The 57,205-nt window shown below is 62.4% G+C and carries 49 protein-coding genes (1 of these 49 cut by a window edge); 27 read left to right on the top strand and 22 right to left on the bottom strand.

Features of this window, described 5'->3' with window-relative positions; all coding sequences use genetic code 11:
* On the bottom strand, nt 1-179 hold the start of the coding sequence (gene hisI, locus E3E12_RS00245) for a phosphoribosyl-AMP cyclohydrolase (protein WP_141442535.1). It extends 331 nt beyond the left edge of the window; only the first 179 of its 510 coding nucleotides appear in the window; it begins with the start codon at nt 177-179; its stop codon lies beyond the left edge, outside the window.
* A gap of 262 nt (nt 180-441) precedes the next feature.
* Between hisI and E3E12_RS00240 the strand changes: the two genes are divergently transcribed.
* Genes E3E12_RS00240 through E3E12_RS00220 form a run of 5 tightly spaced genes read left to right on the top strand, consistent with a single transcriptional unit; the run spans nt 442 to nt 6,425 of the window.
* Entirely contained in the window at nt 442-2,772 is a 2,331-nt protein-coding gene (locus E3E12_RS00240) for an adenylate/guanylate cyclase domain-containing protein (RefSeq protein WP_141442534.1), read from the top strand.
* A gap of 10 nt (nt 2,773-2,782) precedes the next feature.
* A complete protein-coding gene (locus tag E3E12_RS00235) occupies nt 2,783-3,721 on the top strand; it encodes an MlaE family ABC transporter permease (RefSeq protein ID WP_141442533.1) in 939 nt (312 codons plus the stop codon).
* 50 nt (nt 3,722-3,771) lie between these two features.
* Entirely contained in the window at nt 3,772-4,557 is a 786-nt protein-coding gene (locus E3E12_RS00230; protein WP_240810509.1) for an ABC transporter ATP-binding protein, read from the top strand.
* 6 nt (nt 4,558-4,563) lie between these two features.
* Nucleotides 4,564-5,496, top strand: a complete 933-nt coding sequence (locus E3E12_RS00225) for an MlaD family protein (RefSeq protein ID WP_141442532.1) — start codon at nt 4,564-4,566, stop codon at nt 5,494-5,496.
* On the top strand, nt 5,493-6,425 hold the full coding sequence (locus tag E3E12_RS00220; protein WP_141442531.1) for a hypothetical protein: 933 nt from the start codon (nt 5,493-5,495) through the stop codon (nt 6,423-6,425). The genes E3E12_RS00225 and E3E12_RS00220 overlap by 4 nt, the downstream gene beginning before the upstream one ends.
* A gap of 75 nt (nt 6,426-6,500) precedes the next feature.
* Here the strand turns inward: E3E12_RS00220 and bioB are convergent, their stop codons facing one another.
* Complete coding sequence (gene bioB / locus E3E12_RS00215) at nt 6,501-7,517, bottom strand: biotin synthase BioB (RefSeq protein ID WP_240810638.1); 1,017 nt, start codon at nt 7,515-7,517, stop codon at nt 6,501-6,503.
* A 345-nt stretch (nt 7,518-7,862) separates the two neighbouring features.
* Here bioB and E3E12_RS00210 point away from each other — a divergent pair, with 345 nt between their 5' ends.
* The 7 genes from E3E12_RS00210 (at nt 7,863) to mltG (ending at nt 16,285) form a co-directional block, all read left to right on the top strand.
* Complete coding sequence (locus E3E12_RS00210) at nt 7,863-10,019, top strand: M13 family metallopeptidase (RefSeq protein WP_141442530.1); 2,157 nt, start codon at nt 7,863-7,865, stop codon at nt 10,017-10,019.
* 104 nt (nt 10,020-10,123) lie between these two features.
* Nucleotides 10,124-10,912, top strand: a complete 789-nt coding sequence (locus tag E3E12_RS00205) for a type 2 periplasmic-binding domain-containing protein (protein WP_141442529.1) — start codon at nt 10,124-10,126, stop codon at nt 10,910-10,912.
* Nucleotides 10,913-11,002: 90 nt separating this feature from the next.
* On the top strand, nt 11,003-11,974 hold the full coding sequence (fabD, locus tag E3E12_RS00200; protein ID WP_141442528.1) for an ACP S-malonyltransferase: 972 nt from the start codon (nt 11,003-11,005) through the stop codon (nt 11,972-11,974).
* Between the two features lie 80 nt (nt 11,975-12,054).
* On the top strand, nt 12,055-12,849 hold the full coding sequence (gene fabG / locus E3E12_RS00195; protein ID WP_141442527.1) for a 3-oxoacyl-[acyl-carrier-protein] reductase: 795 nt from the start codon (nt 12,055-12,057) through the stop codon (nt 12,847-12,849).
* Nucleotides 12,850-13,185: 336 nt separating this feature from the next.
* Complete coding sequence (locus tag E3E12_RS00190; RefSeq protein WP_141442526.1) at nt 13,186-13,425, top strand: acyl carrier protein; 240 nt, start codon at nt 13,186-13,188, stop codon at nt 13,423-13,425.
* 197 nt (nt 13,426-13,622) lie between these two features.
* The gene (fabF, locus tag E3E12_RS00185; RefSeq protein WP_141442525.1) at nt 13,623-14,948 is read left to right on the top strand and encodes a beta-ketoacyl-ACP synthase II; all 1,326 of its coding nucleotides are present in this window, start codon (nt 13,623-13,625) and stop codon (nt 14,946-14,948) included.
* 95 nt (nt 14,949-15,043) lie between these two features.
* Nucleotides 15,044-16,285 (top strand): endolytic transglycosylase MltG, encoded by a 1,242-nt coding sequence (gene mltG, locus E3E12_RS00180; protein WP_240810508.1) that lies wholly within the window; start codon nt 15,044-15,046, stop codon nt 16,283-16,285.
* A 150-nt stretch (nt 16,286-16,435) separates the two neighbouring features.
* On the opposite strand, the gene E3E12_RS00175 is transcribed toward mltG, so the two are convergent.
* Both E3E12_RS00175 and E3E12_RS00170 read right to left on the bottom strand, forming a co-directional pair.
* Nucleotides 16,436-17,497, bottom strand: coding sequence for a lipid-binding SYLF domain-containing protein (locus E3E12_RS00175; protein WP_168194331.1), 1,062 nt, complete (start codon nt 17,495-17,497; stop codon nt 16,436-16,438).
* 260 nt (nt 17,498-17,757) lie between these two features.
* Nucleotides 17,758-18,597, bottom strand: a complete 840-nt coding sequence (locus E3E12_RS00170; protein ID WP_141442523.1) for an inositol monophosphatase family protein — start codon at nt 18,595-18,597, stop codon at nt 17,758-17,760.
* 145 nt (nt 18,598-18,742) lie between these two features.
* On the opposite strand from E3E12_RS00170, the gene E3E12_RS00165 reads away from it, so the two are divergent.
* Nucleotides 18,743-19,696, top strand: coding sequence for a glucosamine inositolphosphorylceramide transferase family protein (locus E3E12_RS00165; RefSeq protein WP_141442522.1), 954 nt, complete (start codon nt 18,743-18,745; stop codon nt 19,694-19,696).
* A gap of 30 nt (nt 19,697-19,726) precedes the next feature.
* Here E3E12_RS00165 and E3E12_RS00160 read toward each other — a convergent pair whose 3' ends face one another.
* Genes E3E12_RS00160 through E3E12_RS00140 form a run of 5 tightly spaced genes read right to left on the bottom strand, consistent with a single transcriptional unit; the run spans nt 19,727 to nt 24,953 of the window.
* Nucleotides 19,727-20,542: a nucleotidyltransferase family protein gene (locus E3E12_RS00160; protein ID WP_240810507.1), complete on the bottom strand. Its 816-nt coding sequence runs from the start codon at nt 20,540-20,542 to the stop codon at nt 19,727-19,729.
* Nucleotides 20,543-20,555: 13 nt separating this feature from the next.
* On the bottom strand, nt 20,556-21,353 hold the full coding sequence (locus E3E12_RS00155) for a sterol desaturase family protein (protein WP_141443941.1): 798 nt from the start codon (nt 21,351-21,353) through the stop codon (nt 20,556-20,558).
* A gap of 32 nt (nt 21,354-21,385) precedes the next feature.
* Entirely contained in the window at nt 21,386-22,600 is a 1,215-nt protein-coding gene (locus E3E12_RS00150; RefSeq protein ID WP_141442521.1) for an LptF/LptG family permease, read from the bottom strand.
* Complete coding sequence (locus tag E3E12_RS00145; protein ID WP_141442520.1) at nt 22,597-23,805, bottom strand: LptF/LptG family permease; 1,209 nt, start codon at nt 23,803-23,805, stop codon at nt 22,597-22,599. The genes E3E12_RS00150 and E3E12_RS00145 overlap by 4 nt, the downstream gene beginning before the upstream one ends.
* Nucleotides 23,805-24,953, bottom strand: coding sequence for a metallophosphoesterase family protein (locus E3E12_RS00140; protein ID WP_141442519.1), 1,149 nt, complete (start codon nt 24,951-24,953; stop codon nt 23,805-23,807). The genes E3E12_RS00145 and E3E12_RS00140 overlap by 1 nt, the downstream gene beginning before the upstream one ends.
* A 121-nt stretch (nt 24,954-25,074) precedes the next feature.
* On the opposite strand from E3E12_RS00140, the gene E3E12_RS00135 reads away from it, so the two are divergent.
* The 4 genes from E3E12_RS00135 (at nt 25,075) to E3E12_RS00120 (ending at nt 28,568) form a co-directional block, all read left to right on the top strand.
* Complete coding sequence (locus E3E12_RS00135; protein WP_240810506.1) at nt 25,075-26,088, top strand: diacylglycerol kinase family protein; 1,014 nt, start codon at nt 25,075-25,077, stop codon at nt 26,086-26,088.
* Nucleotides 26,081-27,226, top strand: coding sequence for a hypothetical protein (locus E3E12_RS00130; protein WP_141442518.1), 1,146 nt, complete (start codon nt 26,081-26,083; stop codon nt 27,224-27,226). Before E3E12_RS00135 ends, E3E12_RS00130 begins: the two co-directional genes overlap by 8 nt.
* Nucleotides 27,227-27,468: 242 nt before the next feature.
* On the top strand, nt 27,469-28,095 hold the full coding sequence (locus tag E3E12_RS00125) for a hypothetical protein (RefSeq protein ID WP_141442517.1): 627 nt from the start codon (nt 27,469-27,471) through the stop codon (nt 28,093-28,095).
* Nucleotides 28,096-28,331: 236 nt separating this feature from the next.
* Nucleotides 28,332-28,568 (top strand): hypothetical protein, encoded by a 237-nt coding sequence (locus E3E12_RS00120; protein WP_141442516.1) that lies wholly within the window; start codon nt 28,332-28,334, stop codon nt 28,566-28,568.
* A gap of 29 nt (nt 28,569-28,597) precedes the next feature.
* Here the strand turns inward: E3E12_RS00120 and E3E12_RS00115 are convergent, their stop codons facing one another.
* Nucleotides 28,598-29,662 (bottom strand): DMT family transporter, encoded by a 1,065-nt coding sequence (locus E3E12_RS00115; protein WP_141442515.1) that lies wholly within the window; start codon nt 29,660-29,662, stop codon nt 28,598-28,600.
* A gap of 413 nt (nt 29,663-30,075) precedes the next feature.
* Here E3E12_RS00115 and E3E12_RS00110 point away from each other — a divergent pair, with 413 nt between their 5' ends.
* Complete coding sequence (locus tag E3E12_RS00110) at nt 30,076-30,435, top strand: putative hemolysin (RefSeq protein WP_141442514.1); 360 nt, start codon at nt 30,076-30,078, stop codon at nt 30,433-30,435.
* A gap of 110 nt (nt 30,436-30,545) precedes the next feature.
* On the opposite strand, the gene E3E12_RS00105 is transcribed toward E3E12_RS00110, so the two are convergent.
* From E3E12_RS00105 to E3E12_RS00095, 3 genes are all read right to left on the bottom strand, one after another.
* Nucleotides 30,546-31,178 carry a LysE family translocator gene (locus E3E12_RS00105; RefSeq protein ID WP_141442513.1) on the bottom strand — a complete coding sequence of 211 codons (633 nt, stop codon included), beginning with the start codon at nt 31,176-31,178 and terminating at the stop codon, nt 30,546-30,548.
* Between the two features lie 174 nt (nt 31,179-31,352).
* Nucleotides 31,353-32,474 carry an alkene reductase gene (locus E3E12_RS00100; protein WP_141442512.1) on the bottom strand — a complete coding sequence of 374 codons (1,122 nt, stop codon included), beginning with the start codon at nt 32,472-32,474 and terminating at the stop codon, nt 31,353-31,355.
* 265 nt (nt 32,475-32,739) lie between these two features.
* Nucleotides 32,740-33,972, bottom strand: coding sequence for a hypothetical protein (locus tag E3E12_RS00095; RefSeq protein WP_141442511.1), 1,233 nt, complete (start codon nt 33,970-33,972; stop codon nt 32,740-32,742).
* 200 nt (nt 33,973-34,172) lie between these two features.
* Between E3E12_RS00095 and E3E12_RS00090 the strand changes: the two genes are divergently transcribed.
* A complete protein-coding gene (locus E3E12_RS00090; protein ID WP_141442510.1) occupies nt 34,173-35,468 on the top strand; it encodes a hypothetical protein in 1,296 nt (431 codons plus the stop codon).
* A 54-nt stretch (nt 35,469-35,522) separates the two neighbouring features.
* Here E3E12_RS00090 and E3E12_RS00085 read toward each other — a convergent pair whose 3' ends face one another.
* A complete protein-coding gene (locus E3E12_RS00085; RefSeq protein WP_141442509.1) occupies nt 35,523-35,720 on the bottom strand; it encodes a hypothetical protein in 198 nt (65 codons plus the stop codon).
* Nucleotides 35,721-35,999: 279 nt separating this feature from the next.
* On the opposite strand from E3E12_RS00085, the gene E3E12_RS00080 reads away from it, so the two are divergent.
* A complete protein-coding gene (locus tag E3E12_RS00080) occupies nt 36,000-36,980 on the top strand; it encodes a hypothetical protein (RefSeq protein ID WP_141442508.1) in 981 nt (326 codons plus the stop codon).
* Between the two features lie 220 nt (nt 36,981-37,200).
* Nucleotides 37,201-37,899 carry a glutathione S-transferase family protein gene (locus tag E3E12_RS00075; protein ID WP_168194330.1) on the top strand — a complete coding sequence of 233 codons (699 nt, stop codon included), beginning with the start codon at nt 37,201-37,203 and terminating at the stop codon, nt 37,897-37,899.
* A 334-nt stretch (nt 37,900-38,233) separates the two neighbouring features.
* On the opposite strand, the gene E3E12_RS00070 is transcribed toward E3E12_RS00075, so the two are convergent.
* The gene (locus tag E3E12_RS00070) at nt 38,234-39,523 is read right to left on the bottom strand and encodes an arsenic transporter (protein ID WP_141442506.1); all 1,290 of its coding nucleotides are present in this window, start codon (nt 39,521-39,523) and stop codon (nt 38,234-38,236) included.
* A 16-nt stretch (nt 39,524-39,539) separates the two neighbouring features.
* Nucleotides 39,540-39,893, bottom strand: coding sequence for an ArsR/SmtB family transcription factor (locus E3E12_RS00065; protein ID WP_141442505.1), 354 nt, complete (start codon nt 39,891-39,893; stop codon nt 39,540-39,542).
* A 609-nt stretch (nt 39,894-40,502) separates the two neighbouring features.
* Here E3E12_RS00065 and E3E12_RS00060 point away from each other — a divergent pair.
* Complete coding sequence (locus E3E12_RS00060; RefSeq protein ID WP_206338650.1) at nt 40,503-43,055, top strand: cation:proton antiporter domain-containing protein; 2,553 nt, start codon at nt 40,503-40,505, stop codon at nt 43,053-43,055.
* On the opposite strand, the gene E3E12_RS00055 is transcribed toward E3E12_RS00060, so the two are convergent.
* Complete coding sequence (locus tag E3E12_RS00055) at nt 42,997-44,511, bottom strand: MFS transporter (RefSeq protein ID WP_141442504.1); 1,515 nt, start codon at nt 44,509-44,511, stop codon at nt 42,997-42,999. The genes E3E12_RS00060 and E3E12_RS00055 overlap by 59 nt on opposite strands.
* A 12-nt stretch (nt 44,512-44,523) precedes the next feature.
* Nucleotides 44,524-45,687, bottom strand: coding sequence for an alanine racemase (alr, locus tag E3E12_RS00050; RefSeq protein ID WP_141442503.1), 1,164 nt, complete (start codon nt 45,685-45,687; stop codon nt 44,524-44,526).
* Between the two features lie 671 nt (nt 45,688-46,358).
* On the opposite strand from alr, the gene E3E12_RS00045 reads away from it, so the two are divergent.
* The 4 genes from E3E12_RS00045 to E3E12_RS00030 all read left to right on the top strand — a co-directional run bounded on the left by E3E12_RS00045 (nt 46,359) and on the right by E3E12_RS00030 (nt 50,815).
* Complete coding sequence (locus E3E12_RS00045) at nt 46,359-48,197, top strand: fatty acyl-AMP ligase (protein WP_141442502.1); 1,839 nt, start codon at nt 46,359-46,361, stop codon at nt 48,195-48,197.
* Nucleotides 48,198-48,303: 106 nt separating this feature from the next.
* The gene (locus E3E12_RS00040; RefSeq protein WP_141442501.1) at nt 48,304-48,579 is read left to right on the top strand and encodes an acyl carrier protein; all 276 of its coding nucleotides are present in this window, start codon (nt 48,304-48,306) and stop codon (nt 48,577-48,579) included.
* On the top strand, nt 48,576-49,835 hold the full coding sequence (spt, locus tag E3E12_RS00035) for a serine palmitoyltransferase (RefSeq protein WP_408869927.1): 1,260 nt from the start codon (nt 48,576-48,578) through the stop codon (nt 49,833-49,835). The genes E3E12_RS00040 and spt overlap by 4 nt, the downstream gene beginning before the upstream one ends.
* 29 nt (nt 49,836-49,864) lie before the next feature.
* The gene (locus E3E12_RS00030) at nt 49,865-50,815 is read left to right on the top strand and encodes an NAD-dependent epimerase/dehydratase family protein (protein WP_141442500.1); all 951 of its coding nucleotides are present in this window, start codon (nt 49,865-49,867) and stop codon (nt 50,813-50,815) included.
* Between the two features lie 536 nt (nt 50,816-51,351).
* Here the strand turns inward: E3E12_RS00030 and E3E12_RS00025 are convergent.
* The gene (locus E3E12_RS00025; protein WP_141442499.1) at nt 51,352-51,876 is read right to left on the bottom strand and encodes a lysozyme; all 525 of its coding nucleotides are present in this window, start codon (nt 51,874-51,876) and stop codon (nt 51,352-51,354) included.
* 8 nt (nt 51,877-51,884) lie between these two features.
* Nucleotides 51,885-52,127, bottom strand: coding sequence for a hypothetical protein (locus tag E3E12_RS00020; RefSeq protein WP_141442498.1), 243 nt, complete (start codon nt 52,125-52,127; stop codon nt 51,885-51,887).
* 793 nt (nt 52,128-52,920) lie between these two features.
* Here E3E12_RS00020 and E3E12_RS00015 point away from each other — a divergent pair.
* Nucleotides 52,921-53,175 (top strand): hypothetical protein, encoded by a 255-nt coding sequence (locus E3E12_RS00015; RefSeq protein ID WP_141442497.1) that lies wholly within the window; start codon nt 52,921-52,923, stop codon nt 53,173-53,175.
* A gap of 819 nt (nt 53,176-53,994) precedes the next feature.
* On the opposite strand, the gene dnaN is transcribed toward E3E12_RS00015, so the two are convergent.
* Together dnaN and dnaA are read right to left on the bottom strand one after the other, a co-directional pair.
* Complete coding sequence (gene dnaN / locus E3E12_RS00010; protein WP_141442496.1) at nt 53,995-55,128, bottom strand: DNA polymerase III subunit beta; 1,134 nt, start codon at nt 55,126-55,128, stop codon at nt 53,995-53,997.
* Between the two features lie 142 nt (nt 55,129-55,270).
* Nucleotides 55,271-56,710, bottom strand: a complete 1,440-nt coding sequence (gene dnaA, locus E3E12_RS00005) for a chromosomal replication initiator protein DnaA (protein WP_240810637.1) — start codon at nt 56,708-56,710, stop codon at nt 55,271-55,273.
* Nucleotides 56,711-57,205 lie beyond the last annotated feature (495 nt).

The following is a 57,205-nucleotide window of genomic DNA, read 5'->3' as shown; positions in this document are numbered from 1 at the left end:
CAGGCCAGCATTAAAAGGGTGCCGTCCTCAGCCTGGGCCATGGCAGCGACCAGGCCTGCGCTGTCAAAGCGCACCTGGTTGAGGATAGCTTCCAAGGCCCCCTGGGCTGGCGCCTTCCACGCGCCCTGAGGGGGGCTTGGTGGCTTGGCAGCCCCAGGCTGGCATTTATGGTTGGACATGGTTTCTCCTTATAGTGCGTATTTTACGTGCACAGATGGCATGGGCGGCTGGAGTTGTGTGGTTGGCCCAGCTGGTTTTGCTGTTTTCCAATTGCCCCTGCCCATGCCATGATGGCGCGCCCTGAACCTGACAGGCCCCAGGGGGCGCCGGAGCGGGCGTTGCCACGCTGGGGGTCAAGCGCCCAAAGGGTCGCAAGGGTTGGGCGTGCGGGCGCGGCAGTGCCTGGCCAGGGCGGCATGCCCGCAGCAGAGGAGCGCTTTCGTGCCGATAGACGAAATCGTCAACCCGATGATCGACCCCGCCATTAGGCGGCGGCAGCTCATTGGCCTGATTGTGCCCATCGCCAGTGTCCTGCTGGTGACCTCGGTCATCGCCATGGTGAGCTATTACAGCTACAGCACCATCCGCCAGAGCGCCATCACCCTCTCCCATGACCTGCTTCACAGCCAACAGCGCTATATCACGCAGGAAGTCAGCAACTACATCGCCCCTGCCGTCACCAGCGGCATCATCGCCCATGACATGCTCGACAGGGAAAACCCCATCCAGAACGTGGACACCTTCATGCTGCTGGGGCGCAGCGTCCTGCACAACTCAAGCCAGGTGGACAGCCTCTACCTGGCCAACCAGCAAGGTGATTTCCTGCGGGTAGAGCGTGCAGGCAACGACTATTTGCAGTCGGCCATCGTCTCCATCCAGGGCAAGCGCTACTACCTTGATGACCTGGTGGACGCCGAAGGACGGCAAATCGGCCAGAAAACCATCCCCGCTGGTGATTTTAACCCGGCCAAGGAACCATGGTTCATCGGGGCCGTGCGCCATGAGAATTACCCAGGCGCCAATCGCATTTTCTGGACAGACCCCTATCAGCCCCACGGCAGCACGCAGTTTGTGGTGACGGCGGCCATCGCCGGGCGCACGCTCAATGGCAGGCAGATCGTCTTCGCCATCAACATATCGCTCAACCAATTGTCGGACTTCATCAACCATTTGCATGTGGCCACAACGGGCCAGGCGGTGATTGTCGACCTCAACGGCAGGGTGATTGCCGGCCATAACATGGTTGACCTGGGCAAGCCCGGCTTCAACGCGGCTGATGTCCACCTCAACCCTGAGACGCAGCCTGTGTTCGTGCGGGCGCTGAACCTGTTCAGGGTGCTGGGCGATGGGGCCGGCATTGTGCGCGCGCGCGGGCAGAACTACGTCACTATGGCCGCTGACCTGCCCTTGGCCAAACGTTCCTGGGTGCTGCTGCTGAATGCGCCTGAGAGCGACTTCGCAAGCTTTGCGCGCGTCATCGGGCGGCAGACGGTCTATTTGTCGCTCATCGTGGTCTCCCTGGCAGTGTTCCTGGCGTGCGGCCTTTTGTTCCAGGGGCGGCGCATCAGCCGCCTTCACAAAACGCTGGCCGCCGACCAGTTCAACAACGAGATCGACAATTCCCTTGTGCTGCGCATCGCCAACACGCCAGGGCTGCTCGACCCAGAGCACGAAGTCCCCATCCTGACGGAGGTCCTGGCCCAGCGCGCAGGCGCCAGGCGGGCTGGCATATGGCGCCTGCTGCCTGATGGCGAGCGCCTGCTGTGTGAGGACGTGTTCGACACGGATGGTGACGTCCACGGCACGGGCCTGGAAATTACCCGGTCTGTCTGCCCGCAATTGTTTGAGAACCTCTCCACCTTCCAGGTGGTGGATGTGGGGGATGCTGCTGACAGTCCCTCCTACCAGGCTTTGTGGCGCTTGGTCATGCGCCCCGCCGGCACGCGTTCGCTGATTTACTTGCCCGTGATTGAAATGCACCAGCCACTTGGCGTCATCATGATTGAGAACGCCCAAGATCCAGACGCGGCCGACCGCACCATGGTGCTGATCGCTTCCATCGTGGCCATACGCTTCTCGCAGCTCAAGAACAGCCAGCCAGCCCATGTGGCTCCCTTGCAGGAGGTGCTGGCTAACAACCCCCCCCAAGGCCGGATGCGCAACCTGCCAGCCTTCCTCCTGACCCCTGCTGGGCAGAAGGCCACGGCGGAGGGAGGGGTGCCAGATGGCCTCTACCCCGCCGTGCCCATCCTGGTGCTGGAGTTTGAGGAGGCTTTCACCCTCGATGAGCAAGCGGTGAAGACGCGCCTGAAGCTTGTTGAGGAACTGGCCGCCCAAATCCAGGAGGTGGCCGACAAGACCGGGCTGTTCTCTATCCAGGTTAGCGGCAAGAAGGTCATCCTGGTGGGTGGCTGCACCCCCCAACCTGATGAGGCCGCCCTGCTGCGCCTGGCTGAGGCCGCCGTGGCCATCCGCGAAACGTGCATTACCATGTTGGCCGCCACAACATCGCCCTTGATGTTCCGCATGGGCATTGACATTGGCCCCGTCCTGGCCGCCAGCCTGGGCGACCCGCCCGTTTTCAATGTGTGGGGGGAGGCCCTGACCAACGCCACCTTGATGTGCACCACCGCCCCAGACGGCGGCCAGATCCAGGTTTCGCAGCAGGCTTACTGGGGGCTGCGGGCCTATTTCCTGTTCAGGCCGCGTGGTGATTTCTACCTGCCTGGCGATGGCGTGACGTGCAGCTACATCCTGGCAGGAAAGCTGTGACGCTGTGACCATGCCAACCAACCCTCCCCCAACGCCCCCTGGGGGGCACCACAGCCACCACCATTCATGGCGTGTGTGGCTCACCTACGCTTGGCGGCGCCTCCGGCATGGGCTGTGCGCGGAAGGGCGCCACCTGTGGGGGCGTTTCCTCCATGGTGTGGCGCTGCTGGGCCATGTGGTGCGGGTGCAGCTGCGCTTCGCTTTCCTGCTGGCTGGGGGTGGATGGGGGGTGATCTACCTTGGGTCCCAACCTTTGACGTGGCGGCGCTCTGTCCGGTTTGAGTTCTGGAAAGCGCTGCGCCAGGTCACGGGCGGCGGGCTCCTCAGCGTTATCGTGGTGGGGGCGATCGTGGGGCTTGGTGTGGTGGCGCAGGCCATTTTCTGGCTGGGCTTCGCTGGTATGGCCAAGATGACGGGCTCCATCCTGGCGCGCATCCTGGTGCGTGAGGTCGCGCCCCTCCTGGTGGCGGTGATCATGCTGGGCCGCTCAGGCATGTTGACGGTGGCGCAGATGGGCACGCTGAGCACCACTGGCAAGCTGCGCGTGATGAGCGGCATGGGGGTGGACCCCTTCACCAGCTTCGTGGTGCCGCGCACAGGCGCCATGACGCTGAGCTGCTTTACCCTCGGAACCATTTTCTGCGGCATGGCGCTGGGGATGGGCTACATCTACTGCTGGTTCAAAGGCATTGTGACTATGCCCATCTGGTCGTTCATGTTCCAGGTGGCTGAAAGCGTCCAGCCGCTGGACTATCTGGGCATCCCGTTGAAGTTCCTGTTCAGCGGCTTCATTGTGGGGTTGAGCAGCTGCCTCTCCGGGCTGGACGTCACCACAAGCGACACCCTCTCCCTGCTTCTGCCAAGGGGGTTTTCGCGCGGCATCCTGTCTGTCCTGCTCATCAACGTGTTGATTGACATCAGCCTTGGCCTGATCCAGGGGGCGACTTAAATGGGCAACCACCATCTTGCTGGGCACCCCTTGGTTGGGAAGGCAGTGCCATGAAGATTTTCAGCCCCCTCAAGAAACTGCGCGCCACCGCAAGCAAGGCCGGGGTGTCCAGCGCTGGGCAAAGCGTGCAGAGCGCCCTGCTGCAGGACGGGCCCTTGCTGGGGCCCGCGCTGGAGCTGGTGGACGCCTGCCCCCAAGTGGAACGCGGCGTGCTGCCTGTGCCTTACAACCTGACGTTGGCACCAGGCGAATGCGCCCTTATCGAATGCCGCGACCCTGTCCAGAGCACGTTTTTCACTGATTTCTGCGCAGGCCAGGTTCCTGTGGGCTCTGGCACTATTCGCTGCCTGGGCCTGGCCTGGAAGGACCTGGACGCTGTGCGCACGGACGCGTTGCGCGGCTGCATAGGGCGGTTGACGCTTAACAAGGGTTGGGTGGATTTCAGCCCCATGCAGATGAACATCCTCTGGCCAGGGCTTTACCACACTTACACCCCTTTGCAGGAACTGGTTGACGCCGCTGTGCGCCTCTGCATCGATTTTGGGTTGCCTGGCCTGCCCACCGTCTACCCCACGCGCATGTCAGCGGTGGACAGACAGCGCGCGGCCCTTGTGCGGGCCTTCCTCAACGGTCCATCGCTGCTTTTGCTGGAGGAGCCCGTCCAACCTATGGATGATTTCTATGACGCTTTCATTATGCAGCTGACGGCTGCGCGCGACAGGGGCTGCGCTGTGGTGTGGATTTCATCGGGGCGGGAGGTCTGGCAGGATTACATCCAGCCCGGTATGCAGCAGTTCAGGCTTTCTGACGGCGGCCTGGTTTCAGTGCGGAGGTAAAGCGCCATGGCAGGGGAAACATCTAGGGCCAACGCCAATGTCCAGTCGCTGTTCAGTAACCGCTTTGCTGATGAGTGGGTGGGGTTCCTCGTTATTGGGGCTGTCATCGTCCTTGGCGTTGCTGTTGTGGAGGCGGGCTTCCTCAGGCAGTGGCTGACGCCTGTGGGGGAGATCCACTTCGTCCTGCCCCAGAACGGTGTGGATGGCTTGGCTGTCGGCAACGACATTGACGTCATGGGCGTGCACGCTGGTGAGATCAGGCAGCTCAACCTCAACCCAGAGGGGCGCCTTTACGCCATCGGCACCATTGAACCGCAGTTTGAACAGTTCATCCGCCAGGACAGCACGGCCACCATCAGGCGCACCCTCATCGTGACGGGCGCCAGCTTCATCGACATCACCCGTGGCCGTGGCCTGCCGCTGGACTGGGGCTATGCCGTTCTGATGGCCAAGGCCGCCCCCAACCCCGCCGACATGCTCATCAAAATGCTGGGGGATTTGCATGCCCAGCTTGTGCCGACCATGGCCAACGCCCAGGCCATCACGCTGGAGATCAGGGGCATCCTTACCGACCTCCACGAAGGCCGGGGCACGGCTGGCGCGCTGCTGAACTCCAATGAGACCATCAACCGCGCCAACGCCCTCATCAGTTCCCTGACCAACACCGTCAACAGGATGCAGCCCATTGAGGCCCAGCTCCACGCCATTCTGGCTTCAGCTGATAAATCCGTGACGAAGGCGGGCCCCGCTTTGAACGCCACCCTCAAGAACGCCCGCATCGCCACAGCTCAGATGCCTGACGTGATGATTGAGGCCCAGGCCATGGCTGAAAGCCTGCGTGAACTGGCCAACCAGCTGAAATCGCTGTGGCTGCTTGGCGGCAGCGGCGCCAACGCTAACAATAGCGCCATGCTGCCTGCCAGGGCCGTCCAGCCATGAAGGGGCTTGCCGTGATGCCACAGCGCCAACCCACCCATCATGCCGGCAGGCGCAGCTGGCCTGGGGTTTTCAAAGGGTTGGGCGCGGCCCTGGCGTTGAGTGTGGTAGCAGCGCTGCCTGGTTGCGGCGGCAGCCCCCAGCAGCCAGTGGACAGCGTCTACAACGCTGACATGAGTGCCGGCACAACTGTTTTTGACATCGGCCATGCTGCCCAAGCTGTCCTGAAGTACCAGGAGGCCTACAACCGCGCCATCGTGGCTGACAATGCCCCCCTGCTTTACGCGGCGGCGGTTAATCTGGCCACGGCCCAGCTGGCCAGTGATGACCTCCCTGCTGTGCGCCAAACACTGGCCATGGCTACCACGGCTCTGAAATTGCGCAATTGGCGTTTCATGGGGCGTTTGCGGCTCATCGGGGCGGCTGTGGCGCTGCGCCAGCAAAACTGGCAAAGCGCGCTGGAGCAGGCGCGCGCTGCAGCGGGGGAGGCCACTGCGGCCCAAGCCGCCACGACCAGTACCACTTTGCAGGAGGGGGAGCGCGCCACCCAGCAAATGGCTGTGGCTTTTGAAGGGCTGGCCGCCAATGGCCTTGGCGACCGCGCCTTGCTGGCTGCCAGCCTGGAAAGCCTGTCGCGTGATGGCGCTTTGGCTGCACCTGGCCTTTTAGCGGAACTCCAGGCAGATATGGCCTTGATGAACGGCCAGCCCGCCCAGGCCCTCCAGGCGGCGGGACAGGCTGTGGCGGCTTACAGGCAGGGGGGGGATTTCCGCTCCATGCGCAGGGCGCTTTTGGTAGAAGCCACTGCGGCCCAGCGCAGCCAGCCTGCCCAGCTGGGCCTGGCAAGCCAGCTCCGCGCCCAGGCGGCGGCCAGCGCCACGGCAGAACAGGCCGCTAATAGCGTTTTGAACGGCACCCGCGCTCCTTCCTGAACGCCAGCCCTAGGGGCGTGCCGTTTGGGCGCGCCGCTTCAGGTAGTCGCCGTTTAGGGCGACTGTGTCCGGACTTCAGGCTGTCACTGTGGTGTGGTTGGAAAGATGGGCCAGACCAGGGGCTGGGTGCATACCAAGTCGCTCAAGCAGGGCGCGGTCCCTATTTTGGGCAGGGTTGGGTGTGGTCAGCAGCTTGTCGCCCCAGAAAATGGAGTTGGCGCCTGCCAGGAAGCACAGCGCATGGTCTGAATCAGACATGGCCTCCCGCCCTGCGGCTAAGCGCACGTGGCTTGCTGGCATCATGATACGCGCTGTGGCGATGACGCGCGCAAAGGTGATGGGGTCGGTGCCTTCAGCATCCGCCAAGGGGGTACCCGCCACCTTGACCAGAAGGTTAATGGGCACGCTTTCAGGGTGGACAGGCAGGTTGGCCAACGTCACCAGCATGGCGGCGCGGTCCGCTGCCCCCTCCCCCATGCCGATGATGCCGCCGCAGCAGATTTTAATGTCAGCGTCACGCACGGCTGCCAGCGTATCCAGGCGCTGCTGGTAGGTGCGCGTGGTGATGATTTGGCCGTAAAACTCCTCTGACGTGTCCAAATTGTGGTTGTAGTAGTCCAGCCCAGCCTCCTTCAGGCGCGCCGCCTGGGCTGGGGTCAACATGCCGATGGTCAGGCAGGTCTCCAGCCCCATGTCGGCAATGGCTGTCACCATTTCGCAAACCGGGTCCAGGTCGCGGTCCTTGGGCGCACGCCAGGCCGCCCCCATACAGAAGCGCTGCGCACCGCCTTCCTTGGCCTTGATGGCCTCAGCCAGCACCTTCTCAAGCGGCATCAGGCGTTCTGAGGTCATGCGGTGTTCCAGCTGGGCGCTTTGGGGGCAGTAAGCGCAGTCCTCAGGGCAGCCGCCTGACTTGATGGAAAGCAGGGTGGAGATCTGCACTTCCGTTGGGTCGAAGAAGCGCCTGTGGGCCTGCTGGGCCTGCATGATGAGCTCTGGCAGGGGCAGTGCCAGGATGGCTTCGGCCTCCGCCCGGGTCCAATCATGGCGCAGGCCATCACTGGCTTGCTGCTGGGGGGTGCGGGTGTAGATACGCGCTGGCTCTGGCCTGGGGGAAGGGTTGGCTGTGTGGGCTGGTGTGTTAGTCAAGGCGGTGTTTCCGTTGTGGTCTGTTCGTTTTGGTTTGGTCGTTTCAGGCTGGTCGTTATGGCCTATCGCAAGGGCTACTGGGCTGTTGCCCCAAGTGAGCGCGCCAGTCGCAGGCTGGGTGCTGGGACACTGGGATGCATCAAGGCCAAGCGTGTTGTAGGATGGCTTAGCTGAACAGGGCGCCCCTGGCCAAGCGTGGCCCCCCTTGCGCTCTGCCCCAGCCCGAAGCGCCCCTGGGGCCAGGCGCGCCTTTGCCAGCCCTATATTTGTTTTGAAGGGAACCCCGCCATGTGTGCCGCAACCAGGCCAGCGCCCGTTTTCCGTGCCCACAGGGCCATGGCCAGAATGGCGCTGACCGCGCTGGGCCTGTCCCTGGCGCCAGCCCTCGCCACGCCAAGCGTGGCCCAAGCCCCCCAGCACCAGGACGCCGCCATGACAGCCAACACCACCCAACCCGCGAACTGGGGTTTTGACACAGCCGGCATGGACAGGGCTGTGGCACCTGGTGATGACTTCTTCACCTATGCTGACGGCACTTACCTGAAAAACCTGCAGATCCCCGCTGACATGAGCAGCTACGGCCCCTTCAGGGCGCTTTACCAGGAAAGCCTGGCGCGCCAGCGCACACTGCTGGATGACCTGACCAAAGCGGCAACGCCAAGCACCAGTGCAGCAAGCAGCACAGATGCCAAGCTTGCGCGCTATTACAGCACCTTCATGGACAGTGCGCGTGCCAACGCCCTTGGTGCCACCCCCCTGGCCGCTGACCTAGCGTCCATCCGCGCTATCAGGACGCAGCCTGAACTGGCCCAGGCTATGGGGAAGGCTTCCCAGGGGATGGGCTTCAGCACCTTCGCCCTGGGGGTGGAACAGGATCAGCGCGACCCAGAACGCTACATGCTGATGATTGACCAGGGCATGAGCATTGGCGTGGGCGGCGGCCTCAGCCTGCCAGACCAGCGCTATTACACAGACCCTGCCATGGCGCCTGTCCGCAAAGCTTGGCAGGGCTACATCGCCCATATGCTGGCACTGGAAGGCTGGCCTGAACCAGAACGCTACGCTGAGGCCATCATGGCGCTGGAAAGCAAGCTCTCCGCTGTGCAGCGCCCGCGTGAGAAAACGCGTGACGCCACAGCCAACTTTAACCCCATGACGGTAGATGAACTGTGCAAAGCAGCCCCTGACTTCGACTGGAAGGCCTTCCTGTTGGCTGCAGGCGTTCCCGCCAAGGGGCTTGGGGGGCGCGTTGTGGATGTGCGCCAACCAGAGGCCATCAAAGCCATGGCCGCTGTTCTGCAGGCCACACCCCTGCCTGTTTTGCAGGCTTGGCTGGCTTACCAGTTGGGCAACAACGCTGCCCCTTACCTTTCAGACGCGTTCTCCAAAGCGGCCTTCAACTTCAACGGCCACACCTTGGCTGGCATCAAGCAGCAGCCAGCGCGCTGGAAGCGCGGGGTGAGCGCCACCAACAACGCCATGGGCATGGCGCTGGGCAAGCTTTACGTGCAGCATTACTTCCCCCCCAGCGCCAAGGCCGACATCACCAAGCTGGCTGAACGCGTCAAGGCCGCCTTCAGGAAGCGGCTGGAGGGCAACAGCTGGATGGACGCCCCCACGCGCGAACGCGCCCTGCGCAAGCTTGACCGCTTCGCCATCCAGGTGGGCTACCCCGACAAATGGCGCGATTACAGCGCGCTTGAGGTCGTAACGGGCGATTCCTACGGCAACGCCAGCCGGGCCGCCGCCTTCAACTGGCACCATGAGTTGGACCGCTTGGACAAGCCCGTGGACCGCAGCGAATGGTTCATGACGCCCCAGACCGTCAATGCCTACAACGACCCCACCATGAACGAGATCGTCTTCCCAGCGGCCATCCTCCAACCTCCCTTCTATGACCCTAAGGGGGACGGGGCGGTGAATTATGGCGGCATTGGCGGCGTCATCGGTCATGAGATGAGCCACGGCTTTGACGACCAGGGGCGCCATTATGATGAGCACGGCCGCTTGCGCGACTGGTGGAGCCCCGCCAGCGCCAAAGCGTTTGAAGCCTTGGCCAAGCGCCTTGGGCAGCAATATGACGCTGTGGAGGTGCTGCCTGGCCTGCACGTCAATGGCAGCATGACGATGGGGGAGAACATCGCTGACCTGGGCGGCCTCAACCTGGCGCTGCAGGCCTGGAAGGACCAGGAGGGCCCCCAGGCAGACGCCAAGGCCCACGGCTTCACGGGGCGGCAGCGGGTGTTCCTGGGCTGGGCGCAGGTCTGGCGGGAGAAGCAGACGCCAGAGGCCCTGAAGGCCCAGGTGCTCTCCAATGAGCACGCGCCAGCTGTGGCGCGCGTTAACATGCCTGTGCACAATATTGGCGATTGGTATGACGTCTTCAGCGTCCAGCCAGGCCAGAAGCTGTGGCTGGCCCCTGATGGGCGCGTACAGATATGGTAAGCCCCCTAGGGCAAGCACCTTTAAGGTAAGCACCCTAGCGTTGGGGCCAACGGCGGCCTTTGCGTTCACACCACCTCTCCCTTTCACCCAGCAGGAATTCCCCCATGGCTGATTCATCCCCTTCCCTGTCCCTTGGCTATCTCAGCACGCCTATGGACGCCGCCCTCGCCTGCGTTGTGGCCCGCGCGCTTGAGGCCAACGGGATGGGTGTGGACTTCGCTGACCTCCCCTTGGAGGGGCGCCTGCCTGCGCTGGAAGCTGGGGAGGTGGACCTGCTCGTCTCCTGCCTGGTGCCTGAGGAAGCCGACCTCGCGGCAGCGGGCGATGTGCTGGGCACCCTCTTTCCCCCCCAAGTCAGCTTCGCCACCCTTCCTGGCACCTTCCCAGCCACCCCAGAACAGTGGCGCGGCGGCGATTTCAACCGTTTGGTGGTGACGGAACGCACGCGTTCGCTTCTGCCAGCGCTGGTGAACAAGGCCCCTGACCTGGCCCCCCTGCCCGTAGAGGAAGTCGCCAGCCCCGACCTGGCAGCCCAAATAGCTGGCTGGGCGCGGGCAAACCAGCAGGGCGCCGACATCCGCCCCCTGGTGCTGGCGTGGGAGCCCAATGCTGCTTTCGAACCGTCATCACCTGATGTCCCTGAGGGTGAACGCGCCCCAGGGCTGCGCACTCTGCCAGCGCGCCCAGGCTTGGATTTGCCAGTGGGGCAGGGCGTCCTTCTGGCCCGCCCGGGGCTGCGCGCCACCCTCAACCCAGACCTGCTGGCTGAACTGGGCGAATTGCGCCTCGACAACAGGGCGATGAGCGTTTTCGACCGCACTGTGGGGCTGGAGGACAAAGACCCAGACGACATGGCTGAGGCCCTTCAGCGTGGCCACCTGATTGGGCGCTAAAGCCTTGAACGTTGTGGACTGTGACGCCGGAAGCGCCCAGCCACCCCCTCACCACGCCCAAAGCGTTTGGGTGCCTGCAAGGAGACTTTCATGACCACATCCCACCACCATGCCTTTGTTTTCCCAGGCCAAGGCAGCCAGTTCATCGGCATGGGCAAGGAGCTGCACGATGCCTTCCCAGCTGCCCGCGACGTGTTCGGGGCGGTGGATGAAGCGCTGGGCCAATCCCTATCCAAACTGATGTTTTCAGGCGATGCGGCTGAGCTGACAGCTACGCGCAACGCCCAGCCTGCCTTGTTCGCCGTTTCCATGGCCGCTGTGGCAGCTTTGGAAGGGGAGGGGGGCTTCCACTTGCACCAGAAGGCAGCCTTCATGGCGGGCCATTCCTTGGGAGAGTACGCTGCCCTGGCCGCCTCTGGCGTGATGGACGTGGCCATAGGTGCCCGCCTGCTGCGCCTGCGCGGCGAAGCCATGCAGCGCGCCGTCCCTGCAGGCCAGGGGGGCATGGCTGCCTTGCTGGGCGTCACCCCTGAACTGGCAGCGGAAATCTGCAGCGAGGCCGCCAAGCAACCAGATGGCTGCACATCATGCCTGGTTGTTGCCAATGACAATGGCGGTGGCCAAATCGTGATTTCAGGCCATATGGAAGCTGTGGACAGGGCCGTGGCGCTGGCTGGGGAAAAGGGCGTCAAGCGCGCCGTGAAGCTGCCAGTCTCCGCCCCGTTCCACTCCCCCCTCATGGCGCCAGCCGCTGAGGAGATGGCCAAGGCCCTCGAAAGCGCCAAGCTTCAGGATGCCCAGGCACCCGTTATCGCCAACGTCACAGCCAGTCCGGAGCGCCAGGCGGCCAAGCTGCGCCCCCTGCTTGTGCGGCAGGTCACGGGGCAGGTGCGCTGGCGCGAAAGCGTGGAGGCCATGGCCAAAGCCGGCGTCACCCACCACCATGAGGTGGGGGCGGGCAAGGTGCTTTCAGGCCTGGTGCGGCGCATCGCCCCCAGCATGGCGGCAGACCGCGCAGGCACCCCTGCTGAAATCGAAGCCATGCTGAAAACCCTCACCTGACTTCACTTGGCCGCCCAAGCCCCAGGCCTGAAATACCCTCAACCCTGTTCACGTCACACCCTTCACACCAGGAACATGCCATGACGACACCAACCACCACGCCAACACCTGCTGCCAAGCCCTTCTTCAGCCTGGAAGGCCGCACGGCCCTGGTCACGGGTGCTACAGGCGGCATCGGCGCTGCCATTGCCCGCGCCCTGCACCGCCAAGGAGCAGCCGTGGTGCTGAGCGGGCGCCGGGCTGAGGCGCTCGCCAGCCTCCAGGCGGAACTGGACGCTGCCCGCCCTGGCCAGGCCTGGTGTGTGCCAGCCGACCTGGCCGACCCAGCCCAAGCAGACGCCCTGGTGGGGGAGGCTGAGAAAGCTTCAGGCCGCCCATTGGACATCCTGGTCAACAATGCTGGCCTCACCCGTGATGGTCTGGCCATGCGCATGAAGGACAGCGATTGGGCGGATGTCATCAAGGTGGACCTTGAAAGTCCCTTCCGTTTGGCGCGTGCAGCGCTTAAAGGCATGTTGCGCCGCCGCTCTGGGCGCATTATCTCCATCGCCTCCATCGTGGGCAGTACGGGCAATGGCGGCCAGGCCAACTACGCTGCAGCCAAGGCGGGCCTCGTGGGGATGAGCAAAAGCATGGCGCAGGAGGCAGCCCCGCGCGGCGTGACAGTCAATGTGGTGGCGCCTGGCTTCATCCAGACCGCCATGACCGAGGTCCTGCCTGAAAGCGTTCGCGCCAAGCTGCTTGGCAGCATTCCTCTGGGGCGCATGGGCCAGGTTGACGACATCGCAGCAGCTGTCCTCTACCTGGCTTCAGATGAGGCAGGCTGGGTCACGGGCACCACGCTGCACGTCAATGGCGGCATGGCGATGCTGTGATCGTATGATTGTATTGTGGTGGAGAACCAGGGCCCCAGCAGCCTGATTTGACAGAACGCCCGCTAAGGGCCAAAGCTGCCTGGAGAGCAGCCAGCCAACCCCCTCAGCGCAGCTAGCGGGGTGCCTAGGCTGGCTGGCAAGGGCTGGGTGGGCGCAGCCGGGGCGCAAAACAGCTTGGCCGCCTGGCGCAAACCATGCTAAGCGGCGCTGTGTTTGCCGCCATGCCCGCAGGGGCTGGCAATCATGTACCACCGTGCCCCGCCTTTGGATGGGCACAGCTAACCTGGCATGGATAATCATGCGTCTTCGGACGGACGGAAAGGACATAGAGGACTGATGAGCGACGAAATTGCTGACAAGGTGAAAAAGATTGTCGTTGAGCACCTCGGTGTTGAGGATTCCAAAGTGACACCGGAAGCTTCCTTCATCGATGACCTTGGCGCTGACAGCCTCGACACCGTTGAGCTGGTTATGGCTTTCGAGGAAGCTTTTTCCGTTGAGATCCCTGAAGACGCTGCTGAGAAGATTGGCACTGTCCAGGACGCCATTGACTATATCAAGAACTACAAGGCCTGAGCGCAGGCTTTGAACCACCTCAGGGGCTGCTGGCTGGTGCTTGCGGCCCCACGCTATTTTGAAGGCGCCTTGAAGCGTACGTGAGCTAGGCGCCCAGCCATGGCCCAGCCAGTTGCCCCATCTGCCTTCGGGCGCCAGGGGGCCAGGCTGGATGGCCCTGGCCAGATGCCCCAAGCATGCTGTGAAAGGATGTGACGATGAGCCCGGCCCCTACCCCCCCGGCCACCAATCCGAGGAAACGCGTTGTCGTCACAGGCATTGGTGTGGTCAGCCCCCTGGCCGCCAATGCGGAGCTGACCTGGGAGCGCCTCCTTGACGGGCAGTCTGGCATAGGGCGCATCACCCATTTTGACGCCTCCAACCTGCCAGCGCAGGTGGCGGGACAAGTGCCTGAAGGCCCCACTGAAGAAGGCGGCCTGACGCTGACGGACTGGCTGCCTGCCAAGGACATCCGCAAGATGGATCGCTTCATCCATTTGGGGCTTGTCGCTGCCATCCAGGCGGTGGAGGATTCAGGCTGGAAGCCAGAGGGGGAGGAGGACCGCTGCCGCACAGGGGTCATGATTGGCTCTGGCATTGGCGGCCTGCAAAGCATCTATGAGGCTTCCCTCATGGTGGCTGCTGGCAAGGCGCGACGCCTTTCGCCCTTCTTCATCCCTTCAGCGCTCATCAACTTGGCTTCTGGCCACCTTTCCATCAAATATGGCTTCAAGGGGCCCAACCATGCCGCTGTGACGGCGTGCGCCACAGGCGTGCACGCCATTGGCGATGCCTCCCGCCTCATTCAGCACGGCGATGCTGACGTGATGGTCGCTGGTGGCGCTGAAGCCGCCATCTGCGAACTGGGCATCGCTGGTTTCTGCTCAGCGCGCGCCCTTTCCACCAGCCACAACGAAACACCTGAGAAAGCCTCCCGCCCTTGGGACAAAGCCCGTGACGGCTTCGTGATGGGCGAAGGTGCAGGCGTTGTGGTGCTGGAGGAATACGAGCACGCCAAAGCGCGTGGCGCCCACATTTATGGTGAAGTCGCTGGTTATGGCCTCTCTGGTGACGCCTACCACATCACTGCGCCGGCCCCCAATCATGAAGGCGCCTTTAGGGCTATGACGTCTGCCCTCAATGACGCTGGGGTCAAGCCGGGGGAGATTGACTACGTCAATGCTCATGGCACCTCCACCATGGCTGATGAACTGGAGCTGGGCGCCATGGAGCGCCTGCTGGGCGAGGAAGGGGGGCATGTCGCCATGTCTTCCACTAAATCGGCCATTGGGCACCTGCTGGGCGCCGCTGGCGCGGTGGAGGCGATCTTCTGCCTTCTCTCCATGCGTGATGGCGTGGTTCCGCCTACCCTCAACCTTGACGACCCCGAACGCGACTCCATCATCGACCGCGTTCCCCACAAAGCCCAGAAGCGCGCTGTGGATGTCGCCCTTTCCAACAGCTTTGGCTTTGGTGGCACCAATGCCAGCCTGGTGTTGAAAAAAGTGCCTGAAACCACCAAGGCCCGCGTCAAAGCCTCCTGAAGGCTTCCTGAACCAGGGCTGGCAGGCGTGTAGCGGGGCCTTTTAAGCCCCGTTTTGGTGGGGGGTAGTAGGCTTGGGGCAACCATGGCCGCAGCGTGGCAAATCCGCTTAGGGGCTTCTCCCCTGAGGGTGGGCAGGCTTATCATGGCGTGATGCAGGATGATTCAACCCCCCCTAACACCGCCATGCTCCCACGCCATTCCCGTTGGGTGCGGGTCTTGAAAACCATTGTGGTCAGCCTTTTGGGGCTGGTGGCATTGGCCGCCATTGCCCTTGGGGTGGGTTACCAGCTGGTGCAGGACAGTTTCCTGCGCCCAGGGCCACTGCCAGCGGCGCGCGCCCTGGTGGTGCCCAAAGGCAATTACGACCAGGTGATTGGCAGCCTGGAACAGCAGGGAGTGCTGTCCTCCAAGCGCTTTGATGATGCTGTGTTCCGCTTCCTGATGGCCCGCACACGCAGCCAGGGGCCGCTGCGCGCTGGGGAATATTTGTTCCCTGCCCATGCCAGCGCCCAGAAAGTGCTGGACATCCTGCGTCACGGCAAGCCTATCCTGCACAGGCTGACCATCCCTGAAGGTTGGACGTCACGGCGTATCAGGGCAGCTATGATGGATGACAGCGCCCTTTCAGGTACCCTGCCCCCCACTATAGCTGAAGGTAGCGTCCAACCTCAGACCTACAGTTTTGAACGCGGCATGAACCGCACAGCCCTGCTGCACTTGATGCAACGCCAAATGAAGCGCCGCCTGGCCACCACATGGCAGAACCGCGACCAAGGGGCCCTTGCAGGGCTCGTCACCACACCCCAGCAGCTTCTGGTGCTGGCCTCCCTGGTGGAGCGTGAGACAGCCACCCCTGCTGAACGGCCTAAAATCGCGCGCGTGTTCCTCAACAGGTTGAAGTTGGACATGCCCCTTCAAACAGACCCAGGCACGATCTACGACCTCAGCGGTGGTGTAGGGACATTGCCGCGCCCTCTAACTCGTGCTGATTTGAAAGTGCCAGGCCCTCACAACACTTATTTGAACCACGGCATTCCTGAATCGCCCATCAGCGCCCCTGGCCGCGCCGCGTTGGAAGCCGTGGCCCACCCTGCCCAGGGGGATTGGCTTTATTTCGTGGCCAGTGGCCAGGGGGGGCACAATTTCGCCACCACCTTAAGCGACCACAACCACAATGTGCAGCACTGGCATAGCAGCCAAAACCCCACCCCAGATAGGGCGCCCGCCCAAGCCACCCCTTCAGGCCAGGCGCCCCAGGCAGCTGCGCCCACAGCCCCTCAAACTGCACCCCAGCCCGCTACCACAGCGCCTAGTACTGGTCCTGCGGCCCCTTGAGGCTGGACAGGCATCCTCCATCCTTCCCTGGCCCCGACAGAGCCAGGTGAGGGCCCCACGATACAAGAAAGCGAAAGCCCCTCTCCAAATGGAAAGGGGCTTTCTGTTAGCTAGGGCTCCCAGCGCAGGAGCTGAGGGAAGCTCAGCTTATCAAGGGTTGGTCATGGCGTTTTTCACAGCACCCCTGACGCTGCTTGCGCTGGCTTTAGCGCTAGCAGCCGCCTTATGGGCTGTGGCCTTGGCACTGGCTGCCGTGTTTCGGGCTGTGGTCTTGGCGGCGGCAACAGCATGTTGCGCCGCAGCACTGGCCTTATGCGCGCTTTGGGACGCATCGCCAGCCAAGGGCGTACTGGTGACGGTGTTTTTCACCTGCACGCCTGTGGTAGTGGCTTTGGATTTGGCTTTATCCACAGCGGTACTGACGGCGCTGGCCACAGAGCTTTGGTCACGCGTGGGCACCACGGCCGCTTCCATTACCGCGCGGCGCAGGGGGTCAGCCGCCGTGTTGTTGACGGACATTTTCAGCAATATGTCCTCAGGGGTGACGGTACGGTGGTAATAGGCATCATCGTCTTTGTCATCGGGGGAAAGCTGAGACCCCCCCAGGGAGGCGCCCACATAAAGTCCATCCGCTTGTTGAAGGGCGTAGATGTCAGCAGCACCGCCATCCGTGCTGCCCTGGTTGGCGTGGCCGCCCATGTCAGCGAAGGTCACCCCGGCGTGGGCGTTGAAAGCGAACTGCTTGTCCAGAATGGCGTTCAGCGCCTTCTCATTCATGATGAACAGCATCAGGCGGCTGTTCTGGTAGCCAATCTGCAGCCCCACTGAACCAGCGCTGAGGTTGTAGAAAGCAGGGTCTGACCATGTGCCCTTGCCACCGCGCGCCATCAGGATGCAGCGCCCGCCTGAACCGCCGAATACCAAGGACATGTTGAAGATGTCAGGGCAGATCATCACGGCGCGCGCTTTGTGGAGGATTTTGCGGCGGCTGGCGATCTGCGCAGGCGTGGCCGTAACGTTTGAGAACAGCTGCTGCACCTGGAAGGTCGCTTTGTTGACCAGGGACTGGTCGTGGCGTGCGCGCGAGGCCATGTCAGCATGGGCTGTACCAAGCGTGGCCATGCCAGCCACCACGGCAGCAGTGGCCAACATGCCGCGGCGCACTGCCTGGGCGGCCTGATGGGGTAACGTGTTCTTCAACCGGTTCATCATGTCCCTGTCCTTGACGAGTGCCCTTGCCAGCCCCTGCAGGCTGGCGCATGGCCTGAATGGCAATGGTCCCTGGCGCATTCTTAGCGCCTCCATAGTCCCCAGCCTTGCCCATCCTGCCACGAATGCCGGGCGGGCGCTGCTGGAAAAGCCTTATAAACCCCCACGCCCCCTGTCCAGGGGCAGCTTGCAAGAACGGCTAGGCCTGCAGTACGGCAAGTGCTTTGGCGGGCGCTAGCTGGCGTGTGTCCTTGGTGGGACCGTTAAGGGGTTGTGGTCTGCCCAACCAGGCCAAGGGCCGCTGCGAGGGGGGCTGCCAAGGCCGGACTGGCAGCGAAAATCTGTGCCCCTCCCTCAAGTCCCCCTTGCTGGAGGAAAGGCGTAACGCTGGCGCCTGCCTCCTCCAGCAGGACCAGTGCAGCGGCCACGTCCCACAGCTGGATCACCTTTTCCAAATAGCCATCCTGCCGCCCGCAGGCCACGTCAGCCAGCGCCAACGCGCCTGAACCAAGCGTACGCGGCATGGCACCTGTGGAAAGGACATTAACCATGCGGGCCTCGTACCAGCCCTTCTCCACCCAAGGTGACCAGCCAACCTCCACCATGGCGTGGCTGGTGCTTTTCGTGGTGGCGGCCTTCATGGGTTGGCCATTACGCCATGCCCCGCAGCCTTTGATGGCGGCGTAAGTCTTCAAGGTGGTGGGCGCGCTGATGATGCCCATCATGGGGGTGTCGTTCCAAAACAAGCCAAGCGAAACGCACCAGCGGTCGCGCCCACGGGCATAGTTGGAGGTGCCGTCAATGGGGTCTGCGATCCAGCGCCAGCCTTCAGGGCGCCTGGCGCCGCCTGTCTCCTCCCCCAAAAAGGCGTCACCAGGGAAGGCTGCTAGCAACCCTTCCCGCAGCAGTTTCTCAACAGCCTTGTCAGCAGCGGTGACGTAATCCTGCTGCCCCTTCATGGCAGCTTGGGGGGCACCTGGGGCTGGGCGCATGACCATGGCCAGCTCTGCCGCCTGCCCCATCAGGGCCAGGGCGGTTGTGAAACGCCCCTCCACCCCTGGTGGTGCCAGGCGCAGGTGGTTTTCGGGGATGACATCAGCCATGGCGGTTTTCCTTCAAAGGCACGATCATGGTAATGAATGCCACAAATGTCTTTAGGGGGCCATTCAAGCAAGCCCCACCCCACAACGGAGCGCCCTGGCTGGGGCAGCGCCAGGCCAGGCCCCAACGCCACCAGGGTTTTCCAGCATGGTTTCCATCTCCTCATTGCCATTTGCCAAGCCCGTCCACCATTGGCGGTGCGCGCTCATCCATGCCCCCATCAGCCACGCACTGCGCCCTGAGGGATTCGCTGGGGACGCCATCACCCTCCTTCCTGATACGGGGCCAGACCACTTCCTGGCGGACCCTTTCGGCCTTGAGGAAGGCGGTAAAATCCACGTCATGGCGGAAAACTACGATTACCGCACTGACCGTGGCGTGATAGATGCCCTGACCTATGACACTGCCAGCTGGAAGCTGCTTGAGCGCGTGCGCGTGCTCGACAAGCCATGGCATCTCTCCTACCCCGCTCTGTACCGATGGCAGGGGGGCATCTACATGCTGCCTGAAGCTTGGAAATCAGGCAGGCTTTCGCTCTACCGCGCCCGCAGCTTCCCCCATGATTGGGTGCTGGAGCCAGCTTTCCGTTTTGACCACCCTGCCATCGACCCAACCTTGCTTGAGCTTGGCGGGCGCTGGTGGATGTTCTGGACTCCCCCCACCCCCAAACCAGCGCGCCAGAGCGAGCTGCGCCTTTCCTGGGCTGAGGGGCTGATGGGGCCTTGGCACCATGAAGGCACCTTGCTGGTGGACCGTTCAGGGGCCCGCCCTGGTGGCACGGCATGGGTGGGGCAAAGCGTTTCAGGCAGCCCAGTGGTGCATTTGCCTGTGCAAAACTGCACCCAGAGTTATGGCGGCGGCATGGCCATCCTGACCCTTGGCGGCCTGCTGGAGGGGCGGCCCCATGTGCTGGGGCGCCATGACGTGCCCATCCCCCCTTCACTAGCTGATGAATGGGGGGACGGTTTTCACACCATCGCCGCCGTCACGGATTCTTCTGGAGCGGCCAAAACGCTGGTTGACGTCCGCTGCGACATCCGCAGCCCCCGCACCGCTTTTCTGAAGAAATGGGGCAAGCTCAAGCGGCGCTTCCAACGCTGAGGGCGCTGGGGGCATGCAGCGCCTCAACGTTCAGGGGGTGCGGCTTTCAGGGGTGGCCAGCAGCTTTTCAGCCAAGTGCCAATCCGTCACCTTGTCCACGTCAACGGCGGCACGCCCGTCATCCATCATGATGAGGCGCGCATGGGCGCCTGTCAGGGCCTCTATGCGGTTTTCAAGCGCCTCCACACTCAATGTGCGGGTGAGGGCGCGCGCAAGCGTCCCCCAACCCAGGCGCTGGGCCATGCGCAAGGGGTGCTTGCGGTCTTTCTGCAGCACCTCCCATAAATCAATCACGTTCAAGGCGTTTTGGTTGGCTAGCCAAAACAGGTTGCAACCAGAGAACGCCGCATCCGAAAGGCGGATGAACGTGCGTTTGGTGGTAGGAACGTCCCGCGTGACAGTTTCCCTGAGCGCCACAGCTGCTGTGATGTCAGCGCCGGTGGCGCGGCTTTTGGCAATGAACCCCGCCACCCATTCAGGCTGCAGCAGGGCATGGTCAGCCGTGGTCAGCAGGCAGGGCGTGCCTGCCAGGCGCACAGCCACCGCTGCGCTCTCAGCTGGGGTTGGGCAGGCCTGAACGGGGGTGACGCGCCCTTCCAGGAAGGCCAGTGCGGAGGGGTCCTCAATGGAAACTAAGGGCTTGCCAGCCCCTGGCACTGCTTCAAGTGCGCTGACAACGCGTTCCAGCATAGGCACCCCCCCCACAGGCAGAAGGGCCTTGTGTGTAGTTTGGCCAAAGCGCGCTAAGGGCTCCGCCGCGCCATGGCGCGATCCAGCCAGAATCACCGTGCTGAAGGGCGCAGGTCCTTGGGGCGTGGTGCCGTGATGTGGCATGAAGCTGGTCATCAGTTGCGTGCCTTCAGCCCACGCCAAGCTTGGCCGCTTTGCGGCTTTGGGGGTTGCGGAACTGCGGCGTGTGGGGCACGCGCGCCGGGTCCGGCCTGTGGCGCGGCGGCGCGCCTGTGTGGCGCATCACCCAGGGGTAGCGCTGTGCTTCCTCCATGTTATAGCCCAGGTTGAACACGAACTTGCTGCGCGGCCTATCCTTGGCTGTGCGGTAGAACGTGCCCAACATGCGGTCAAGCAAGTAGTTGGTGATGCCGAAATTGCCGTCCTCGTCATGGAAATGGTGGAGGATGTGCAGCTGGACGATGTAAACCACCCAATCCCATTTCGGCTTGTAGTTCAGGTGCTGCAAGCAATGGAAGAACTCATAGATGCACGCCATAGAAACAGCGGTGCCGAGCGCGGAGAAGGCGCCGCTCCATCCCCCCATGAGGTAGCCTAGCGGCAGCGCGATGGAAGACGCTGTCGGCACCGTGTGGAGGGGGGAGCCAAACAAGACCTCCAGCTTGTGCGGGTCCTGGTGGTGGTCCCAGTGGATGCGCTTCCACATCTTGGCCGTGAGCGGATTACGGTAAAACCAGCGCCCATGCATGATCCAGCGGTGGATGACGTACCACACCACCGGGAACACCAGAATGACGGCCACCATGGGCAGGAAGGCCGCCCAGAAGCTTGTCCAGAACCAGAACGTCGCCGCTGCAGAGGCGATGATGATGGAGAAGTAAAGCAGGATGGTGGGATAGGTCAGGTAGGCCTTCCACAGCTGGGGCAGGTTCATTTTGCCCAAGTCGTGGCTGCGGCCTTTCCGCATCAAGGGGGTGTTCTTGAGAAACTTCAGCACGCTCACTTATCCTCCATACGCAGTATCCATGTGATACCGAACAGGGCTGCCACAACCAAACCTGCGCTAACGGCCACATAGGCAGGCAACGAGCCCGCATTGCCCAAAGCAGAAATCATTCCCTGCAGAATAACAATCCCTAGCCCCGCGCCAAGCACATAAACAGGCAAGGGGTTGCGCGTGCCAGCCCTGGGGGGAATGTAAGTGACTGGCAGCGCGATGAGAACCATAACGACCAGCTCCACAGGCAGGACTAGCGCCTGCAGCAGGGCCATCTTGTAGTTTGACGGCGGCAGGCTGAAGGGCTGGCGCCCCCTCATAGCGCTGATGAGGTCACCTGGGGTGTAGAGCGGTTGCGCCATGGCCATGGTGTTAAGCTGCTCTGGCATGGCGTGGAGGGGGGGTGCACCTGAAAAAGTGTTAATCTGGCCGTCCTCGCGGGTGGGGGAGATGACGGTCTCCGAAGCGGGCGCGGCCGCAAGCCCCGTTGCGCCTGGTGCGGACTGGCCCACAACCCAGTGGCCTTTTTGATAGTCCAGCGCTGGGAAATGAAGCAGCCCCTGCAAAATGCCCGTCCCCAGCTGGCGCTGGTAGAACGTCACTCCCTCCAAATGGGTACCCCCGCCACCAACATGGCTGATGTGCACAATGTGCCCACGCTCCCGGTACCAAACAGGGGGCTGGCTTGCCATGTCATGAACGCGCGTAGCGCTGACATTCCACCAGGCGCTCAAGGCCTGTTCAGCTGGCGGCACCACCCAGAACTGAACCCCGATTCCCACCACCCCCAGCAAGAGGGGGGCTGGCAGCATCTCCATGAACATGCCCCATGTGGAAAGGCCGGAGGCGCGTAGCGCCGCCAGCTCGCTTGAGAGGGCCATGTGCATAAGGGTGAACAGGCTGCCCACAAGCACAGCCACAGGCAGCGTCTCCACGAAGAGGGCCGGTAAGTGCAGCCCCATGAAGTGGAACAGCCCCAGAATGCCCAGGTGACGGCGCAGGATCATGGGGACGGCGTCAAGCAGCCCCAGAACCTCCATCAAGCCGCACAGCACGGCAGAGCACATCAGGATGCGCGCCAAAAGGGGCTTGAGGAACACCCGTGCCAAGGTTGGCTTGGGGCGCAGCAATTCCCTGGGTGAAGGCACGAGGCCATCACGCATGAGCTCGCTGGGAGCGAAAACGGCGAAACGGGCCAGGAATGAACGCACACTCATGGTTGCGCGCCCCCAGCTGGCAGGGCTTTGGCGGGCCCGGGGGTGGCTTTGCGCCGCCCGCCCCTTGAGAAGGTTTCAGCCTTCCACAGCAGAACGCCAACGCAGCCAGCGGCGAACAGGCCATCTGGCACCCACAGCGCCAACCATACAGGCAGATTGCCGTCCTGGGCTAAGCCATTGCCGAACAGCTGAAGTTCATTGAACCCAACAAGCACTACCGCTAGCGCCACCTGCTGGCCAAGGGCACGTCGGCGCTTCTGCCCCACAGCCAGCGCCACCGTCAGCAAGGGCAGAAAGGGGATGATGAAAGCGCGCGCCAGGCGGAAGTTGAACTCGGCGCGCAGTGTGGTCAGGGTGATGTTGTCGCCGTCAGCGCCTTTGATGTCCTTGGCGGCATTCAAGGCGCTGACAAGCTCCAGCAACGTCAGCTCACGCTCGTCACGACCACGGTGGCGGTAGCTGTAACTTGTGGGGCCGCGCTCAATAATGCGCGTGATGTGGTCGAAATGCGTCATGGTGACGGGCGTGCCAGGCACGTCTGGGTGCTTGGCCATCATGGTGTAGCCATCCCAGAGGTCAAGCTCTGTGGCGCGTTTCTGCTCTGAGATGGTCAGCAGGCCCCTGGGGGCTGTGGTGATGTGAAGCTCACCGTTCTTGATTTCGCGGATGAACACGCGCTTGAGGTCAGACCCACCCGGCCCCACTTCGTCCGCCGTCAGCACAGATGTGCGTGAGGTGACGGCCATCATACCAGACTGCAGGTGTGGCGCCCAGCCTGTGTGGCGCGCTAGGTAGAACCCCTGGCGGTAGTTATAGCGCGCCAGTGGCTGCAGGTAGCCGTAAAGCATAACGCTGAGCAGCCCCAGCACCACGCCAAAGGCCGCAAAAGGCAGTGTCACGCGCAGAAGGGAGACATGGCCTGCGCGCAGTGCGTCAAGTTCGTTATGCTCACTCATGCGGTGGATGGTGATGAACACCCCGATGCACAGCGCAGCTGGCACGGCCAGGCCCATATAATGGGGCATGAGGTCGGCAAGCAACGTCAGCAGCGTTCCTAGCGAACTGCCCGAACTGGCCAGGTGGTTGAACAGCACCAGCAGGCGTTCAAGCAGCAAGGCGACCATCATGGTGCCAAGCGCCACGAAGAACGGTGGCAGCATTTGGTGCAGCAGGTAACGGTCCAGGGTGGGCAGGCGGCGGAACATCAGGCAGCTTTGCCTTGAAAGGACCCCAGCTGGGAAGTGTTTATTTTTACCCCCCCACCTGCGCTACCCCCATGCGAGGTGCCTTGGGCGCCTGTGGTGAAGACAGCTTCCCCCCGAATGCTACCCTCATGGGGGAAAAGGTCCCCCTGTGGGCGGCGCAGGTGCACAGCCACCTGCCATTGCCGCCCGCCCCCTGCACCAGGTCCTTGGGGCGCGCTGGGCTGGCTGGCTGGCAAGGGGATGATGGTGATATCGTTCCAGGCGGCGCCCCGCTCATCGCCAGCGCGCCCGCGCGGCGCCTGCAGCGATGTGGACGCCACTCCAAGGCATGGGATAGTGGTGCCGGGGATGCGTTGAAGGGTCGAGCGGTGCGTGTGGCCATATAGCACCATTTCAGCGCCATGCTGGTGCAGCAGGCGCGCGAACCCCAACGCCCCCTGCAGGCGCTTGTCGGCTGGCAGGGGCTGGGGGGGGTGGTGCAGCATCACCAGGCGAAAATAGCCCAGTTCCCCCAAACGGTCCAGAATAGAGGCAAGCCTGCGCTGCTGGGGCGCGTCAACTAAACCGTTGGAAATGAAGGGCGGCCTTGGCCTGGCTGAATTGACGGCAACCACCGCCACAGGCCCCACCAAGCGCACCACAGGCGCAGCCAGCCCCACACCGTCAGCGCCCCAGGGCGCCCAACCTGCCAGGTGCTGGCGCCAGCTGCGCCCCACCATGGCGTCATGGTTGCCAGCCACGGCCAAGGCTGGCGCTGGCAAGCCAGCAAGCCAGTCCGCAGCAGCGGCGTATTCCTCCTTAGTGCCGAAATTGGTCAGGTCACCACAGCACAGGATGGCGTCAAGGGGGGGGGAGTGGGGATCGTCATGGCATGATTTCAAATCCGCCAGCACACGGGCACATTGTTCTGGCCTGTGACGCCATTTGCGCTTGCTTTCCCACAAAATGCGGCTCAACAAGCGCTTATTGGCGTAGCGCCAGAGGGGGATGGGTGGTGGTGGCAAGTGCGGGTCTGAAAGGTGGGCCAAGCGCACAGCACAGCCAGCCTGCAGGGCCGGCGCTGGCATAGGCGCCGGCCCTTTTTCATCATCCTGCAGGGGCCATGCTGCAGCGCCAGCTGTGAGGGTGTTTGGGGCTATTGCGCTCATTCTTCCAGGGTTCCTTCTGGTTCGCGCACCATAGCCATGTTATGGGAGGGCGCCTAGCGGTGAACATAGATAGGACCGTTGCCTGTTGTTCTTATTAAACCGTGCCATGCTGGAACCTTACTTGAATGGAGACACGGTGCGCGCAGCCCTCATCCACAATCCCCACAGCCGCCTGAACTTGAAGGGGGCTGGCCAGTTCCTGGAAGCCGCCCAAGAGCGCCTGGGCGGTTTCTGCTTTTCAGCCCGTGACCAAAAGCCCCTGGTGGCGCGTATGCGCACCTTGCAGGAGGCTGGCGTCAACACCGTTATGATTGATGGTGGCGATGGCACCATTAGCGGTTGCCTCACCGCTATGGCGCAGGTTTGGCCCCATGACCAACTGCCAGCCATCGCCGTGCTGGCTTCAGGCAACACCAACCTTATTGCCCAGGACGTTGGCTTTGGCCTGCGTGGGGTGGCGGCCCTCAACCGCTTGCTAGACGGCGGTCCCTGCCCTTACCGCCTGCGCGCGCCCATACGCCTTACCTGGCCTGGCGCGCCTGAACGCCACGCCGTGCTGGGCATGTTCGGTGGCTGCGCAGGCTACGCGCGCGCCATCCGCATTGCCCACTCCCCCACTATGCTGCGCTACGCCCCCCATGACTTGGCTGTTGTCCTCACGGTGGCCAGCAGCATTGGGCGGTTGTTCTTCAAGCGTTCCCGCCAAGAATGGCTGGCTGGCGACAGCCTGCGCTGGACCAGGCCAGCCCTGCAAGGGGGCGGGGTGGGGGCAGCCAGGGAACGTGACATCATGCGCCGTGGCCACAGCTTCCTGTTCCTGGCCACAGGGCTGGAGAAGCTCTCTTACGGCATCTGGCCTTTTTGGCGCGAGGGCCAGGATGGGCGCCATGGCTTCCATTTCCTCAATGTCAGTGCTTTTCCGGCCCGCATGGGGGCTGTGCTCTACAACCTGTTGCGCGGGCGCGCACCTGCATGGCTGCGCACCCATGCCGACTATGTCAGCGGCATTGAAGACCAAGCGCTTGAGATGCATACCAACAGTGATTTCGTCATGGATGGCGAAGTGTTCCCCACCCCCCCCGACCAGCGCGTGACGCTGGAGCGCGGCCCAGTTTTCCGGTTCCTTCATGCCTGACCACAGCACAAAGCCCCCTTTTGAGACCAAGCCTTTCAACACCTCGCTTGATGCGCAGGTGGCAGCTGGCGCTGGCCTGTACGAGGAAATCAGCCGTGAAATCACCCAGCCTGTTCCACCAGCGCTGAAGGCCTTCGCCCAAGGCATTGTGGAGGTCTTCCCCAAGCCACCTGTGGGGGTTCTGTTTTACGGTTCGCTGGCGCGCCCACAAGCCCCTGGGCCAAGTGCCGGCGCAGCAGCGGATCCAGCCCTGGACCCCTCAGGCGTGCTTGACTTCTATGTTGTGGTGGAAAGCACAGACGGCCTCCTTGGCAGCGCGCTGGAGCGCAAAGCAGCCCGCGTGCTCCCCCCTAACGTCTATTATTGGGAGGAGCCGCACAGCGCCTTTGAGGCCCGCACCTTCGGCAACCCCGCAGCCCAGCCCCTGCGCGCCAAGGTCGCCGTCATCACGGTGGATGACTTCAGGGCGCGCTGCCGCCCCTCATCGCTGGACACCACGCTTTGGGCGCGTTTCAGCCAGCCTTGCCGCCTGGTCTGGGCACCAAGCGAAACCGCCGCGGCCAGCGTGGCCTCCCTCCTATGTGAGGCTGTTCTGACGGCGGCCTGGTGGGCCTTCATCCTGCCAACGCCAAGCCAGGCCCAGCAATGGTTTAGCGCGCAGGACTGGGCCGCTTTCTGGCGTAACCTTTACGCCCACACCTACAAAGCTGAACTGCGCGTGGAGGGGGCTGACCGCAGCGCAAGCCTGCTGGCTGGGCAGGTGGGGCGCTATGGGCACATGCTCCTCCTGGCCTGGATGGCCTTGGGCCTGCTGCATGAAGGCAAACTTTCCACTCCCGCCCCAGAACAGCGCCAGGCTGCGCTGGAGCAATGGGGCCATATCATGCGGGCTGGGAAGGTCCTCAACGGCAGCCGTTTGCTGAAGGCCCTGTTCACCTTCAGGGGAGGCGTTGACTACATCCTGTGGAAGATCCACCGCCATACAGGGCAGGTCATCCCCGCCAGCGACTTTGAACGCAACCACCCCCTCCTGGGGTTGCCGCGCCTGCTGTGGCGCTTGCGCCATATTCCCTTCATGCACAAAAACACAGGCGCACAGGGTCATGGTGGGCAGAAAACGCCGCCAGGCGCCAACTAACCACCCCACCCCTTTGGGGCTTGGTTGCTGTTCGTTGCACTGATATGCGGCCAGCCTTTGGAACAGGCCAAAGCTCCTGCTGGGTAGGGTTGCCTGGCACACATGACAGGGCAGAGTGGCGCAAGGCCATTCATTCTGGCAGCTGGATTGTTCACATCCCGCAATGATGCGGCACGCTGCAGCCCGCCCCACGGGGCCTGGGCAACAGCCGGGCAACAGCATGTGAAAGGCACGGCGCGCTTATGGCCACCAGGCACAGACCCTTCAAACCAGCTTTACGCAACGCTGCCTTGGCGGCCTTCATGGCGCCTTTGGCGCTGGGGCTTGCAGGGTGCAACGCTAAAAAACCTGACAAGGCCAACTTCACCCATGCTTTAAAGGTGTGGCTGGCCAAGCAGCCGGGGCTTTGCGTCAGCTTGCCTGGCAAAACGGTGCCTTTTTCCGTTTTTGAAGAACGCTGGAAGCGTGACCCGGACACATTGGTCAATGCTGGGCTGCTTACCAGTAAGCCAGCGGAAAAGCTCAACAATAAAACAGGCCAGGTTGAAAAAGGCACCCAGTATGATCTGACGGCCCTGGGCAACCACTATTTCGTGCCTTCCAACCCTAAGCAGTTCTTCGACCCCAACCAACTGTGCGCTGGGCGGTTTGACGATGTGACCATCGACAGCTTCACGCAGCCAAGCGACCTTATGGGGCTGACGGTTTCACAAGTGCGCTTCCACTACAAGGTCAAGCACCCGGCCGCCTGGGCGGAGGACGCCAATGTGCGCGACAACTGGCCAGACTTCGAAGATCAGGCCAAGGAAGGCCTTGAAGGTGAGGAAACACTTGTCCTTACCCCCAAAGGATGGGTGGACGAGGACTAACACCAACCTAGCCTGCCTAACCAGCCCTACCTTGCCGGCCCGTTACAACGGCGCCATGTGGCCTTGGCCGTGCTGGAATGGTTTCACCACCATGCCAAAGCATGGCACGCTTAGCCCCAGGCGCCTCAAAGGTTGGTGGAGCAGGCAACGCTGCCATGCGCAAGCATGGCGCAGCAGCCCCATTTCCGCCTGAAACCGCGCCTACGCCTGTAAAGGTTGAACAATAGGAGGTGTTGATGGTGCACACCATGATACTGGGCGACCCAGCCACGTTCCCCCATCTTGGTGAAACGGTGCAGGTGGAAATCGCGACAGACGGGCGCCGTTTGTTAGCCAATCCCCATGGCTACCCCACCATAGCGGTGCCAGACAGCGGCTACAGCCGCCCCCCCGCCGGCGCCAAGGGGGTGGTGGTAAAAATCATCCCCACTGATGACGACCAAGGTCACCACATGGCCATTGTGGATTTCTGACGTGGATTTCTGACCCCAGCCAGCCCTCTTTAGTTGGGTGGGGTCAGGTCTGCCTGGTTGGTCCCCTCTGGCGTGGGGGATGGGTCCCAGCCTTCCTCCAGTACGGTTGGCGCTGGCGCGCCAGGCACAGTTGCCACGGGCGGCAGCACAGGCAGTGGGCGCCTGCGCCCCACCCCTTCCAGAAGGCCTGAAAGCAGAATCACCACAATGCCAGCCACCGTCCAGCTATCAAGGCGGTCGTGGAAAATGAACAGGCTGAACCCCACCGTCCACAGCATTTGGCTGTACTGTGCAAGCGATATCCGGTTAGAGGGGATGAGGCGTGACGCCGCCATGATGCCAAGCTGCCCCACAGCCATCAGAAAGCCGTAGCCAAACAAATCCCCCCAGACAGCAGCGCCATGGGGCAGCTTGAAATCTGGCAGGCAGAGCAGCCCATTGCCAACCAGCGGGCCGAACACCGTGGCGCTGAACTTGGTCAGGGGGCTTTCAGCTTTGCCGCCGCCAGCCCTGAAGGTCACGACATTCAACGCTAAGACAAACGCCACAGCGAGCGCGCACAGCTCCCCCAGGCCAATGGCGCGCACGCCAGGGCGCAGGATCATCAGCACCCCCACAAACCCTACCAGCGTGGCCATCCATGAACGCAGCTTGATGCGGTCATGCAGGAACAGGGTGGCCAGGACATTGGTGGCGAAGGGGCAGAGGAACATCAGCGCCATGGCCTCCGCCATGGGCAGCAGCATGAAGGCCTCCACGCTGAGTGCAGTGGAGATGAACACGGCGAGCGCGCGCAGGCACCAGACAAGCCATTGCCGCCCCTCCGGGAAAAGGGCGCGCCAGCTTTGGCCGGGCTTTTTCAGGATGAAAAGCAGGGGCAAGCCAAACAGCCCGCTTGAGGCGGCCACCTCAAACGCGTTGAGGTGCCCTGCTAGAAACTTGGAATATAAATCACTGATGGAGAAAGCAGCGAACGCCCCCAGCGCTAGCAAGGTGCCCATGGTGGTTTCATGGCTGGCGTCAGGGGTGGCTGCAGGTGAGTTTGGCTGGGGCGGTGGGGGGCTGGTGGGCAGGCTGGAGCGGTTCTGGGCCATGAAGCGTCCCTTCCATGCTGGCTGGCAACCTTGCTGGCGCAAGGGGGATGGTGCGGCGCCCTGGCGTTCAGGGCTTGGTAAAAGGGCCGCAACTTAGGGCAAAGCCACCAGAGGGGTGAAGCCCCGCCCACTGCAAGGCAGCCTTGAACACAGCCTTCAACCCCTCCCATTCAAAGCGGAACGGCCTAACCAGCCTGAAACGGCCTTGGCGCCAGGCCCCTGGGGCCATGGTTTTGCCATTGTACGCTGGCAAAAAGGGGATAAGGTTTTCCAACCAGGTTCGCGCAAAGGTCACGCAGGCCTCCGCACCCTAGGGGCGTTGCGCCACGCTAAGCGTTGCCAAGCGCTTTTAGGCAGAACCTGGTTCTACCTTCCCCTTCCCTATCCCTCATTATGATGACAGGTCCCCACCCATGGCACAGTCTTTCCTGACCACCATCCTGGCCCGTACCTCCGCCTGCAGCGCTGCAGCGTTGCTTTCACTGGGGCTGGCCGCCTGCCATTCCGACAACGCGAACGACCAGGCACAAAGCCAGGCCACCCCAGCTGCCACGCAAAACGCCCCTGCCGGCATGGCCAACCCCGCCAGCGTGTTCTGCGGCAAAAAGGGCGGTCAAGTTGTCATGGTGCAGAGCGGGCAGGGAACGGTTGGCATGTGCCACCTGCCTGACGGCCAGGTGGTGGATGAGTGGACCTATTTCCGTGCCCACGCCCAGGAAGCCGCCCAGATGGAAGCAGCCCAGCCTGCCCAGAAAAGCGCTGGCTTGAACTGAGCCTAGGCCCAGGGCGGCTTTCAAAAGCCAGCCCTGATGGCTGTTCCCAGGCCCTCCCTGCCTTTAGGCTTGGGAGGGTTTTTTGTTGGGCAGGGCTTGCTGGGCCAGCCTTAGTGGGCTTGGGCGCCAAGCAGCTTGAAGCCGAATGCCAGGAACACAATGCCTGCCAAGCGGTCGAAAACGCGCACGACAGCGGGCTTGGCCATCAACCGCCCCAGTGGGACGCACAGGCTGACAAGCAGGCACAGCCACAAGCAGCTCAGCGTTGCAAGGATGGCCACCAGGATGAGGGTGTGGCGCAAAGGGTTAGCGCCAGCTGGGATGAACTGCGGCAGGAAGGTCATGACGAACAGCCCCACCTTGGGGTTGAGGAGGTTGGTCATGAGGCCTTTCCTGAACCCCCCTTTGAAACCGCCCCCGCGTGGAGGGCCCTTTTCAGCCAGCAAGTTGTCACGTGGCTTCAGGATGAGGTTGCACCCCATCCAACCCAGGTAAAGGGCGCCCGCCACCTTCAACGCCATGAACGCCAGCTTGGATGTGGTTAGAAGGGCCGTTACCCCCAAGGCAGCGGCCAAACCCCACAGGATGCAGCCTATAGTCACCCCAGCCACCACACCGAAACCAGCCCTGTGCCCCTGGCTTGTGGCGGCGCGCACGGTCATCACCGTGTCTAATCCTGGCGTCATGATAAGAAGCATCGCAGTGGCGGCATAGGCCAGGAGGGAAAGCTGGATGGGCGTCATGGTTCAGGGTCTTTTTTGTTCCATTCCTTTGGTGGTCCGGTCTGGTGTGGGCGCAAGCAGAGGGCGTTACACACCCAAAGCGCGCGCAAAAAAGGCCACCCCTTGCCGAGGGTGGCCCTTTTAACCTTCAAGCTTCCCTAAGGGAGGGCCCTGCGCGGACCCTCCCCCGCCTGGTCAGGGCTGGGGCTGGGCTGGTTTGCCGTCAGCCAAGGGGTAGTCCGTGTAGCCACGCGCTTTGTCGGTGGTGTAGGCAGCGTACCAGATGGTGGGCTCCTGCGCTGTTTCCAGCTTCAGGTGGTTTTTGAAGCGCGCCACCAAATCCGGGTTGGTGATCCACAAGCGCCCCCAGGAGATGGCGTCTGCAGCGCCACCCTGGACGGCCTTTTCAGCCTCTTCCAGCGTGTAGTCGCCGTTGAGCACCAGCTTGCCATGGAAGACCTTGCGGATTTCAGGCGAAAGGGGAGGCTGGTCAGTGGGGGGGGCCATGTCGAACGTGTCGCCAGGGCGCGCCTCACGCAGGCCAATCCAGGCCACGCCAAGTTCCTGAAGCATGGCTGCAGCTGGAATGAAGACCTTGGCCGGGTCGCTGTCCACGCAGCCCTGGATCTCCCCATTCGGCGACAGGCGCACGCCTGTGCGCTCCTTGCCGATGGCGGCGATGACGGATTCAGTCACCTCACGCAGGAAGCGGATGCGGTTTTCAGGGCTTCCGCCGTACTCATCCTTGCGGAGGTTGGTTGAATCACGCAAGAACTGGTCAATCAAATAGCCGTTGGCGCCATGGATCTGCACGCCGTCAAAGCCAGCTTCAATAGCGTGGCGGGCGGCCAGGCCGAAATCCTTCACGATGGCCTTGATTTCAGGAATCGTCAGTTCCTTGGCCTGGTCGTAAGGCACTTTGCCAGTAGCCTGATGGGCGAAGCCCGGCGGGGTGGTGGGGGAGCAGGAAACGGTCGGCTCGCCAGAAATGGTGTGGTAGCCCATGCGCCCCATGTGCCAAAGCTGGGCAACGATCTTGCCACCACGGTCATGGACGGCCTTCACGACAGGCTTCCAGGAATCCACCTGGTGCTCGTTCCACAATCCTGTGGTGTTGAGCCAGCCGTAGCCCTGCCTGTCCACAGCGATGGCTTCAGAGATGATAAGCCCAGCGCTAGCGCGCTGGGCGTAGTAATCCACCATAATGGGGGTGGCGAGGCCATCGCGCGTGCCGCGCGCCCTGGTCAGGGGGGCCATGAAAATGCGGTTCTGGCAGGAGATGGAGCCGATCTCCACAGGGTCGAACAACGTTGCCATAAAGGGTCCTCACCCGGCTGGTGCCGGTGTTGGCCAGCCTGCGCGCTGCCGCTTTAGGCAGTTTGGCTGGTGGGTTGGGGTGTTTTGGCGTGGTGCCCAGCTTCACGGGAGCTGGCCATCATGTTGCGCGCCTCAACGGCGCCATAAGGTTGAGTTTGGCGCATTGGGGCAAAGTTGCAACCCCTGGGCAGCTTAATGACTTTTGCTGAACCCTGGTGGAGCATAGGTTGAACGTTGACCTTTGGGCGGCGCTAGCTGGGGCCAATCAGGGGTGGTGCAAGCTGCGCCCGCCAAGGCCCGCCCTGGGCTGCAGGCTGGGGTTGAGGCCCCGGTTAAGCGGATTGGCCGTGCCTGGCAGGCGCGGCAGCGTGTTGCGAATCCCCCCAGGCGTGGCCAGCGCTGGACTATCCAATCCAGGCAGGGTGGGGTGCAGGGCCGTTGCGGGCAAGGGGCGCAGGGTAGGTTCGTGGCGGCGCATTTGAACATGGCCGTGGGCGCGTTCGCGCTGCTCCCTCTCCCGCTGGCGCAGGCGTTCACGCTCCCTCTCCCTGCGCGTTTCAGAAAGGCCGTCATGGGCTGCGCTCTGCACCACTGTGCGCTTGTCAGGTGGGATGGGCACAGTGCTGTTCTGTTCCAGGCTGATGATGGAAAGGGCAGCGCTGTTCATGTTGTCGCCCCCATGCCTAGCCTTAGGGCGTGCTGGCGCGTAGCGCGGGCTTTTGGCCACGTTCCTGCTGGCCATGTTTCTGGCCTTGGGTTGGTTCGGACCTGAGCTTGCGCTGCCTTGGCTGTGGCCAGGCTGGGGGGCTGGTGTGGTGACTTCAGGCGGCGGGGTGATTTGGTTGAGGGGCACGGGGCTGTCTGAAGCATCCGTTGCGGGGGTCTCCACCGGTTGCTGGGGCAGTGAGGAGGCCTTGGGCCCCAGCGCTGTAGAGGTGTCTGGGGAAGCTGGCGCTGGCGTGCCGTCTTCATCCACATCAGCGCCTGCAGCCTCAGCTTCTGTGGTGTCTGGCTCAGTGGAAGCACCCTGGTCCCCTATAGGCGCTGCTGGCAGCGCTGCTGTGGGCACAGCGCCTTCATCAGCAAGGGTGGGCTGGATGGCATTGCCGGTAAGCCCGACCAATGTCTGCGCTGAATCTGCGCCTTCGTCAGTTGACGTGGTGTCAGCCCCCAGGGTGTCATCTGGCGTTGTGGCGGCCTCTGACCACAGGCCTTGATCGCTGTCAGACACAGCATCTGGGGAGAGACTCTCAGGGCCCTCCCCTGCAGCGTCAGCCCTGTTTTCAGCCGCAACGGCTTGGCGCACCATATGTTGGGCCTGCTGTTGGTCCTGCCGTTCATCAGCCAAGGGGTCTGGCGCTGTGGGTGCAGCCTGGGTGGTGGCGCCCGCACCAGGGGCTGCGGCCATGGCTGCGCTGGCATGGGCCAGGAAAACCGTGCCCAGAATAGCAAGGCCCGCTTGTCTCAAAGGAATGGCGAAGGGGGGGGGCGGGGCCATGGTGCATTTCCAGGCTGGTTTGGTCAGTGTGTCCTTGGCGGGACGAAACAGGGGTGGCGTTGGTAATCAAGCCGAGTTTCAGCACAGGAGTGGGAGAATTTAAAGGCGCTTAAGAAGAATTTTAAAAAACCAATGCCCATTCACAAAGAAGCCCCCCCTGCGCTAACACACTGGCAACAGGGCTGCCATGACTGGGCAACATGCCGGCCTCCCTCAGACCCCCAACCCAAAAGCGCGGAGGCTGCACGGCCACAGTGGGTTTCAGGCATGTTTCAGGGCGCGCTGCGCCACCACCCCTAAGGCACAGCTTTTCCTGGAAAGGCCTGCCCCTGCTGGCAGCCCTTGGCGCCTGGGCAACGCCCAGCCCAGCCAGCGCCCAGCCAGAGCCAAGCGCCAGCTCAGCTGTGCCCCCTGGCACCCAGCGTTCCAACACACCCACCAGCCCTGTGGTGACGGCCCACTTCACCCGTCAGTCAAATTGGGCGCCCCGTACGGCCCCCCCACCAAAGCCCAGGCACATTCCCTCAGCACGCGCCACCTCCCCCGTGCTGGAAGCAGGCGCCCCCAAACCCGCTTCCAAAGGGCAGACCTGGTTCCAGCGCTTGGAACATTTCCTGGGGCAGGGCCAGCACCCGCCTGAGCAATGGAACACAGGCACGCTTTTTGCCCCCTTCCCAGCCTTGCCAGAACAGGGGGAGATCGTGATTGAGCCTTACAATGAGTTCTACGTGCCCAATGGCGCTTTCAACGCGCGGGGCGACCATGTGCGCAGCCCTGGCCAGGCCAGCTTCACGCAGTTTTGGTTCATGCAGTACGCCGTGACCGACCGCCTGACGGTGGGTGTCTATCCCACATGGTCACGCAGCTGGGGCAACCACCAGAAAAGCTCCTCCTTTGTTTTCAACGATTTGCCCATAGATTTGGAATACCGCCTCACCCCCCATTACACCCCTTCGCTAACGGCTTACATCGGCACCACCGTGCCAACAGGGCCTTACAAGAATCTCAGCAACCCTGCTGACGGCCTAGGGACGGGTAGCTGGTTCCTGCATTACGCGCTCCAGGGGGAATTGGTGTTCCCCTTTTTCAGCCAAACGGTGCGATTTCATTTCTGGGCGCAGGCTTACCAACCCCTGACCAGCGCGCGTCTTAAAGGCATGACGGCCTACGGCACCAGCCCTGGCTACCTAGGCCACGCTCACCCAGGTTGGTACGGTAATGAAGGCATGGGCAGCGAGTGGGGCATCACCAAAAAATGGGTGTTCGCGCTTGATTTCTACCACACATGGGGAGCTGGGGCTGTGTTGCGGGGCAGGCGCGGCAACCAGCGCCTGGAAAGCCGCTCTGGCTGGAACGGCACGCTGAATGTGGGGCCGGAACTGGAATATAACTGGGACCCGAACTGGGGTGTTGTGGCTGGGGTGATCGTGCCTGTTATGGGGCACAACAGCTCAGCCTCGCTTCAGCCCCAAATGGCCATCAGTTCCGTTTTCTGAGCTCAGCCTTCCAGGCTTGTGAAGGGCGGCGCTTTGGCAGCGCTGCCCTGGGGGTCAGAAAAGCGGGTTGCTGAGGTTGGCAAAAAGGTAAAGCACGTAAAGCGGCAGACACAGCGCTACAGCCAACGCCACGTAAGTGACGTCTGAAAGCACGTTGGCTGCACTGTTCACATAATGGTTCTGCCCCCTGGAGTTTGCGGCGTTCAAGGCCAGTTCATCAGAAAAGGGCTGGAGTGGGGACCGGTTGGGCATGGCATGGTTCACTTTCAGTTTAGGCAGATTCAAGTTCAAGTCCCCTCAAGCAAAGCTTGTCAAAGCCGGACCAGGCAAAGCTACGCCCAGCGCCTTGGGGATGGTGACAGGGCATTCAACAGCAACGTGGCGGCCTGGGGCAAGCTGCTGTAAGCTGCTTGACAGGTTGAATGATGCCCGCGCTTTCCAATTCAAAGGGGCGGCCCCAGGTCCCCTCAACAGCAAGGGCGGGTGGGACGCCCAAGCCGGCGCAGGCCCAAAAGGCAGGAGAATGTGCAGGTGACCGCCAACAAACCCCTTGTCGCGTCCGCCATGCCCAGCACATACTGGAGACGCTGCCTGGCCCTGACGTTGTGGCTGGGCGCGCTAGGTGCAATGGAAGTGGTGCCTGCTACCGCGCGGGAGGCTTTCAACCCCCTGACAAGCCCCAAGGCCGACCTGCCGCCAGACGTCATGCCAGCGCCCAAGCCTGCCAAGGTGGCGCCCAAACTTCCCCCTGGCGTCACCCTGCCAGATGCCCCCAAGGCCGCCCCACCCCAGCCCCAGGGGCCAGACGCGCCACGTGTTTTCACGCGCATTACCAACCTGCCCTTCCAGGTGACGGTGACGCTGGTGCATAAAAACGGCAAGCGGGAGGACATGATGGCCCGCACCCCCTTGACGGGCTATTTCGTTGGGCTGGACGCCAGCACGCCCATCGTTGTCTCCTGGCGAGAAGCCAAACGGGCGGGCCCTGGGCAGGTCGCCCAGGTGGCTTCACCATCGCGTGGGCTGGTCTTCGGGCCCCTGGCTGGTTACGGCGCTAAAAAGGTGCAGCCTTTCGAAGACACCCTCATTGCCACCTCAACAGGGCCGAAGCTGCCTGACATGGCCACATTGGACGACACCCTCCTGCGGGGGTTCAGGGTGGATGTCACGCCGCTTTACGTCATGCGGGGCAACCACCTTGTGGCGTCAGGCAACGCGGCAACCCCTTACCAGGATGGCGACATCGTGCGCATTGACGCTGCCGCCATCGCTTACAGGCCCTATGGCACAGGCACAGCGGTGACGCTGCCCCATTCAGGCAGCCACCACGCTGCGCCGCTGACGGTGAAAGTGCCTGCGCTCTCCTACGCTACCACGGCGCTCCAAGACGACCTTTCGCTCAACCATCCCGTCAGCCTGGCCATGACCAACCCTGTAACGGGGGCGCGCTTTTTCATCACCATCAAGGTGCTGCCGCAGTCGCGGCTCTCCACCATTCAGGTTTACCGCTGAGCGGTGCTTATGTGTAGGGCACAAGTCAGCCCCCGCAGCCAACGCCCAAGCTTACCAACTGTTCATGCCCAACATGAAACTGCGCCCCCAACCGCGCCAAAACCGCTTTCCAGGGATGGGCCGCTTGAACTATCCTCCCTTTGAAAGACCAGTGTAGCCATGCCCTGGCCCCAGCAGGGCGCGCATGCCTTCCCACACACCACCATCCAGAGGACACGTCATGGCCAACCAGCCCGGCTCTTCCAAAGAATATCACCTCATCACAGCGCCAGGCACGGCGGGCCTCGCCCCCCACATCCTTCTGGAGATGAACTACGAGATGAACGGCGCAGCCTACCAGCTCACGCTCATCAACCTGCGCGAAGGCGACCAGAAGAAGCCTGACTTCCTCAAGCTCAACCCTTTGGGGCGCGTACCTGTTTTGGTGCTGCCTAATGGCGACCCCATGGTTGAATCAGCTGCCATCACTATGACGCTGGCCCGCTCATGCCCCAGCATGAACCTCATCCCCCCCACCAGCAACGAGACCCAGTACGCTTATTGGGACCAGTGGCTGGTGTTCCTGACCAACTCCGTTCAAGCGGACTTGATGATCGCCAAACGCCCTGAGCGCCTCATCCCCGGCACGGAGCCAGAGCAGCTGGCAGCCCAGAAGGCGGCCTCCGCTGGGGCCACAGCGCGGGTGGAGAACTACTTCAACGTGATTGGCGAGCATTTGAAGGACCATGGTCCTTACATGCTGGGGGACGCGATTTCAGCGCCGGACATCTACCTGGCCATGGTGTGCCGCTGGGCGCGTGAGCTGCCCAAGCCCCCCCGCACCCATCAGGCCATCGCCAACCTGCTGGACAAAATTGACGCTTTGCCAGCGGTGAAGGCGGTCCTCAAGCAGGAAGGCCTCGAAGGCCCCCTGGCTTGAGGGGCGGCGCCGTCTAAGGCCGCAGGCCTGTGAAAGCGGAAAACGTCGAAGCGAACAGCAAAGCTGGAGCATAGAAAGCTTTTCCGCTGCCAGGCGCCAAGAGCGAACCCCCTTAGACTAACCAGCCGTAGAGCGAAGGAACCTTAGCCTCTTGAGGCGTAGAAGCGGAGTTTGTCGCAACGCAGGGCGTAAGCCTAAGTGTAGTAAAAACTTCGCCTAGGACCCTTCAAGAGATGCCGGTGCGCACCTGTCGTAGCCCGCAGGCCAAACAGCGTGTAGCACCGGCTTAGGAGTTCAAGACAGGCCCCTCCAGGCTGGCCAGCTGTTGGAGCGTTCAGCGCACCAAGGGGACCCACCAGCGCAATGCCAGAAGGGCCGCTGCCAAAACGGGCGGCGTCATCACAAAGCCCGCCTTCATGTAATCCCACCAGCTGATGCGCACATCACGGCTGGCCAGCACATGAAGCCACAGCAATGTCGCCAAACTGCCCACAGGGGTGAATTTAGGCCCCAGGTCGCAGCCAATAACATTGGCGTAAACCATCATGTCATGCACAGGCGCGCTCAGCCCTGGCGTTTGCTGAATAGCAAGCGCCCCCACCAGGGTGCTTGGCATATTGTTCATCAGCGATGACATCACAGCGGCCAGGAAACCCGTCCCCATGGTGGCAGCCAAAGCCCCATGCTGCCCCAGCCATGCCAGGAGGGTAGCCAGTTCCCCCGTCAGCCCGGCGTTGCGCAAGCCATAAACCACCAGGTACATCCCCAGCGAGAACAGCACGATCTGCCAAGGCGCCTTGGCCAGGAGGAGCCTGACAGGCACTTTGCCGCCGCGCCACGCCACCAGGGTCAGGGCGAGGGCCGCTAGGCCGCTCACCACGCAGACAGGCACATGGAAAGGCGCTGTGATGAAATAGGCCGTCAAAACAAGCCCCAGCAGGGGGAAAGCCGCTTTGAACACCCCCTCATCACGCATGGCGCTTGCGGGGGATGGCAAGTGCGCCAAGCGGTAGGTGGCTGGAATATGCTTACGCCAGCACAGCCATAAAACCCCCATGGTGGCGCCCAGGGCCACCATGTCCACAGGAACCATGGCGGCGGCGTAAGCCCCAAAAGGCACGTTGAAAAAGCCAGCGCTGACGATGTTGACCAGGTTGGAGATCACAAGGGGCAGGCTGGTGGTGTCCGCCACGAAACCCGTTGCCATGATGAAGGCCAAAGCCGCCGCCCGCTGCAGGCGCAAGCGTTCTGAAAGGGCCATCACAATGGGGGTGAGGAGGAGGGCCGCACCGTCATTAGCGAACAGGGCAGCCATGGCTGCCCCCATCAGCACCACCAGGGGGAAGAGCAACGCCCCACGGCCACGCCCCCAGCGCGCCACATGAAGGGCGCACCACTGGAAAAACCCAGCCTCATCCAAAATAAGCGAAATAATAATCAAAGCCACGAAAGTGAACGTGGCGTCCCAGACGATGTGCCACACCACAGGAATGTCCTGCAGGGTGATGACCCCGCAGAGAAGCGCTGCCACAGCGCCCCCAAGGGCGCTCCAGCCAATGCCAAGCCCACGGGGCTGCGTGATGACCAGTGCTAAGGTGATGATGAACAGTACCAGCGCCAGCATTAGGTAGCCTTTCGCTTCAACAGGTAGAGGGAGGGGGGGCGCAGGGGTGTGTGGCCAGCGTGGCGCTGGCGCTGCACTGCCCTGGGTGCTGCGTGCAGCATTCTTCCAGCATGAAGCCCGTTAACGCCTGCAGCTTGGGTAGGCAGGCGCGGTAAAAGCGCAGCCGCCCTTGGCGCTGGGCAGCCACCAGGCCTGCACGGGCCAGAATGGCCAGATGGGTGGAAATGGTGTTCTGGGGCTGGCGCAGTTGCTCTGCAAGGACCCCAACGGGCAGGCCAGTTGGTTCATGCGCCACCAGCAGGCGGAAGATAGTCATGCGCGTGCGTTGTGAAAGTGCTTTCAGCGCTTGAAGAGCGTTTTCCATATCCATGTGTCTGGAATTATGGATATAAAAAGCCCTGTCAAGTTTTTAGCAACCAGGTTTCAGCAAGCTGCTTAGCTGCCCCAGGGACCATCAGGTTCACGCCATGAAGGCGTGAGCAAGCCCCTTTGCTTCTGGAACGCTTCCACCAGAACGCTTCACAAACCTTCCCCGCACGCCGCACGCACACCACAGGTCCCTGACGCTTGGCCTTGCGGCAAGTCCTACGGAAAGATTGGGTAGGGGATGGGAACAACACAACTCTACCTCATCACAGCTTTTCTAAAGGCTGGCTGAACGTGAGGGCTTTGGCTGGGCACCTCATTACAATGCCTGCTCCAGCTACGCCCTAGGCGCTCTCACACTCCCCTCCGCCCTGCAGTCAGGGCTTGAAGGCGCCCCCACCACGCACGGCGCTGCGGCAAAAACCATGGGGTGGGGATTAGCGCTGGGAGGTGGTAAAGGTAAAAGCGTGGGGGCGCTTGAATTCTGCCCTTTTTTAACGCCACCTTGCCACCAGCTGGTCAAGGCGCGCACAAGGCCACCAGCCGCTGGGGGTGGCTTGCGCAGAACACCCACCACGGAACACAAGCCGGGGAAAGGCACCGCACCCACCTGATGGAAACAGAGCTTGCAGCCATTTTGCTGACACTGGCCTTCCTGCTGCTTCTGGTCAGCATGGTGCAGCCCCTGGCACGCAAAATCCGCATCCCTGACACCGTCCTCATCGCGCTTTTGGGCATCGGCCTGGGGTCGGCTGCGGCCGCCGTCACCTCATCGCTGGGGCTGGACCTGTTTGAAGGGCCCGCTGAAGCGCTGATGTCCTTTCCCATCAACAGCGAAGGGTTCCTGTTCATTTTCCTGCCGCTGCTGGTGTTCCAGGGCGCGCTGGACATTGATGTCCGCAGCCTTGCCCATGAGACGGGCACTGTCTTGGGGCTGGCCATCGTGGCTGTTGTGGTCTCCACCGCCACCATTGGGCTGGCGCTTTACCCCTGCGCAGGCCAGCCCTTGGCTGTGTGCCTTTTGCTGGGGGCGATCGTAGCCACGACAGACCCTTCAGCGGTGGCGGGAATATTCCGTGAGATCGGGGCTGCCTCACGCCTCTCCCGCTTAGTGGAGGGGGAGGCGCTCCTTAATGACGCGGCCGCCATCGCCATTTTCACCATCCTTCTGGCCGCCATCACCGCCCACCACCAAGTGCAGCTTGGCGATGCCGTCCTGGACTTCGCTGAAGAGTTCGCCGGCGCCATGATCGTTGGTTTCTCAGCAGCGCGCCTGTTCTTATGGATGGCCTCCGCCCTGGGTGGGTTCCCAGCAGCGCAGATAAGCCTCACCGTTGTTCTGCCTTACTGTGTCTATATCCTGTGTGATGAGGTCTTCGGGTTTTCAGGCGTTGTGGCGACCGCAGCAGCAGGGCTGACGGTCTCCGCCTATGGCTCCTCCACCTTCAGGCCGCAGGTGTGGCGCTTCCTGCACCAGATGTGGCACCAAATGGTGTTCTGGGCTGGCAGCCTGGTGTTCATCCTCGCAGCCCTGATGGTGCCGCGCCTGCTGATGGGCATGACGCGCTGGGACGTTGTGCTTATCCTCATCGCCTCTGGCGCTGGGTTGGCAGCGCGCGCCCTGGTGGTGTTCGGCTTCCTGCCGCTGCTGAGCGCAGCGCGCCTGACCCCCCCTGTACCGGGGCGGTTCCGCGTGACCATGGTCTGGGGCGGGCTGCGCGGCGCCATCACGCTGGCGCTGGCGCTGGCGGTGACGGAAAACCCCCATGTGGATGGCGACGTTGCCCATTTCATCGGCATCATCGCTACGGGGTTCGTCCTCGTGACCCTTCTGGTCAACGGCACAACGCTGCGCACGCTGGTCATATGGCTGAAGCTTGACAAGCTCTCCCCCATTGATGAAGCCATGCGCAACCAAATCATCGCCATTGGCCTTGGCACAGTGGCGGTGAAGGTCAGCGCCCTTTCAGACGAGCTCGGCTTCTCCGCCCGTACAAGGGCGGGGGTGGTAGGCCAGATTGAGCGCCGCATTGCGCGTGAACGCGCAGCCAACCGCTTTGAGGCCGCCTTGACTGAACGCAACCGCGTGACAGTGGCGCTCATCACCATCGCCAACCAGGAACGCTCCCTCCTGCTTGACCTCTTCAAGGTGCACGGCCTCTCCAGCCGCCGTGTGATGGAAGTGCTTTTGCGCACAGCTGAAGCCATGGTGGACGGTGCCCGTCTGGAGGGGCGCCATGGCTATGCCAAGGCCCGCAAAAAGCGCCTGCGCCCCACGCTGCGCTTCCGCCTAGCTGTAGCGCTGCATGAGCAGTTCAATATCGACCGGCCCTTGATGTTCTGCATGATGGAGCGCTTTGAGATGCTCATCATCACCCACCTTGTCTCCACATCGCTTATGCGGTTCGTGCGCCAGCGCATGGAGCCAACGCTGGGCAAGCGCATGACGGAAATCGTGTTTGAGCTCCTCCACAGGCAGCGGCGACTGATTGACGATGCCCTCCAGGTGCTGCGCTTCCATTACGCAGGCTACGCTGACGCGCTTGAAAGCCGCATCCTGCGCCAAATCGCCCTCCACCAGGAGGAGGAGGAATACGCCCTCCTGGAGCGGGAGAACCTCATCTCAGCCGAGCTTCACAGGGAGCTGCGGCGTTGGATCGAAACCATGCGCCACCGCTTGGCGGAGCCGTTGCGCTTCAACCTGCGCAGCGGGATTGAACAGCGCCTGCGCACCTTCCTGGCTTTTAACGGCATTCCTGACAGCGCCATCCAGGAAATGGCCCACAGGGTCTCCATCTGCTTCCTCTCCCCTGGGGAGCACCTGTTCCGCGCCAAGCAGAAGGTGCACACGGTCTATGCGCTCGTCAGCGGCACGGTGGAGGGGGAGCTTGACGGCAAGCGTTTCTCCTACCAGGCAGGCGACCTCGTTGGCGCGTGCAGCCTGCTGGAGGGGGAACCGATGAGTGCTACCGTGCGTTCATCACAGTTCGCGCATTTGCTGGCCATACCGGGGCCTTTGTTCCGCATTCTGGTCATGCGTTACCCTATCATCGCGCGCCAAGTGCTGAAAATGATCCACCAGAAAGGCCTAGCAGAAAATTTCACCCTCACCGCTGGCCCTGAATCCCCCCAGCAGGCGCTGGCTGGCGCCCAGAAGGCAGCATAAGTAGGAACAGACCTGCCGCTGCCGCGGGGGCTGCCGCGTGCAGGCACCAAAAAGGCCCATCCCCCAGCACACCCACAAGCCCTGAAAGGCGCCCGATAGCCAAGCTGGAGAGGGAGACATGCATAGTGAAAAGGGAAATCATCGTCGTGCCCCAGCCCTTGGGGGCCAGGCGGGAAAACAGCGCCATGCCAGCGCCGTAAATCAACGCGAAGCCAATATCGTTGAAGCTGTGGAACCCCACCCCCCACCACAGGCTGACGGGGTGTGGCGCTGGCTGCAACCAGGAACCTGCCGCCAGGCACAAAGACCCCAGCGCCGCCAGCAGGGCGCCAGCCACAAGCTGGGCGCGGTTGGTTGGCGCAGCTCCTGACCAACGCTCCCAACGGCGGCACCCCACAATAACCAGAAAACCTGTGGCCGTGCTTATGGCGCCATCAAGCGCTAAAAGCGTGCTGACAGGCAGGTGCCACCCCAGCAGGGTCAGGCTGTAGCGTTCCTGGCCCCACAGAAGGTAGCCGTCAAAAATCTCCTCATTGGGGATGGCGCTCAGCGCCAGCACAGGCACTAGTGCCAGCAACAGCAGGACGTTCCTGTTAAGCCTAGGCCACGCCTTGAACCAGGACTTCCCCCTGGGTGTGGTAGGGATGCTTTCCCCCCCTGCGGTGCCAGGGGTTTGAAGCTGGGCTTCTGTTTGGGTGGTGGCAGTGCAAGGCTGGGCGCTTTGGGCGACCAGGTGGGGGGCAAGCGTCCTCAAGCCCAGCGCGTAAAGGCCCATGGCCACAAGGGTGAACAAGCTGGAGCAAAGGAACGCCAGCCCCCAGGCGATGTCAGCCAAGCAACCAGCCAGGATGGGCGCTGCGATGCCCGCCACCTGCACGCCAAGGGAATAATACTGGTAGGCTTCAGCGCGCATGGCATCGTTCAGCTGGGCGTAAAGGGCGCCCACCTGCATTTTCAGCACGCCAACGCAGGCCGTCCCCAAAAGGAGGAGCGCCAGCCCCACCAGAAAAGCGGCTGGCCAGGCCAGCAAGCCGTAGCCAAGCGCCAGCAGCGCGCACCCCCCCAGGACTGGCCAGGCGACATGGGGGCTGCGGTCCACAAGGGGGCTTCCCAACAAGGGCATGGCGTAAAGGGCTGCCATGAACAGCGCGGTCAACGCGCCAGCCATGGCCTTGAAGGCTGCTGAAGTGTGGCCCTGGGTAACGCCGTAAAGGGCGCTTGCACTGTCCTGAAACGCCCCAAGCCCCCACACCTGGCCTGCCACGGACGGCAACAGGACGTGCGAACGCAAGCACGTGACGAAAAGTGACGTCAAGCCAAATGTGGCAAAAGCCAGCGCGCCTTCTGTGGCCACCAAGTACCACAACCCTTTGGGGTGGCGTGGGCTTGGCCCAGGCTGGCTGCAAAGTGCATCAGGTGACGGCAGATCTTGCTGGAGGGGGGTCAGCTCAACCATCAACCAGGGGCCTCAGGCACTGTGCGTGGCCCCAACGTCCTGGCGCACGGCAGCCAGCGTCTGCGCTGCTGAGGGGGTCTCACCCATCAGCGCCCCTGCCTGCCAATAGCGCCTGCGCAAGTGCGTGCCCAACGCCAGGAGCACCTCATAGCCGATGGTGCCAGCCAAGGCGGCCAGTTCGTCAGCGCTTTGCTGCGGACCAACCAGCGTCAGCATCTGCCCTGGTGCCAAAGCGCCCTCTGGCAGGGCTGTGGCGTCAACGATGATGCTGTCCATGGAAACCTTGCCCACTACAGGCAAACGTTGCTTCCCCAGCCACAGGCTAGCACCAGCTTTCCCACCCCCTGGGGAGAGGGCGCGCAGGAAGCCATCAGCATAGCCAATGCCCACCGTGGCCAGCCTGGTGGGGCGCTGGGCGCTCCATGAAAGCCCGTACCCCACCCCTGTGCCGGGGGCCACGTCGTGCACACAGAGAACGGGCACCTCCACCCGCACGGCTGTTTCCAGCGCAGCGCTTTGGGGGTGGTGGCCTGGTGAATGGCCACTCAGCGCAATGCCGGGGCGCACCATCTCAAAATGGTAATCAGGCCCTAGGAAAAGCCCCCCGCTGGCGCTGAGCGAGCGCGGCACGCCGGGGAACAGCTTTGTGGCCGCCAGGAAGCGCTCCCTCTGGTGGGCGTTGTGGGGGCTTTGAGGGTCGTCAGCGCAGGCCAGGTGGCTCATCACCAGTTCAAGCTTCAGGCCCGCCAGCATGGCGTGCTCCCGCTCAAGCTCGGCCTGCTCCAGCCCCAGGCGCGACATGCCCGTGTCCACATGCAGCGCGCAAGGGCGGTCTGGGCAGATCGCCGCCCAGCGCCTGGCTTGTTCAAGCGTGTTGTGGACAGGCACTAAGTTATGCTGGGCACAGATGCCCTCCTGCCCAGGGTGGCACCCATGGAGGATAAAAATGCGCGCTTTGGGTAGCACGCTGCGCAACGCTGCCCCTTCCCCAGGCCACGCCACGAAGAAATCATCAGCCATGGCGCCAAGGGCACGGCCTGTCTCCATCATGCCAAGGCCATAGGCGTCCGCCTTCAGCACAGGGGCCAGGCGCACGCCTGGGGCCATAGCACACAGCTGTGCGTAATTGCGCGTGAAGGCATCCAGGTTGACATCCATCAGGCCACTGTCACGCATTGAAATTCCCCCCACCAGTATTGCCCCTGTCTCTCGTCTGCCACGTTTTTTCCGCCATGGCCTTGGCTGCGGCCCGACTCCCGGCCAAGGCTTTGAACCATAGGTTTTAAAAGGGCGCCTTTGCGCCCTGACCTATAAAAACAAAACGAGCCACCGCTCACTGCCTAAAGTTTAAGGTGCCAAGCGCCAGTTCAAGCGCGCGCCCAGCCCCATAATCAACCATTGCCTGCCATCATGCCTGCAACATGGCCTCCATGCCACACCCAAGCGCGCCATGGCCCATGCTGCGCATCTGGCTTGGTGCATTATTCCCCCTTGGCGCGCTGCCATGGCAGCGTTACCTCTTGATTGAAAAAGGCCATGGTGGAAGGGCTTAGCCGCCTTTCCCACCGCCTGCACAGCGCTTTGGGGCTGGGGTGGGGGCAAGCGCCTTCAAGGGGGCTTGGCAAAAGCAGCATACCGCCCCAGCCAGGCGCCAACGGTGCTTTCCAGGTCTGCCGCCCTGCCGCGCCAGGACCTTTTCCCATGGCTGCGTGGCTGTGCGGGCTTGAGGTTGGCAGGCCAACTGTATTACAGACGTGTTCAGGAATCAGAAAAACGCGCCCCAGCCATGCGCGGCGTGCCCCGCGCGTGGGCAGAACATCATGCCGGCCGATGCTTTAACGTCTTTAATGTGTCGCGTCTCCGGCTCGCTGAACGGAGCTAGTCAGAGTTTGCCCGACGCCACCCAAACCCAAACAAAACCCCTTGCGCCCACGCCAAGCGCCTCTGGCATTACCACACGCCGGGGCGATTTCAGCACCCTGCCTGAAGCCCTCGATTACGCCGCCCAAGGCGACACGGGCTTCAACTTTTATTCTGGCCGTGGCGACCTCCTGGAAGCTCTCACTTACCGTGACCTGGCCCGCCAAGGCCGTGAATGCGCCCAGAAGCTCCTGGCGCTGGGCCTGCAAAAGGGTGACCGGGTTGGCATCGTGGCTGAAAGCGATGGGGATTTCGCGCGTATTTTCTTCGGCTGCCAATATGCCGGACTGGTTGCTGTGCCTTTGCCGCTGCCCATCGCTTTTGGCGGGCGGGAGCAATACGTAGCTACATTGCACGGCATGGTGCAGGCCTGCGGCGCACGCGCCTTGTTCGTGCCTGAAATAATCGGTAGCTGGACAGACGACATCACGGCTGGTCTGGAAGGGCTTTTATTTGGTGGGCGCCCAGCAGAGCTCATCGCCATGGCCGCCCCAGCTGAAGGCAGCGTCACGCTGCCCACCATCAGCCCAAGCGACCTTTCCTACCTGCAGTTCTCCTCTGGCAGCACGCGCTTCCCCATGGGGGTGAGCATCACCCAGGCAACGGCCATGGCCAACACGCGTGCCATCGCTCAGCACGGCCTACAGGTGCGTGACGCCAAACGCGGCGATGACCGTGGCGTCTCCTGGCTGCCCCTTTACCATGACATGGGGCTGGTGGGCTTTTTCCTCACCCCCCTGGTGTGCCAGTTCACCATCGACTTCCTGCCAACGCGTGAATTCGCCCGCCGCCCCCACACCTGGCTGGAACTGATGAGCCGCAACAAGGCCAGCATCGCCTACAGCCCCTCTTTCGGCTACGACCTCTGCGCCCGCAGGGGCGCGCGTGACCCCATCGACCTCTCTAACTGGCGTGTGGCCGGCATCGGCGGCGACATGATCCGCCCCCACATCCTGGAACAGTTCGCAGACGCCTTCGCGTGCCGCGGCTTTGACCGCAAGGCCTTCGTAGCCAGCTACGGCATGGCTGAAACGACCTTGGCCATTAGCTTCGCCCCCCTTGGCCACGGCATTGAGACGGACACAGTCGACCTGCGCGTGCTGGAAAGCGAGCAACGCGCTACCCCCCCCACCTCCCCTGAGGCCATGGCGCGCACCTTCGTGTTGTGTGGCCAGCCCCTGCCAGACCATGAGATCGAAGTGCGCGACCCCCAGGGCGCCGTAGTGGAGGAACGCAAGGTTGGGGAGATCTTCGTCCGCGGCCCCAGCATCATGAGCGGCTATTTCGGCAAGCCAGAGGAAACCGCCGCCTGCCTGAGCCCCGATGGCTGGCTGCGCACAGGCGACCTGGGCTATTTCCTGCGCGGCCAGATCGTGGTCACAGGCCGCGCCAAGGACCTTATCATTATCAATGGCCGTAATATCTGGCCCCAGGACCTTGAATGGTCCGCTGAGCATGAGATCGATGGCCTGCGCGCGCGTGACGTGGCCGTGTTCTCTGTTGACCGCCCGCGCGAGGGGGGCGGCGTTGCCGAGAAGGTGGTTGCCCTCGTCCAGTGCCGCTTGAGCGAGCCTGAGAACCGCGAACGCCTGCGGGAGGAGACAGCAGGGCTGTTCCGCCGCCTCCATGGGGTGGAGGTGGAGGTCATCCTGGTGCCGCCACGCTCCCTGCCCCAGACATCCTCTGGCAAGTTGACCCGTGCGCGTGCAAAAGCCATGCTGCAAGCAGGCGAGTTTGACGAGGCCCCAGCCCCTAACCCAGGTTGAGGCCCCAACCAACTGCGCGATTGGCGCCTGCAGGCGCCCCGTTCAGTTATCCAGTTTTAATGCCCCAGTTCCAACGTCCCCGTTTTAACGTCCAAGGTCCGGTCCAATGAGTGTTGAGAATCCACAAACAGTTGATGACATCACAGCCCTGATTGTGGAGCGGCTCCTGGCCAACCCCAAGGTGCCGCGCAACATCAACGGCGACAGCCGCATTATGCAGGACCTGGCTTTTGACAGCTTGGCGGTGATGAACTTCGTCATGGAGATCGAGGACGCGCTGGACGTCTCCGTCCCCCTCGACAAGCTGGCTGACATCAACACCATCCACGATTTGGCCGTTTGCCTGAAGTCCATCCTTGACGAACAGCGGGGCCAGGCATGAGCGCGCCCAAACCAACCCCTCAGGAACCTGGCGCCAAGGGGCCTGGCAGCGCGCCTGGGGGTGTTTTTGCCAAGTACGCCCATTTGCGCGACACGCGCAGCCAGATGCTTCACGCCTCCCCGCGCGACCCGTTCAATGTCGTGATTGAAAAGCCCCTCTCCGCCTCTGAAGGAGTGATTGAAGGCCGCCCCACGCTGTTGTTCGGCACCAACAACTACCTGGGCATGAGCCAATCCACTCCAGCGCGTGAAAAGGCCCAGGCTGTGGCGCGTTCCATGGGGGTTGGCACAACGGGTTCGCGCATCGCCAACGGCACGTTCTCCCTCCACGCGCAGCTGGAGCAGCGCTTGGCCAAGCTGTTTGGCCGCAAGCATGCCATGGTGTTCTCCACAGGCTACCAGGCCAACCTGGGCACCATTTCAGCGCTGGTGAACAAAGATGACATCCTGTTTCTGGACGCTGACTGCCACGCCAGCATCTATGACGGCGCCAAGCTTTCAGGCGCGCGCGTCATCCGGTTCCGCCACAACGATCCAGCCGACCTTGAAAAGCGCCTCAAGCGCTCCGCCCACGAAAGCGGCGCGCGCCTGGTGGTGATTGAGGGCATCTATTCCATGACGGGCAATGTCGCCCCTGTTAAGCGCTTCGCTGAAGTCTGCAAAGCCAACGGTGCAGCCTTGATGGTGGATGAAGCCCACTCATTCGGCGTCTTGGGGGAAAACGGGCGTGGCGCTGCAGAGCTGGACGGGTGTGAGGGGGAGGTGGACTTCATTGTCGGAACCTTCTCCAAATCATTGGGCACGGTGGGTGGCTATTGCGTGACGGACCATGACGACATCGACTTGATGCGCCTGGTCTCGCGCCCCTACATGTTCACAGCCTCCCTCCCACCTGAGATCGTGGCGGCCACATTGGCCACGATTGATGACGTTGAAGCCAAGCCCGAGCTTCGCGCCCAGCTGCGTGCCAACGCTGCGCAGCTTCATGGCGGCTTGCGCGCAGCTGGCCTCAAAACGGGGGAACACCCCTCTCCTGTTGTGGCCGTCACGCTTGATGACATCCCCCAGGCCCTGGCTTTCTGGAACGGCCTGCTGGAGGCAGGGGTTTACGTCAACCTATCCCTGCCCCCCGCCACGCCAGACAACTTCCCGCTGCTGCGCTGCTCTGTTTCAGCAGCTCACACGCCAGCACAAATTGAAAAGGCCATTGCGGCCTTCGCTCAGGTTGGCAAAGCTGTTGGCGCCATCAAGGCCTGAATTTCACTAGGCTTGAAAAGGACCACGCCATGACCGCAGCCACTTCCACCCCCACCGTGCTTGTGGCTGGCGCCAGCGGCGCGCTGGGGCGGCCACTCCTCAAGCGGCTCCTGGCCAGTGGCTGCGCTGTTTGGGGCTTGGCCCGCCGGCCTGAAAGCGTTGAGCGCATCAAGGCCCTGGGCGCCCAGGCCCTGCGTTGCGATGTGCTTGATGGCGCTGATGTCCAAAAGGCCTTCGCTGCCATCCGCCCCACAGCCGTGGTGGATTTCCTGAGCAGCCTTCCTCACAGCCCAGCCGGCCTGGCCGCCGCCCTGCCGGGAGATGCCCGCCTGCGCCTGGATGGTGGCGCCAACCTTCTGGCGGCGGCCCAGCATGTGGGCACAATGCATTACCTGCGCCAGTCAAGCGGCTTCTACCTGGCTGCCCCCAAAGGGCAGCTAGCTACGGAAAGCTCAGGCTTCAGGGTGGATGGCCCCGGTTCAGTGGGGCAGAGTTCGCGCATGTACCACCAGCAGGAACAGCGCCTGCGTGCAGCCCCCCTTAACACCACAGCGCTGCGCTTTGGTTTCATATACGGCCCTGGCACCTGGTACACGCAAGACGGCGTTGTGGCCCAGGCCTTCAAAGCGGGGCAGATGCCCCTCATCGGCGCTGCTGACGGGGTCTGGTCCTTTGTGGATGTGGAGGATGCCGCCACAGCCACCCAGGCTGCCTTGATGCGCAGCCTGGCCAAGGGCGGCAGTGCCCTGCATGAGGTTTACGACCTCACTGATGCCACTCCCCAGCTTTATGGGGAGTGGGCGCGGGACTTCGCGCGCTGGGTGGGGGCGCCCGTGCCAGCCAGCCTTCCCCCAGCTGAGGGGGAGAAGGCTTGTGGTGTTGAAATGGCCTATTGCGAAAACCAGCTCAGCGGTGCAGCCAATAGTAAGGCCTGCACTGAACTGGCCTTCAACCCCAGCCCAGAACCTTGGCTTGGGTGAGAGGCGCCGTATAGGGCGAAGCCCGTTAAGGCCGGTGTGAAACCCGTGCGGGCTGTTAAGCCAAACAGTGTGTAGCACCGGCCAAGGGGTTCCTAGACAGCGGCGCCGTCTAAGGCCGCAGGCCTGTGAAAGCGGAAAACGTTGAAGCGAACAGCAAAGCTGGAGCGGAGAAAGCTTTTCCGCTGATAGGCGTCAAGAATAGCGCAGAACGCAGTCCAAGCGTAGTAAGCCTGTCTTGGCGGCTGAGGCCAGGGTTTCACTTCTGCTTGCCTGCGGCTGACGCAGGTTTACCCGGGCTTTAACGGGCTTGCGCCCTATAGACCGCCGCTCTGGGCTCATAGGGGGCGATAAAAGCCGCCGTCTAAGGCTGCAGGCTTGTAGGCGGCGATAAAAGCCGCCGTCTAAGGCTGCAGGCTTGTAGGCGGCGATAAGGGAACACCAACCAGAACTGCCCCTTTCTGAGCTGCCTGTGCGGCAGAGCCGCCGTATAGGGCGAAGCCCGTTAAAGCCCGAAGTGACGGAGCGTAGAACATAGTTCAAGCGTAGTAAGTCTTCGGGCTAAGAGGCGGCGATAAGGGAACTAGAACTGATTCACGCTTCAACGGCTGCAAACAGCCAGTAAATGCACTATGGGCCCATCTATCCCTCTCTTCAAGCCAGTTCTGGCGACAGCCCGTAACTACCGTTTTTTCAAGGCGCTCAAAATTAGGGATAGAATGGAAGCTATGTTTGATGGCTACACCGTGCCCCACAGGCAGCTCAGAAAAGGCGGCGTTCGACATGGCGCCTGTCCCCCTTGTTCCCTGCTGCGCTTGCAGCCCAGAAAAAGGTTTTTCAAGCTCTGCGCGGGCTTCGAGCTCGGCGACAGGGGCGGAAAGGCCAGAGACTGGCCAGCCATGCCCCAAAGTCTGCCCGTAACCGATTGTCCAGTGCCCGGAGGGGCAACGGTATGGATCGGCCTTGAAACCCTCGAAACGCTGCACAAGCGATAGGGCTAAGGCAGTCGTCTGTGCGGCCTCACGCTTTGAAGCGTTTTCGATATCGTCATGAAGGGTGTGCATGGTCACCATCACAGATGGTAGATAATGACCATGCTGACCGGCCCCGCCACGCTGCCGGCAGCGCCTGAGATGCTGCCGTCCAGCGCCCTGGTGCTGCGCTTGCTGCCGGGCTGGCGCTCAATCAGGGCAGCGATGTGCAGCAAGGCGGCTTCAATCTGGCGCTGCAGTGCATGTGCCTGGCGTTCAAGGCCGTCAAGACGTTCCCCGTGGCGTTGGAGGCGGCGTTCCATTTCACAAGCAAGTGCGCGCACGCCTGAGCAGCCGTCCAGCTGGCCCGCAACGTCATGGCAACTGGGCGCGTCACGTGCGCGGCCAGGAGGGGTTTTTACAGGGTCAGAGGTGCCGGGGGGGGATTTTGCCGTGCGTCAGTCATGCGCGTCAGGCTTCAGGGCGCCCATAACCACGTTTGATGCCCGCGCGTGAGGCGCACGCGTCACAAGGGACACAGGTACCACCAAAAACGGCGGGGCGCCGTTTGAACCCAGCGCCCCGCCTTGGCGGCCTGATAGGAGCAGGCAGCCTTGCTGGTCTTTAGCACAGGCCAACCAGAAAAAAACGCCTAGGCTCTAAAGGGCGCTTAACTTTTGACTAAACATTAGTCATTATTAAACAGTCAGCAATGACACTGGCAACCGGGTTGAACACCGGGAAGGTTATAGGAGAACCAACATGACAGAACTGCCAGAAGATCTGGACTAGGCTTTAAAACGCGCAGAGCTTGAACTGAAAAAAGCCCAAACGAGCGCTGCACAAGCTGCGGAACGTTAGGCCCTCGCAAACATTGAAAACATAGCGTTCACGAATAAGGTGGAACGACTCAAGGTTTTCGGCGTTGTGGTCACTGCAATCACAGGGGCCACTTTCGGGTTCCTGAACCTGTTGAAACACTAACGGGGAGGGGCAGGTCAACGCCTGCCCTGGCATCATGAAAGCTGTTCAGTCCAAATCAAAATCAAATGACTTCTCATGGCGGTTCTGGCTGGCCGTGGTGGCGGTTTCAGTGCCTTTGGCCTTCTTGCTGAACGCGCTCATTTGAGCAACGCCATGGCCGTAAGTCCCAAACGAACGGACAAACTAGAGCGCTCAGCAATCCTGCTCAGGAAACTGCAAGCGCATGCCGGCTTCAAAAGCCAGAAGGCGGCTTATGAATGGCTGCGCGTGCCGCGGCAGACTTACTGGAACTATGTGCACGGCCGCCAAGAAACGCCTTGGCCCATCATGCTGGCCCTGGCTGGCCGCGCCCTGGTGGAGCAGGGCAAAGACCCTGGGGAAGCTTTCAGCAAACTGCTTGGCCCCTAACATGGCCATAGATGGCTGAAGTGAGTATCTTATAAGCCATCCAACCTCATTTCTGCCGCATACGGCAGCTCAGAAACACTGCGAGAGCCACTGATGGATCGAATTCAGGTTCCCTGTCGCACAGACAGCTCAGAAAAGTGCTGCGTCAAACGCCGCCATGCCTGGCCGCAGAGGCAGCTCAGAAATCGATAAGCATGATTGAGGCGTTCTCTTATCGTCGCCTCTTAACTCAAAAGCTTACTACGCTTGAACTACGTTCTGCGCTGTTCTTGGCCCCCATTAGCCCGGAGCGGCGGCCTATAGGGCAGCGCGGGATCTTAAACAGACCCTAGTTAAAGCAAGGGTGAACCTGCGCCAGCCGCAGGCAAGCAGAAGTGAAACCCTTGCTTTGGCCGCCAAGATAGACTCATTACGCTCGCCCTTCGGGCTGCGCTGTCTTGGAATCCCAAGCCGGTGCTTCACGCTGTTTGGCTTAACAGCCTTCACAGGTTTCACACCGGCTTTAACGGGCTTATCGCCCTATAGGGGTTCGCTAAAGTCCCTTCGCTTCATGGGCTGAAACCCTAGACGGGTTCGCAGCACAAGAACTGCACGGATGGTTGTAACGCGTCAGCCAGGGAAATTCATGAAGAAGCGTGAGGGCCAAAGTGTGCTGGAACCCGTCTGCCCAGAGCCCCGCACCACCTTGCACACCAAGATGTGCCGAACCCGAACCAAAGCTATGTTCAGAACGACCGCTTAACAGGGGAAGTTTCCAAAGGTGCCTTAAGGGCCTCACATGATCCTTCCCCTGCTGGGTAACTTTTGGGCAGGGGCCCCTCAAACCCGGATGGGCATGAGGACGAACAGGACGTCAGGGTTAGCGGGGTCGCTGACCAAGGCTGGCGCTGCGCCATCAGCGAAGCGGAACTCCCCTTCCCCATCGAGTTGGTCCGTGATGTCGGTGAGGTAGCGCGCCTGGAAGCCGATTTCCATCGGTTCATCACTGTAGGTGACGTAGTTTTCGTCCAGCTCCTCCTGCGCGGTGCCCTGGTCGGCGCTGCGTGCCTCCAGCTTGAGCTGGTTGGGGGCGATGTGGAGCTTGATGGGGCGGTGGCGTTCCTGGCTGATAGCGGCAACGCGGGCGATGGCTTCAGCAAAAGCGCGCCTGTCCAGCCGCAGCAGGCGCTCATTATGGCGGGGGATGACGCGCTCATAATCGGGGAACACGCCGTCCACCAATTTGGAAGTGAGGGTGATGGGCCCCACTTGAAACTGAATGCGCGTGTCTGAAAGCGCGACCTCAATATCCTGTTCGCCGCCATCAAGCAGCTTGAGGAGTTCCAGAACGGTTTTGCGCGGCACGATAACGCCAGGCATGCCACCTGCGCCTTCAGGTAGAGGGGCGTCCACCTGCGCCAGGCGGTGGCCGTCTGTTGCCACAGCGCGCAGGCGCGAATCACCCAAAGCCCCCCCTTCAGGGTGGTGGGCGTGGAAATAGATGCCGTTGAGGTAGTAGCGCGTTTCCTCATTGGACATGGCAAAGCGCGTGCGCTCAATGAGGTTGCGCAGGTGGGCGGGCGGCACAGTGAAGGTGAAAGGCAGCGTGCCTGTCGTCATGGCCGGGAACTCAGCGGCAGGCAGCGTCATGAGGTCGGTTTCAAAACGCCCGGCCCGCACGTGGAGCGGCGCCCCCTCCCCCTGTTGGGAGAACTCGATTTCAGGATCGCTGAGCTTGCGGACGATCTCAAACAAGACGGCCGCCGGCACGGTGGTGGCGCCTGGCTCAGCGGTTACAGAAGGGAGGCTCTCCACCAAAGCGATTTCCATGTCAGTCGCCGTCAGGGCGAGGGCGCCCCCTTCAGCGTTCAGCAGGACGTTAGCTAAGATGGGCACCGTGTTGCGTTTTTCAGCCACGCTGTGGACATGGGCCAAGGCCCGCTGAAGGGAGGGACGATCGACCTTGAACTTCATGATGGCTCCCGCTCTTTCATCACAGCGTCTTCATAGAGCGCCACGTGGCCATGGCACTGTCAGCGCACCTGCAGTCCGTGCGCCCGCAAAGGGTTGCGGGGGGCGAGCTTAACAGAAAAGCCTGGGCGGAACCAGCGCCCCTTCACCCCAGGAGGCGGTTGAGCATTTCCATGCTCTCACGGAACTCAGCGTCCTTGGCCATTAAGGTGCCAACAGCCTTGATGGCGTGCATGACGGTGGTGTGGTCGCGGTTGCCGAAGGCGCGCCCAATGTCGGGCAGGGAATAGGGGGTAAGTTGCTTGGCCAGGTACATGGCGGCCTGCCTGGGCCTGGCCACTGTGCGCACGCGCCTGCTTGAGATCATGTCTGTCACGCGCACATTCCAGTGCTCGGCCACGCGGCGCTGGATCTCCTCAATAGAGGTGGTGCGCTCATGGGCAGCTAGGAGGTCGCGCAGAACATGCTGGGCCGTTTCCAGGTTCACAGGGCGGCCCACCAGTTCAGCATGGGCAATCAGGCGGTTAAGGGCGCCCACCAGCTCACGCACGCTGCCGTCTATGCGGTGGGCGAGGAACTCCAGCACCGCTGCGGGCACCAGTTCCTCGCGGCCCTTGATTTTGTCCACCAGGATGGAGAGGCGCAGCTCAAAGGTGGGGTCGTGCAGGTCCGCCACCATGCCGCAGCCCAGGCGTGTACGTAGGCGGTCCTCCAACCCTGAAAGGTCTGAAGGGCTTTTGTCGGCGCTGACCACGATTTGCCGTCCAGCGTCAATCAAGGCGTTGAAGGTGTGGAAGAACTCCTCCTGCGTGTTGTCCTTGCCGATGAGGAACTGGAAGTCATCAATCATCAGCACGTCAACAGAGCGCAGCTGCCGCTTGAACTCCATGGTGGACTGGGAACGGATGGAGGCGATGAAGCGGTACATGAACTTCTCAGCCGACATGTAAGAGACGCTGACCTTCCCCCGCTCGATGAGGTCAGCGCCAATGGCGTGCATGAGGTGCGTTTTCCCAAGCCCCACACCACCATAGAGGAATAAGGGGTTGAAGCCTGGTGTGGCGGGGCTTTCAGCCACGCGGCGCGCGCAGGCGTAGGCCACCTCGTTAGGGCGGCCCACCACGAAGGTGTCGAAGGTGAAGCGCGGGTCGAACATCACGCCAGGGTCGTCTGGGCCATGGGCTGGCTGGTCCTGCCCTGCTCTGTGGGCGGCGAAGGCTCCCTCCCCCATAGTGGCCAGCAGGTCTGGGGCTTGCTCTACCTCTGGAAACAGGGTGTCTTCAGCGCCATCGCTTTGAGGGTCGACTTTTTTAGTGCCTTTGCCAGCTTGGCGCGCCGCCTTGGTGCGTGGCGTCACCTTGAAGGCGATGCGCTTGATGGAGCCTTCCTCCTGCGCGAGGAGGGCCTTGATGCGCGCACCGTACTTGTCACGCACCCAATCGCACAGAAAGCGGCTTGGCAGGTGCAGCACCAGTTCACCATCAACGAAAGGCCCAGCCCCCAACCGTTTAAGCCAGCTGTCATATTCAGCAGCCCCAATCACGGCGCGCAAATGGTCGCGCACCTTCACCCAGGCGGCCTGGATGGCGCTTTCGGCATTTCCCTCACCACTTTCCGCCGGGGTTGGGGGAGGGGCTTCTGGTGGTGAGGGCTGCGTTGTTGTGCTCTCCCCCTGCGCTGTGACGATGATTTCCTGCGGCAGGGCAACCTGCTGTTCAGGGATGGGCGGCGGAGTTTGCAGAGGGGTGGCTTTTAGCGCGCCATCCATAACGGAGCTGGCCAGGGGGGGGCCTTCTAAAAGGGGTTCTGTGGGGGCTGGCGCGTCAAACCCTGTTGCAGCGTCATCAGGGGTGGCTTTGCGGCGTGAAGTCCCAAGGGGCTTCATGGTCTGCAAATTGATGTGCTGCAGATTTTTGGGCATACGCGCACGTCGGCTGGAACGCGCCCGCGCTGGGGGGAGGGGGGTGCCCTTAGTGGCTTTGGAAGGGGTGGCGCTTGGTTGGCTGGCGCCCTCTGGTGCTTGGGGGGTGTCGCTTGTGTGCTGGTCAGGGGAAGCGTTGATGGGCTGTGTGCTGTCCAT

It is taken from the genome of Formicincola oecophyllae (genome assembly GCF_006542395.2).
GTDB classification, from domain to species: domain Bacteria; phylum Pseudomonadota; class Alphaproteobacteria; order Acetobacterales; family Acetobacteraceae; genus Formicincola; species Formicincola oecophyllae.
This window is presented reverse-complemented; position numbering and strand designations above follow the sequence as displayed.

Excerpts from the sequence above, each read along its gene's own strand:
- E3E12_RS00190 (WP_141442526.1), top strand. The coding sequence starts at position 13,186 with ATGAGCGACGAAATTGCTGACAAGGTGAAAAAGATTGTCGTTGAGCAC.
- dnaN (WP_141442496.1), bottom strand. The coding sequence starts at position 55,128 with ATGAAGTTCAAGGTCGATCGTCCCTCCCTTCAGCGGGCCTTGGCCCAT.
- fabD (WP_141442528.1), top strand. The coding sequence starts at position 11,003 with ATGACCACATCCCACCACCATGCCTTTGTTTTCCCAGGCCAAGGCAGC.
- E3E12_RS00075 (WP_168194330.1), top strand. The coding sequence starts at position 37,201 with ATGGCCAACCAGCCCGGCTCTTCCAAAGAATATCACCTCATCACAGCG.
- fabF (WP_141442525.1), top strand. The coding sequence starts at position 13,623 with ATGAGCCCGGCCCCTACCCCCCCGGCCACCAATCCGAGGAAACGCGTT.
- E3E12_RS00105 (WP_141442513.1), bottom strand. The coding sequence starts at position 31,178 with ATGACGCCCATCCAGCTTTCCCTCCTGGCCTATGCCGCCACTGCGATG.
- E3E12_RS00175 (WP_168194331.1), bottom strand. The coding sequence starts at position 17,497 with ATGATGAACCGGTTGAAGAACACGTTACCCCATCAGGCCGCCCAGGCA.
- E3E12_RS00140 (WP_141442519.1), bottom strand. The coding sequence starts at position 24,953 with ATGAGCGCAATAGCCCCAAACACCCTCACAGCTGGCGCTGCAGCATGG.
- E3E12_RS00030 (WP_141442500.1), top strand. The coding sequence starts at position 49,865 with ATGACCGCAGCCACTTCCACCCCCACCGTGCTTGTGGCTGGCGCCAGC.
- E3E12_RS00160 (WP_240810507.1), bottom strand. The coding sequence starts at position 20,542 with ATGACCAGCTTCATGCCACATCACGGCACCACGCCCCAAGGACCTGCG.
- E3E12_RS00120 (WP_141442516.1), top strand. The coding sequence starts at position 28,332 with ATGGTGCACACCATGATACTGGGCGACCCAGCCACGTTCCCCCATCTT.
- E3E12_RS00025 (WP_141442499.1), bottom strand. The coding sequence starts at position 51,876 with ATGCACACCCTTCATGACGATATCGAAAACGCTTCAAAGCGTGAGGCC.
- E3E12_RS00125 (WP_141442517.1), top strand. The coding sequence starts at position 27,469 with ATGGCCACCAGGCACAGACCCTTCAAACCAGCTTTACGCAACGCTGCC.
- E3E12_RS00235 (WP_141442533.1), top strand. The coding sequence starts at position 2,783 with ATGCCAACCAACCCTCCCCCAACGCCCCCTGGGGGGCACCACAGCCAC.
- E3E12_RS00145 (WP_141442520.1), bottom strand. The coding sequence starts at position 23,805 with ATGTTCCGCCGCCTGCCCACCCTGGACCGTTACCTGCTGCACCAAATG.
- E3E12_RS00170 (WP_141442523.1), bottom strand. The coding sequence starts at position 18,597 with ATGGCTGATGTCATCCCCGAAAACCACCTGCGCCTGGCACCACCAGGG.
- E3E12_RS00150 (WP_141442521.1), bottom strand. The coding sequence starts at position 22,600 with ATGAGTGTGCGTTCATTCCTGGCCCGTTTCGCCGTTTTCGCTCCCAGC.
- E3E12_RS00060 (WP_206338650.1), top strand. The coding sequence starts at position 40,503 with ATGGAAACAGAGCTTGCAGCCATTTTGCTGACACTGGCCTTCCTGCTG.
- E3E12_RS00015 (WP_141442497.1), top strand. The coding sequence starts at position 52,921 with ATGGCCGTAAGTCCCAAACGAACGGACAAACTAGAGCGCTCAGCAATC.
- fabG (WP_141442527.1), top strand. The coding sequence starts at position 12,055 with ATGACGACACCAACCACCACGCCAACACCTGCTGCCAAGCCCTTCTTC.
- E3E12_RS00085 (WP_141442509.1), bottom strand. The coding sequence starts at position 35,720 with ATGCCCAACCGGTCCCCACTCCAGCCCTTTTCTGATGAACTGGCCTTG.
- E3E12_RS00055 (WP_141442504.1), bottom strand. The coding sequence starts at position 44,511 with ATGGTTGAGCTGACCCCCCTCCAGCAAGATCTGCCGTCACCTGATGCA.
- E3E12_RS00230 (WP_240810509.1), top strand. The coding sequence starts at position 3,772 with ATGAAGATTTTCAGCCCCCTCAAGAAACTGCGCGCCACCGCAAGCAAG.
- E3E12_RS00090 (WP_141442510.1), top strand. The coding sequence starts at position 34,173 with ATGCCGGCCTCCCTCAGACCCCCAACCCAAAAGCGCGGAGGCTGCACG.
- E3E12_RS00070 (WP_141442506.1), bottom strand. The coding sequence starts at position 39,523 with ATGCTGGCGCTGGTACTGTTCATCATCACCTTAGCACTGGTCATCACG.
- E3E12_RS00225 (WP_141442532.1), top strand. The coding sequence starts at position 4,564 with ATGGCAGGGGAAACATCTAGGGCCAACGCCAATGTCCAGTCGCTGTTC.
- E3E12_RS00095 (WP_141442511.1), bottom strand. The coding sequence starts at position 33,972 with ATGGCCCCGCCCCCCCCCTTCGCCATTCCTTTGAGACAAGCGGGCCTT.
- alr (WP_141442503.1), bottom strand. The coding sequence starts at position 45,687 with ATGCGTGACAGTGGCCTGATGGATGTCAACCTGGATGCCTTCACGCGC.
- E3E12_RS00165 (WP_141442522.1), top strand. The coding sequence starts at position 18,743 with ATGGTTTCCATCTCCTCATTGCCATTTGCCAAGCCCGTCCACCATTGG.
- E3E12_RS00205 (WP_141442529.1), top strand. The coding sequence starts at position 10,124 with ATGGCTGATTCATCCCCTTCCCTGTCCCTTGGCTATCTCAGCACGCCT.
- E3E12_RS00130 (WP_141442518.1), top strand. The coding sequence starts at position 26,081 with ATGCCTGACCACAGCACAAAGCCCCCTTTTGAGACCAAGCCTTTCAAC.
- E3E12_RS00100 (WP_141442512.1), bottom strand. The coding sequence starts at position 32,474 with ATGGCAACGTTGTTCGACCCTGTGGAGATCGGCTCCATCTCCTGCCAG.
- E3E12_RS00115 (WP_141442515.1), bottom strand. The coding sequence starts at position 29,662 with ATGGCCCAGAACCGCTCCAGCCTGCCCACCAGCCCCCCACCGCCCCAG.
- E3E12_RS00155 (WP_141443941.1), bottom strand. The coding sequence starts at position 21,353 with ATGCGGAAAGGCCGCAGCCACGACTTGGGCAAAATGAACCTGCCCCAG.
- E3E12_RS00110 (WP_141442514.1), top strand. The coding sequence starts at position 30,076 with ATGGCACAGTCTTTCCTGACCACCATCCTGGCCCGTACCTCCGCCTGC.
- E3E12_RS00040 (WP_141442501.1), top strand. The coding sequence starts at position 48,304 with ATGAGTGTTGAGAATCCACAAACAGTTGATGACATCACAGCCCTGATT.
- E3E12_RS00065 (WP_141442505.1), bottom strand. The coding sequence starts at position 39,893 with ATGGATATGGAAAACGCTCTTCAAGCGCTGAAAGCACTTTCACAACGC.
- E3E12_RS00220 (WP_141442531.1), top strand. The coding sequence starts at position 5,493 with ATGAAGGGGCTTGCCGTGATGCCACAGCGCCAACCCACCCATCATGCC.
- E3E12_RS00210 (WP_141442530.1), top strand. The coding sequence starts at position 7,863 with ATGTGTGCCGCAACCAGGCCAGCGCCCGTTTTCCGTGCCCACAGGGCC.
- E3E12_RS00045 (WP_141442502.1), top strand. The coding sequence starts at position 46,359 with ATGTGTCGCGTCTCCGGCTCGCTGAACGGAGCTAGTCAGAGTTTGCCC.
- spt (WP_408869927.1), top strand. The coding sequence starts at position 48,576 with ATGAGCGCGCCCAAACCAACCCCTCAGGAACCTGGCGCCAAGGGGCCT.